Annotated in this window: 40 protein-coding genes, 7 tRNA genes, 1 rRNA gene and 1 other RNA gene (2 of these 49 cut by a window edge); 4 read left to right on the top strand and 45 right to left on the bottom strand. The window is 50.6% G+C overall.

The genetic code is table 11. The annotated features are described in order from the left end of the window. Together PJDR2_RS01035 and PJDR2_RS01030 are read right to left on the bottom strand one after the other, a co-directional pair. Positions 1-407 carry the 5' portion of an N-acetyltransferase gene (locus PJDR2_RS01035; RefSeq protein WP_012772189.1) on the bottom strand. Its footprint begins 94 nt before the window's first position, so only the first 407 of its 501 coding nucleotides appear in the window; its start codon is at positions 405-407; its stop codon lies off the left edge, out of view. A 44-nt stretch (positions 408-451) separates the two neighbouring features. Continuing rightward, the gene (locus PJDR2_RS01030) at positions 452-964 is read right to left on the bottom strand and encodes a hypothetical protein (RefSeq protein WP_012772188.1); all 513 of its coding nucleotides are present in this window, start codon (positions 962-964) and stop codon (positions 452-454) included. 281 nt (positions 965-1,245) lie between these two features. Here PJDR2_RS01030 and PJDR2_RS33350 point away from each other — a divergent pair, with 281 nt between their 5' ends. Then, positions 1,246-1,599: a transporter gene (locus PJDR2_RS33350; protein WP_085982377.1), complete on the top strand. Its 354-nt coding sequence runs from the start codon at positions 1,246-1,248 to the stop codon at positions 1,597-1,599. 95 nt (positions 1,600-1,694) lie between these two features. Here PJDR2_RS33350 and ssrA read toward each other — a convergent pair. The 11 genes from ssrA to PJDR2_RS00980 all read right to left on the bottom strand — a co-directional run bounded on the left by ssrA (position 1,695) and on the right by PJDR2_RS00980 (position 14,039). Further along, positions 1,695-2,059: a transfer-messenger RNA gene (gene ssrA, locus PJDR2_RS32280) on the bottom strand. A gap of 238 nt (positions 2,060-2,297) precedes the next feature. Further along, a complete protein-coding gene (gene smpB, locus PJDR2_RS01025; RefSeq protein ID WP_012772187.1) occupies positions 2,298-2,780 on the bottom strand; it encodes an SsrA-binding protein SmpB in 483 nt (160 codons plus the stop codon). A 162-nt stretch (positions 2,781-2,942) separates the two neighbouring features. Continuing rightward, positions 2,943-3,143 carry a cold-shock protein gene (locus PJDR2_RS01020; protein ID WP_012772186.1) on the bottom strand — a complete coding sequence of 67 codons (201 nt, stop codon included), beginning with the start codon at positions 3,141-3,143 and terminating at the stop codon, positions 2,943-2,945. A gap of 287 nt (positions 3,144-3,430) precedes the next feature. Continuing rightward, entirely contained in the window at positions 3,431-6,256 is a 2,826-nt protein-coding gene (rnr, locus tag PJDR2_RS01015) for a ribonuclease R (protein WP_012772185.1), read from the bottom strand. A gap of 175 nt (positions 6,257-6,431) precedes the next feature. After that, complete coding sequence (gene secG, locus PJDR2_RS01010; protein WP_041613242.1) at positions 6,432-6,668, bottom strand: preprotein translocase subunit SecG; 237 nt, start codon at positions 6,666-6,668, stop codon at positions 6,432-6,434. Positions 6,669-6,828: 160 nt separating this feature from the next. Continuing rightward, positions 6,829-8,121, bottom strand: coding sequence for a phosphopyruvate hydratase (eno, locus tag PJDR2_RS01005; protein WP_012772183.1), 1,293 nt, complete (start codon positions 8,119-8,121; stop codon positions 6,829-6,831). A gap of 78 nt (positions 8,122-8,199) precedes the next feature. Continuing rightward, positions 8,200-9,735: a 2,3-bisphosphoglycerate-independent phosphoglycerate mutase gene (gpmI, locus tag PJDR2_RS01000; RefSeq protein ID WP_012772182.1), complete on the bottom strand. Its 1,536-nt coding sequence runs from the start codon at positions 9,733-9,735 to the stop codon at positions 8,200-8,202. A gap of 1 nt (position 9,736) precedes the next feature. After that, on the bottom strand, positions 9,737-10,492 hold the full coding sequence (gene tpiA / locus PJDR2_RS00995) for a triose-phosphate isomerase (protein ID WP_012772181.1): 756 nt from the start codon (positions 10,490-10,492) through the stop codon (positions 9,737-9,739). A gap of 37 nt (positions 10,493-10,529) precedes the next feature. After that, entirely contained in the window at positions 10,530-11,711 is a 1,182-nt protein-coding gene (locus PJDR2_RS00990; RefSeq protein WP_012772180.1) for a phosphoglycerate kinase, read from the bottom strand. A 199-nt stretch (positions 11,712-11,910) separates the two neighbouring features. Next, complete coding sequence (gap, locus tag PJDR2_RS00985) at positions 11,911-12,915, bottom strand: type I glyceraldehyde-3-phosphate dehydrogenase (protein ID WP_012772179.1); 1,005 nt, start codon at positions 12,913-12,915, stop codon at positions 11,911-11,913. A 77-nt stretch (positions 12,916-12,992) separates the two neighbouring features. After that, positions 12,993-14,039 (bottom strand): sugar-binding transcriptional regulator, encoded by a 1,047-nt coding sequence (locus PJDR2_RS00980; RefSeq protein WP_012772178.1) that lies wholly within the window; start codon positions 14,037-14,039, stop codon positions 12,993-12,995. Between the two features lie 247 nt (positions 14,040-14,286). Between PJDR2_RS00980 and PJDR2_RS00975 the strand changes: the two genes are divergently transcribed. Both PJDR2_RS00975 and clpP read left to right on the top strand, forming a co-directional pair. Continuing rightward, a tRNA-Arg gene (locus PJDR2_RS00975) sits at positions 14,287-14,361 on the top strand. A 171-nt stretch (positions 14,362-14,532) separates the two neighbouring features. Beyond that, positions 14,533-15,114 carry an ATP-dependent Clp endopeptidase proteolytic subunit ClpP gene (gene clpP / locus PJDR2_RS00970; RefSeq protein ID WP_190276202.1) on the top strand — a complete coding sequence of 194 codons (582 nt, stop codon included), beginning with the start codon at positions 14,533-14,535 and terminating at the stop codon, positions 15,112-15,114. A 137-nt stretch (positions 15,115-15,251) separates the two neighbouring features. Here the strand turns inward: clpP and PJDR2_RS00965 are convergent, their stop codons facing one another. The 25 genes from PJDR2_RS00965 to PJDR2_RS00845 all read right to left on the bottom strand — a co-directional run bounded on the left by PJDR2_RS00965 (position 15,252) and on the right by PJDR2_RS00845 (position 39,772). Next, the gene (locus PJDR2_RS00965) at positions 15,252-15,521 is read right to left on the bottom strand and encodes an HPr family phosphocarrier protein (RefSeq protein ID WP_012772176.1); all 270 of its coding nucleotides are present in this window, start codon (positions 15,519-15,521) and stop codon (positions 15,252-15,254) included. A 155-nt stretch (positions 15,522-15,676) separates the two neighbouring features. After that, positions 15,677-16,606, bottom strand: a complete 930-nt coding sequence (whiA, locus tag PJDR2_RS00960; protein ID WP_012772175.1) for a DNA-binding protein WhiA — start codon at positions 16,604-16,606, stop codon at positions 15,677-15,679. Positions 16,607-16,613: 7 nt separating this feature from the next. Further along, complete coding sequence (locus PJDR2_RS00955) at positions 16,614-17,600, bottom strand: gluconeogenesis factor YvcK family protein (protein ID WP_012772174.1); 987 nt, start codon at positions 17,598-17,600, stop codon at positions 16,614-16,616. 12 nt (positions 17,601-17,612) lie between these two features. Continuing rightward, on the bottom strand, positions 17,613-18,497 hold the full coding sequence (rapZ, locus tag PJDR2_RS00950; RefSeq protein WP_085982376.1) for an RNase adapter RapZ: 885 nt from the start codon (positions 18,495-18,497) through the stop codon (positions 17,613-17,615). A 41-nt stretch (positions 18,498-18,538) separates the two neighbouring features. Then, entirely contained in the window at positions 18,539-19,489 is a 951-nt protein-coding gene (locus tag PJDR2_RS00945) for an ROK family glucokinase (protein ID WP_012772172.1), read from the bottom strand. A 166-nt stretch (positions 19,490-19,655) separates the two neighbouring features. Beyond that, positions 19,656-20,585, bottom strand: a complete 930-nt coding sequence (gene trxB / locus PJDR2_RS00940) for a thioredoxin-disulfide reductase (protein ID WP_012772171.1) — start codon at positions 20,583-20,585, stop codon at positions 19,656-19,658. 405 nt (positions 20,586-20,990) lie between these two features. Then, the gene (locus tag PJDR2_RS00935; RefSeq protein WP_012772170.1) at positions 20,991-22,736 is read right to left on the bottom strand and encodes a tetratricopeptide repeat protein; all 1,746 of its coding nucleotides are present in this window, start codon (positions 22,734-22,736) and stop codon (positions 20,991-20,993) included. Between the two features lie 136 nt (positions 22,737-22,872). Further along, positions 22,873-23,826, bottom strand: a complete 954-nt coding sequence (locus tag PJDR2_RS00930) for a ribose-phosphate diphosphokinase (protein ID WP_012772169.1) — start codon at positions 23,824-23,826, stop codon at positions 22,873-22,875. A gap of 143 nt (positions 23,827-23,969) precedes the next feature. Beyond that, on the bottom strand, positions 23,970-24,776 hold the full coding sequence (gene hisJ / locus PJDR2_RS00925; RefSeq protein ID WP_012772168.1) for a histidinol-phosphatase HisJ: 807 nt from the start codon (positions 24,774-24,776) through the stop codon (positions 23,970-23,972). 27 nt (positions 24,777-24,803) lie between these two features. Beyond that, on the bottom strand, positions 24,804-25,505 hold the full coding sequence (gene hisIE / locus PJDR2_RS00920) for a bifunctional phosphoribosyl-AMP cyclohydrolase/phosphoribosyl-ATP diphosphatase HisIE (protein ID WP_012772167.1): 702 nt from the start codon (positions 25,503-25,505) through the stop codon (positions 24,804-24,806). Beyond that, a complete protein-coding gene (gene hisF, locus PJDR2_RS00915; protein ID WP_012772166.1) occupies positions 25,502-26,260 on the bottom strand; it encodes an imidazole glycerol phosphate synthase subunit HisF in 759 nt (252 codons plus the stop codon). The genes hisIE and hisF overlap by 4 nt, the downstream gene beginning before the upstream one ends. Before the next feature lie 48 nt (positions 26,261-26,308). After that, entirely contained in the window at positions 26,309-26,932 is a 624-nt protein-coding gene (hisH, locus tag PJDR2_RS00910) for an imidazole glycerol phosphate synthase subunit HisH (RefSeq protein WP_012772165.1), read from the bottom strand. A gap of 1 nt (position 26,933) precedes the next feature. Continuing rightward, complete coding sequence (gene hisB / locus PJDR2_RS00905) at positions 26,934-27,530, bottom strand: imidazoleglycerol-phosphate dehydratase HisB (RefSeq protein ID WP_012772164.1); 597 nt, start codon at positions 27,528-27,530, stop codon at positions 26,934-26,936. Positions 27,531-27,571: 41 nt separating this feature from the next. Then, on the bottom strand, positions 27,572-28,861 hold the full coding sequence (gene hisD, locus PJDR2_RS00900) for a histidinol dehydrogenase (RefSeq protein WP_012772163.1): 1,290 nt from the start codon (positions 28,859-28,861) through the stop codon (positions 27,572-27,574). A 45-nt stretch (positions 28,862-28,906) separates the two neighbouring features. Continuing rightward, entirely contained in the window at positions 28,907-29,551 is a 645-nt protein-coding gene (hisG, locus tag PJDR2_RS00895) for an ATP phosphoribosyltransferase (RefSeq protein ID WP_012772162.1), read from the bottom strand. Continuing rightward, positions 29,548-30,771 carry an ATP phosphoribosyltransferase regulatory subunit gene (locus PJDR2_RS00890; RefSeq protein WP_012772161.1) on the bottom strand — a complete coding sequence of 408 codons (1,224 nt, stop codon included), beginning with the start codon at positions 30,769-30,771 and terminating at the stop codon, positions 29,548-29,550. Before PJDR2_RS00890 ends, hisG begins: the two co-directional genes overlap by 4 nt. Positions 30,772-30,995: 224 nt before the next feature. Beyond that, complete coding sequence (locus tag PJDR2_RS00885) at positions 30,996-31,523, bottom strand: acyltransferase (protein ID WP_012772160.1); 528 nt, start codon at positions 31,521-31,523, stop codon at positions 30,996-30,998. Positions 31,524-31,527: 4 nt separating this feature from the next. Beyond that, positions 31,528-32,181 (bottom strand): pyrophosphatase PpaX, encoded by a 654-nt coding sequence (ppaX, locus tag PJDR2_RS00880; protein ID WP_012772159.1) that lies wholly within the window; start codon positions 32,179-32,181, stop codon positions 31,528-31,530. Between the two features lie 30 nt (positions 32,182-32,211). After that, a complete protein-coding gene (gene lgt, locus PJDR2_RS00875) occupies positions 32,212-33,174 on the bottom strand; it encodes a prolipoprotein diacylglyceryl transferase (protein WP_012772158.1) in 963 nt (320 codons plus the stop codon). Positions 33,175-33,229: 55 nt separating this feature from the next. Then, on the bottom strand, positions 33,230-34,168 hold the full coding sequence (gene hprK / locus PJDR2_RS00870) for an HPr(Ser) kinase/phosphatase (RefSeq protein WP_012772157.1): 939 nt from the start codon (positions 34,166-34,168) through the stop codon (positions 33,230-33,232). Between the two features lie 124 nt (positions 34,169-34,292). Beyond that, positions 34,293-35,561 carry a DUF4179 domain-containing protein gene (locus PJDR2_RS00865; protein WP_265525095.1) on the bottom strand — a complete coding sequence of 423 codons (1,269 nt, stop codon included), beginning with the start codon at positions 35,559-35,561 and terminating at the stop codon, positions 34,293-34,295. 112 nt (positions 35,562-35,673) lie between these two features. Continuing rightward, entirely contained in the window at positions 35,674-36,216 is a 543-nt protein-coding gene (locus PJDR2_RS00860; RefSeq protein WP_012772155.1) for a sigma-70 family RNA polymerase sigma factor, read from the bottom strand. A 183-nt stretch (positions 36,217-36,399) separates the two neighbouring features. Then, on the bottom strand, positions 36,400-37,521 hold the full coding sequence (locus tag PJDR2_RS00855) for an ABC transporter ATP-binding protein (protein WP_012772154.1): 1,122 nt from the start codon (positions 37,519-37,521) through the stop codon (positions 36,400-36,402). An 87-nt stretch (positions 37,522-37,608) separates the two neighbouring features. Next, positions 37,609-38,748, bottom strand: coding sequence for a PucR family transcriptional regulator (locus tag PJDR2_RS00850; protein WP_012772153.1), 1,140 nt, complete (start codon positions 38,746-38,748; stop codon positions 37,609-37,611). A 76-nt stretch (positions 38,749-38,824) separates the two neighbouring features. After that, positions 38,825-39,772 (bottom strand): MraY family glycosyltransferase, encoded by a 948-nt coding sequence (locus PJDR2_RS00845; protein ID WP_012772152.1) that lies wholly within the window; start codon positions 39,770-39,772, stop codon positions 38,825-38,827. 183 nt (positions 39,773-39,955) lie between these two features. Here PJDR2_RS00845 and ssuE point away from each other — a divergent pair, with 183 nt between their 5' ends. After that, on the top strand, positions 39,956-40,513 hold the full coding sequence (gene ssuE, locus PJDR2_RS00840) for an NADPH-dependent FMN reductase (protein WP_012772151.1): 558 nt from the start codon (positions 39,956-39,958) through the stop codon (positions 40,511-40,513). 113 nt (positions 40,514-40,626) lie between these two features. Here ssuE and PJDR2_RS00835 read toward each other — a convergent pair. The 7 genes from PJDR2_RS00835 to PJDR2_RS00805 form a co-directional block, all read right to left on the bottom strand. After that, positions 40,627-40,702, bottom strand: a tRNA-Lys gene (locus PJDR2_RS00835). Between the two features lie 14 nt (positions 40,703-40,716). Continuing rightward, positions 40,717-40,800: transfer RNA gene (locus PJDR2_RS00830), tRNA-Tyr, on the bottom strand. A 9-nt stretch (positions 40,801-40,809) separates the two neighbouring features. Then, positions 40,810-40,885: transfer RNA gene (locus PJDR2_RS00825), tRNA-Phe, on the bottom strand. 21 nt (positions 40,886-40,906) lie between these two features. Further along, a tRNA-Asp gene (locus PJDR2_RS00820) sits at positions 40,907-40,983 on the bottom strand. A 23-nt stretch (positions 40,984-41,006) separates the two neighbouring features. Further along, positions 41,007-41,082: transfer RNA gene (locus PJDR2_RS00815), tRNA-Val, on the bottom strand. A 7-nt stretch (positions 41,083-41,089) separates the two neighbouring features. Then, positions 41,090-41,166: transfer RNA gene (locus PJDR2_RS00810), tRNA-Met, on the bottom strand. 101 nt (positions 41,167-41,267) lie between these two features. Beyond that, positions 41,268-42,500, bottom strand: a 23S ribosomal RNA gene (locus PJDR2_RS00805); it runs 1,699 nt beyond the window's last position.

The raw sequence follows: 42,500 nt of genomic DNA, 5'->3' as shown, positions 1-42,500 counted from the left end.
ATTTTTTTCGCAAACTTAGAGTACAATTTAATCAAGTAGGCATGATCGGTGCGTACATGGAATCTGACCCTATTAATCTCGGTATACTCTTCCATGACATGATTCGTCCATCGAGCGAAGCCTTTATAGAATTGCATGCCGCTTCGATAGGAAGAAGATAGAATCGCCGACTCAATAAACACCGTATAGCCTTTCGCCTCCAACCGATATTGAATATAACCCTGCAGTTCACCATTCTCGTCATCAAATAACATCAGCCGGCTCTCATTCAAGGAAAGCGTCAAATGTGCTATAGCGTCGTAAAACAATAACCGTTCGTCAAATTCACAGCTATTCGCGAGAAAATATCGGGCAAATCTCGCATAATCTCGATCCTGATTGCAAGTTGCCGGGAAAAGACGGCCCAATACGATTTCCTCCTTCAAGCCTGCGCATTCCGAGGGCCTTTTCTTTACGCCAATGTTTCTCGCTTGAATTTTGCTAAATACGCATTTAAATGATGCAAAGTAACCCGATAGCCGACAGCCAGCTCCCCGACTTCGTTCCGTTCGGCGAACTTATTGAACAACCTTATTGCGTAGTCATCCTTCCCCGTCCAAAAAACCAGCTCAGTCACTACCTCTTTAAGCTCGGTTAAATGTTTGGCAAGCACCTGTAATCCACGAAGAAACAGCCTCGAAAACCTATATGATTCAGATAGAAGAGCTACTTGCAGCTGCACGATATGCCGATCTTCATAGTTGCCTTCTCCCGTGCCATGAATATAGCCGAATGCACCGATAGCTTCCCCCTCATTGTCCAGACAAAGAAAACATTCCTGTCCCATTAAAATAGGGCTGGCGATAAAGCCGAAAGCAACGAGGAATGGATACGGCAGTCGTAAATTCTCATAATTCGCCAAAAGAAAATCCACGTACTTTCGTTGATAGGCCTCGGTTGCACATACGAAAAACGATGCATGCATAAAAACTCCTCTTTCTTTTGTTTCATTATAGAAGAAATTAACAAAAGCCAATACCAACTTTAGTTACCCAACATCCATCTTAAACTAAAATTTATACCATAAAGTGGTTTAAGTTCCCATAATCCTCTAATAATATGGAGCCGCTAAGCATGACAGTGGGTATGCAATAATGCCCATCGACACCATGCCTCCTCATTAAAAAGAATATCGGTTACGCCCATTCCCTTATCTCCGCTCCTACATACAATGTTTTAGCCCATCATATAAGGAGTGACAAGATCATGTCCTTTTTCCCACCTTTCGGCCCTCCAGGATTCCCTGGACAGCCGGGACCGCCGGGACCCCCGGGACCTCCGGGACCGCCCGGGCAACCAGGCCAGCCAATGGCACCTAGTTCACCTCCGCCAGGATTCATTCCTCAACAACCTGCGGTTCAGCCGTTTGCTGTTGACCCTGGCGCGATTTCCCGTTGTATGTTCAGGAACACTTACATTTGGTTAAGAAATGGAAATCAATTCTGGTTTTTCCCCGTTTTCTTAGGGCGCACATCGGTTGCGGGTTTTCAATGGAACGGAAGGTTCTGGATGTACACAGGTCTCAGCCTGCAGTCCATTCAATCATTTACATGTGTCTAACTAAACACGAAAAAAGCTCCATCCCTAGTGGGACGGAGCTTTTTTCGTGTTTAGAAAAAACAAAAACCACATCCTCATGCGGATGTGGTTCATGATGGTGGAGGCGAGGGGATTTGAACCCCTGTCCGAAGACAACGCCACACAGGCTTCTACGGGTGTAGTCACAGTATTGATGTCACCCGAGCGTCGTCCCGTAACCGACTACGCGTTGGGTCAGCCTGATTATCTTCTTCCGTCGACCCCAGGCGGAGACCGAACGGCGTATCCCACTACTTGTTAGCCCCTAGTCTAGTCACATGGGCGATGCTAGGTAGGAGCACGCTCACAGGTTATTAAGCTGCGAAAGCGTAAGTTTGTTGTTGTTTGCCATTTAATAGGCTTTAGCGTTGATGAAGCAGACGACTCCCTGCTACCCGCAACCCATGCTCGTACTATCCCCGTCGAATCCATAAACGCCCCCAATATCGCATAAACGGTATATTTCGACCGCTTAGCTGTAAAGAACGCCCGGAATGAGGTGAAGCGCTTCTGCGCTATTCATTACAAGCAAGTACTACTTCATACATTTGTTGAAGCGGCGCTTCATATCCCTTAGCGCAACTTTAGTATAACACGAACTCGATCGGTAATGCTCGGTTTCTTAATGCCAATGATGGCGGAAAGCTGGAACCTGAACCAGCGAGTGAAGCAAATGCCATTTATCTTGCGACTTTCTGCTTCTCGCGCAACGCACGCTGGATATCCCGTTGAGCATCCCGCTTCGCGGCCGTATCGCGCTTATCATATTGCTTCTTACCTTTACCAAGACCAATCAGCAGCTTCGCGTAGCCGTTGCGGACATAAATCTTCAGCGGCACAATCGAGTAGCCCTCCTGCTTGGATTGGCCGAGCAGCTTATGAATTTGCTGCTTGTGGAGCAGCAGCTTCCGAGCGCGAGTCGGATCAGTCGGGTTATGGCGGTTGCCCTGATCAAAAGGACTGATATGCATGTTATGAATAAACATCTCGCCATTCCGGATCGTTGCAAACGCATCGCTAATATTCGCTTTACCCATGCGAAGAGCCTTGATCTCCGTGCCCATCAGCACGATTCCCGCTTCATACGTATCCTCAATGAAGTAATCATGGGAAGCTTTTTTGTTTTGAGCAAGCTGTTTTCCGTCATTTTTCTTAGCACCCACAGCGGTTCACCTCATTTTTGTTTACGCATTCCGAGAGAAAAGCGTTATTAGAAATTCATTGTAACAACTTTATAATTCTAAAGCAAGACTCGAAAATACATCGCTTACATAAACAAAAAAACCGCCCCGTTAAGGGCGGTCTTCGTTCGTTAAATTAAGCTATTACAGCTTAACAACGTTCTCAGCTTGTGGTCCGCGGTTGCCTTGAACAACGTTGAACTCAACGCGTTGGCCTTCTTCAAGAGTCTTGAAGCCTTCGCCAACGATTGCGGAGAAGTGTACGAATACGTCATTGCCGCCTTCAACTTCGATGAAGCCGAAACCTTTCTCAGCGTTGAACCATTTAACTGTACCTTGTTGCATGTGTATTACCTCCAAAAATGTATTAATATGCGCCTATTTCGTATCGAAACAAAAAATTCACACATTGAAAAAGGTCCATGACTTAAATGACACCCTTTTCAATATGTGAATTCAGGTTCATATCATCAATTGCTTTGAGTGTACTATACCCAAAATCAAAAATCAAGCGACAAGCTTAAATATATTTTCCCAGCTTATCCAAGGAAAACGGCGCTGCTTCCCCGCAGCCTGCGCCCCGCCAAGCAGCGCCGTTATTTAAAGTTATAGTACGTCTTTCATGTAAATATTTATTTACGTTTCTTGCGGACAAATGCGGCTGTGGAATTGCCGCCGCCATTCCCGCTACCGCCCCCGCCATTTCTTTTCCTCTTCTTGTTTTTCCCTTCTTCGCCGGAATTATTCACTCCGCTCGAAGAATTAGCATCGCTTCGCTGACCTCCGCCGCCTCCGCTGCGGTTGCCCCGGCCGCCGCGCCTGCCGCGGCCGCCATCAAAGGCAGAACCTTGATCCGGATCTTCGCCCGTATCGGCGTCTCTGCCGCGGCTGCCGCTAATCGGCAGCCCCCACATATCCGTGCGCGGCCTTGCCCCGCGCACTTGCCGCCCTTGCTCGAGCGGCTTCGCCTGCTCTTGCCAAGGCGAACGCTCCGCCGCGCCTTCGGCCGCGCGGCTCGCGCCCCCGGCTGCTCCGCCGTCAGCGCCACCGCGCTTCCGCTTCGCATTTCCTTGCGCGCCGCTATGCTCGGCGCGCTTAGCGCCATCGCGGCCGCCCTTGCTCGGGCCGCGGTCATTCCGCTCGCCGCGGCCATCGCCGGCGCGGCTTTCCTTCCCACGGCGGCCTTTATCTCCGCCGCGTCCAACTACCGCGCCCGTGTCCCCGCCGCGGCTGAAACCTCCGCGCTTGCGGCCGCCTCCGTTGCGCGCGCCGAACCCTGCATCCGCGACACCGCGGAAATCGCTGCGCGGCTTCATGTCCACCATCTCGAAATCGATAGTGTAATCGTCCATGTTCACCTGCGCCACCCGGATTTTCACTTCATCGCCAATGCGGTATACCTTCGAGGTACGCTCGCCGATCAGCACCATATGAAGCTCATGGAAGTGGTAATAATCATCCGTCAGACCGCTCAGCCGGATAAGGCCTTCCACCGTATTATCCAATTCGACAAACATGCCGAAGCTTGTCACGCTGCTGATAATGCCATCGAATTCCTCGCCGACTTTATCCAGCATGAATTCGCATTTTTTAAGTTTATCCGTATCCCGTTCCGCATCAACCGCAACGCGTTCGCGTTCGGAAGAATGCTGTGCGATATCCGGCATCCGGGCTGCCAGCGCTTCATTGCGTATCTCCGGTAATGCCCCGCCGTTTTCGAGCACCTCGCGGATAACCCGGTGAATCACAAGGTCCGGATAACGCCGGATCGGCGATGTGAAGTGGGAGTAGAACTCCGCCGCAAGTCCAAAGTGGCCCAAGCTCTCCGCATCGTACTTCGCCTGCTTCATCGAACGGAGCATGACGGTCGAAATAACCGTTTCTTCCTTTGTGCCGTGGATCTCCTCAAGAAGCGTTTGCAAAGCGCGCGGATGAACCGAATTGCCCTTGCCCTTCACGACATAACCGAAGTTCGAAGCGAACTGCATGAAGTGAAGCAGCTTCTCCTGATCCGGATCCTCGTGAATCCGGTACAGGAAAGGCACGCGAAGCCAATGGAAATGCTCGGCCACCGTTTCGTTCGCCGCCAGCATGAACTCTTCAATAATCTGCTCGGCAACAGAACGTTCGCGCTTCACGATGTCAACGGCTTTGCCTTCCTTATCCACGATAACCTTCGATTCCTGAAAATCAAAGTCGATTGCGCCGCGCTTCATCCGTTTCTTCCGAAGCTTCATCGCAAGCTCTTCCATGAGAGTGAACATGTCGAGCAGATCAGCATAGCGTTCCTTAAGCTCAGTCTCCGGCTCTTCTTCGGTAGCCATTAAGATCTTGCGCACATTCGTATAAGTCATGCGCTCTTTCGTCTTAATGACGCTTGTGAAAATATCGTGACGAACACGCTTCAGCTTGGAGTCAAACTCCATCTCGCAAGAAAGCGTAAGGCGGTCTACTTGAGGATTCAGCGAGCAAATCCCGTTCGACAAACGGTGCGGCAGCATCGGAATAACCCGGTCCACCAAGTAAACGCTGCAGCCGCGGCGAAAAGCTTCCTGGTCAAGCGCCGAACGCTCCTTCACATAGTAGCCAACGTCGGCGATATGAACGCCAAGCAGATAGTTGCCGTTCTCAAGCCGCTTCACATGGACCGCGTCATCAAGGTCCTTCGCGTCTTCCCCGTCAATGGTCACAATCACTTCTCCGCGAAGATCGCGGCGGCCTTGTTCAACAATCTCTTCTTCGGTGATGGAGTCCGGAGCCGCCTCGGCCTCGGCCATCACTTCATCCGAGAAGCCTTCGGGCAGCTGATGCTTGCGGATAATGGACAAAATGTCGATGCCCGGATCGTTCTTATGTCCGAGAATTTCGATAATTTCGCCTTGCGCCGCAGAACGTCCTTCCGGATAGGAAGTAATCTTCACGACCACCTTCTGACCGGTTACCGCTCCCTGGAACTCACCCTTCGGAATAAAAATATCCCGGTTAATCCGTTTATCGTCCGGAACAACAAAGCCAAATGCCTCATGGCTTTCGAACGTACCCACTACCTGTGTTACGGCACGCTGCACAATACGGACGACCTCGCCTTCCATCCGGCCTCCGCCTTCGCTTTGCGAAGTAATGCGCACCAGCGCGATATCGCCGTTCATCGCGCTCTTCTGATCGTTTGCATGTATGTAAACATCAGGATGGTCTTTCTCGTCAGGCAATAAAAATGCGAAGCCTTTCGCATGCGCCTGGATTTTCCCTCTCAGGAGGTTCATACGCTCCGGAACGCCATAGCGTTCATTGCGCGTCCGAATGACTTTGCCCTCTTCCTCGAGCTGATTAAGCAGCTTCAGAAATTCTTTGAATTCCGCCGCGTCGTTAATCCCGAAATGTTGTTCCAGCTCCTGATAAGTCATCGGCTTGTAAGCCGTCTCCCGCATAAAATCAAGAAGTCCCTGCTCTTGCATCATAGTTTTCCTTGTCACCTCATACACCGGAGGCTTTCCCTACCGCCATCCAGCTACCGGTTGATAGATTATCATATACCGTTAAGTATACACGAAATCATTCCTTAGCATCCGTAAAAGCCCGGAAAAAACAAAAAACGGAGGTTTCCCTCCGTTTCTGAGTACGAATCAAGATTAATTAAACTTTAACGACGTATGCTACAACTAGAGCCAGGATAAAGAATCCGCTTGCCAGCCCTACTGTTAAACGCTGAAGGAACAAGTCCAGACCGCGAGCTTTCTGCTTGCCGAACAAATGCTCAGCACCGCCAGTGATCGCACCAGACAAACCAGCGCTTTTCCCTTTTTGAAGCAATACAACCGCGATCAATCCAACTGCGAAAATAACGAGCAAAATCTTCCAAAAGATTTCCATTTGATCCACCTCCAGCATAGGAGCTCCGTAAAACACATAAATTGATTTTATCATAGGCGGACAAGTAATTCAATAGTTTCAAATTTCGGATTGAATTCCATTAAACAGCAAAAAAAGGCATCCCCTCACCGGGATGCCTTTTTTATTTTACCGAAAAAACTTATTTGAAGTTTTTCAGGTTGTAGAATGCCGATTTGCCTGCATATTGAGCAACCGAACCCAGTTGGTCTTCGATGCGGAGCAATTGGTTGTATTTCGCTACGCGGTCCGTACGGGACGGAGCGCCTGTTTTGATTTGGCCAGCGTTAGTAGCAACCGCGATGTCAGCGATTGTGCTGTCTTCGCTTTCGCCGGAACGGTGGGAGATAACCGCCGTGTAACCAGCGCGTTTCGCCATTTCGATCGCGTCGAATGTTTCAGTAAGCGAACCGATTTGGTTAACTTTAACGAGGATGGAGTTACCCACGCCTTTTTCGATACCGTCGGAAAGACGCTCTGTGTTTGTAACGAACAGGTCATCACCAACGAGCTGTACTTTGCCGCCGAGTTTGTCAGTGAGCAATTTCCAACCTTCCCAGTCGTCTTCGGAGCAGCCGTCTTCGATTGTGATGATTGGGTACTTTTCAACCCACGAAGCAAGCAGGTCAACGAATTCTGCGGAAGTGAAGGATTTGCCTTCGCCTTCGAGGTGGTATTTGCCGTCTTTGTAGAACTCAGTGGAAGCTACGTCCATGCCGAGGAATACGTCAACGCCTGGTTTGTAGCCAGCAAGCTCGATCGCGGCGATGATTGTTGTGATTGCTTCTTCGTTGGAACCAAGGTTAGGAGCGAAGCCGCCCTCGTCGCCTACTGCTGTGTTCAGGCCTTTGTCTTTCAGAACCGATTTCAGGTTGTGGAAGATTTCAGCGCCGATACGAAGAGCTTCTTTGAATGTTGGAGCGCCAACCGGCAGAACCATGAACTCTTGTACGTCAATATTGTTGTCCGCATGTTCGCCGCCGTTGATGATGTTCATCATTGGAACCGGCAGAGTTTTTGCGTTGAAGCCGCCGAGGTAAGTGTACAGGGACACGTTCAGCGCGTCAGCTGCAGCGCGTGCAACAGCCATCGAAACAGCCAGAATTGCGTTAGCGCCAAGCTTAGCTTTGTTAGGAGTACCGTCAAGCTCGATCATTTTGCGGTCGATAGCTACTTGATCAAGAGCGTCCAGACCGATGATTTCAGGTGCGATAATTGCGTTAACGTTCTCAACCGCTTTTTCTACACCTTTGCCCAGGTAACGGCCTTTGTCGCCGTCGCGAAGCTCAACAGCTTCATAAGCGCCAGTGGATGCGCCGGATGGAACGATTGCGCGGCCTTTGCCGCCGGATTCCAGGGATACTTCTACTTCTACAGTTGGATTCCCGCGGGAATCCAGCACTTCGCGTGCGTACACGTCAACGATGATAGACATTTGAGTAACACTCCTTAATTTAAGTTATTTATAGGGTTGAAGCATGGAAAACAAGCTGTTTTGATTCTACCTTGAAACTTACTTCCGAATCAATGTTGTACCTGTCATTTGCTCTGGTTTAACCAGTTCCAGCAGGTCAAGAACCGTCGGAGCCAGGTCAGCCAGAATGCCGCCTTCGCGAAGCTCTCCGCCAGCGACTGTAACGATACAAGGAACCGGGTTCGTTGTATGCGCAGTGAACGGACGTCCGTTTTCGTCGAATACCATGTCCGCGTTTCCGTGGTCAGCCGTGATGATTGCTACGCCGCCTTTTGCAAGGACAGCTTCCACCACTTGGCCCAGACATTCGTCAGTTGCTTCCACCGCTTTGATTGTCGGCTCCAGCATGCCGGAGTGACCTACCATGTCAGGGTTAGCAAAGTTAAGAATGATAGCGTCGTGCTTGTCTGCTTCAATTTCTCTAACTGCCGCTGCTGCAACTTCGTATGCGCTCATTTCCGGCTGCAGATCGTAAGTTGCGACCTTCGGCGAACTGATCAGAACACGCGTCTCGCCCGGAAGCTCAACATCGCGGCCGCCGCTGAAGAAGAACGTTACATGCGGGTATTTCTCGGTTTCCGCAATACGCAATTGCTTCTTGTTGTTTTGAACGAGCACTTCACCGAGGGTGTTGTCCAAGTTCTTAGGGGAGTAAGCCACATAACCGCCGATTGTCTCGCTGAACAGTGTCAGGCAGACAAAATGCAGGTTTTTAGGGCATTTCTCGCCACGGTCAAAGCCACGGAAATCTTCGTTGGTGAAAACTTGGCCAAGCTGGATCGCACGGTCAGGACGGAAGTTGAAGAAGACGATGGAGTCTTCCGATTCAACCAGGCCTACCGGCTTATCGTTCTCGCCAACGATAACCGTTGGCATAACGAATTCATCATAAACGGATTTTTCGTAGGATTCAACTACAGCCTTGATTGGATCAGTGTATTTAGGACCATCGCCGTAAACCATAGCGCGGTACGACTTCTCCGTACGCTCCCAACGCTTGTCGCGGTCCATTGCGTAGTAGCGGCCTTGAACGGTAGCGATCTGGCCTACGCCCACTTCTTCAATCTTCGCTTGCAGCTGTTCCAAGTAACCCTTCGCGCTGTCTGGAGCAACGTCGCGGCCATCGAGGAAGGCATGAATGAATACTTCGTTCAGCTCCTCTTTCTTAGCCAGTTCCAGAAGGGCAAACAGGTGAGCAATATGGCTGTGCACGCCGCCGTCGGACAGCAGTCCGTACAGGTGAAGCTTCTTGCCGTTCGCTTTCGCGTGGCGAACCGCCCCAAGAAGCGTCTCGTTATCGAAAAATTCACCGTCGCGGATCGACTTCGAAATGCGAGTCAGATCCTGATAAACGATACGGCCAGCGCCGATGTTCAGGTGACCAACCTCGGAGTTGCCCATTTGGCCATCCGGCAAACCTACTGCTTCACCGGAAGCAGTAAGGGTTGTGTGCGGATATGTCGACCAGTAACGGTCGTAGTTTGGCTTTTTCGCTTGCGCAACGGCATTGCCGGTTACGTCGTCGCGAAGGCCAAAGCCGTCGAGAATAATCAGCGCAACTGGTTTCGGAGCCATCTTACTTGGCCCCCTCAACGAGTGCGATATAGGAAGCCGGTTCAAGCGATGCGCCGCCGACAAGAGCGCCGTCGATATCCGCTTGTCCCATGTATTCTGCAACGTTGTTAGGTTTTACGCTGCCGCCGTATTGGATACGAACCGCTTCAGCCGTTGCTGCATCGTAGAGATCAGCAACTACGCTGCGGATGTAACCGATCACGTCTTGCGCGTCTTCGGAAGTCGAGGATTTGCCAGTGCCGATCGCCCAGATTGGCTCATATGCGATAACAACTTCAGCAGCTTGAGCTGCCGACAGGCCTTCAAAAGCCGCCTCGGTTTGCACTTTGCAAACATCCTTCGTTTGGTTAGCTTCGCGCTCTTCGAGCTTTTCGCCGACGCAAACGATTGGCGTAATGCCGTGTTTGAATGCTGAATGCATTTTTTTGTTAACGATCTCGTCTGTCTCAGCGAAGTAAGCACGACGCTCGGAGTGACCGATAATAACGTACTTCACGCCAAGGTCCTTCAGCATAACGCCGCTGATTTCGCCTGTGAATGCACCGTTGTCTTCGAAGTGCAGGTTTTGCGCGCCAATTGCGATCGACGTGCCTTTTGCTGCTTCAACAAGCGCGGGAAGAGTTGTGTAAGGAGCGCAAATTACGCTCTCTACGCCAGCAACTTCAGCCTTGCCTTTGACTTCGGAGAAGAACGATACGGCTTCGGAAACGGTTTTGAACATTTTCCAGTTACCTGCAATGATAGGTGTTCTGCTCATCGTATATTCCCTCGTTTCTTAATTATATAATTCTTTCTTATTTATCGTTAAGAGCCACAACGCCTGGAAGTGCTTTGCCTTCCATGAATTCCAGGGAAGCGCCGCCGCCAGTCGAGATGTGATCCATTTTGTCTGCCACGCCGAATTTCTCAGCAGCCGCAGCGGAGTCGCCGCCGCCGATTACCGTGTAACCAGCTGTTTCCGCACAAGCGTTAGCAACCGCACGTGTACCGTGGGAGAATGGCTCGATTTCGAATACGCCCATTGGTCCGTTCCAAACAACCAGCTTGGAGTTTTTGATAACGTCAGCGTAAATTTCGCGAGTTTTAGGACCGATGTCGATGCCTTCCCAGTCAGCTGGGATGCCGTCTACGTCAACGATCTTGGTGTTAGCATCTTTGCTGAACTCGTCAGTAACAACGATATCAACAGGGATCAGGAAGTTTTTGCCCAGCGTTTTTGCTTTCTCGATGAACTCAAGAGCCAGATCCAGCTTGGAGTTGTCAACGAGCGATTGGCCGATTTCATGACCTTGCGCTTTGAAGAAGGTGTAAGACAAGCCGCCGCCGATGATAATGTTATCAGCGATCTCGATCATTTTGTTGATAACGTCGATTTTGTCTTTTACTTTCGAACCGCCAACGATCGCCGTGAAAGGACGTTCAGGGTTGTTCAGCGCTTTGCCGAGAACATCAAGCTCGCGCTCCATCAAGAGACCCGATACTGCAGGCAGGTGGTGCGCAATGCCTTCTGTCGAAGCGTGGGCGCGGTGAGCAGCACCAAATGCATCGTTTACGAACAGATCAGCCAGCTCAGCGAATTGCTTAGCCAGTTCCGGATCGTTCTTTTCTTCGCCAGCGTGGAAACGAACGTTCTCAAGCAAGAGTACGTCGCCGTTATTCAGCGCGTTAATTTGTGCTTTCACTTCTTCACCAACGGAGTCGTTAGCTTTAACAACCGGTTTGCCAAGAAGCTCGGACAGACGTACAGCAGAAGCTGTGTGACGCAGTTCTTCAACCACTTCACCGTTTGGACGGCCAAGGTGGCTCGCGAGGATAACTTTAGCGCCTTTTTCGATCAAATAGTTGATCGTAGGAAGCGTTTCGCGGATACGCTTGTCGTCAGTAATTTTGCCATCTTCGAGTGGTACGTTGAAATCGACGCGTACAAATACGCGTTTGCCTGCTACTTCTACGTCACGAACACTTTTCTTATTCAATGGTGTTGCCTCCCTGATTATGAAGTTGAAAGCATATATGATTTAAAGCTTAAACAGCAGTAAAAAAGGCGTTCCTTCTCGCAAGAAGGAACGCCTTCGCCTAATATCCACTTAAGTGGAGCCGCAGACTAAGCGTATCCCGGAGCTTCAAACTCCGGGACGAAAGCGTTCCATGCGATTGTGGAATAGCGCGTGTATCTTACAGACCTTTGCTTGCCACGAATGCAGCGAGGTCAACTACACGGTTCGAGTAGCCCCACTCGTTGTCGTACCAGGAAATAACTTTAACCATGTTGCCTTCTACTACCATAGTCGACAGAGCGTCGATTGTGGAGGAAGCTGGGTCGCTGTTGTAGTCGCTGGATACCAGTGGCAGTTCGTTGTAGTTCAGAATGCCTTTAAGAGCGCCTTCGGAAGCTTCTTTCAGAGCTGCGTTAACTTCTTCAACAGTAACGTTAACTTTCAGTTCAGCAACCAGGTCAGTTACGGAAACGTTAGGCGTAGGAACGCGCATAGCCATACCGTTCAGTTTGCCTTTCAGTTCTGGCAGAACCAGGGATACTGCTTTTGCAGCGCCTGTCGACGAAGGAATGATGTTCTCAGCAGCTGCGCGAGCACGACGCAGGTCTTTGTGAGGAACGTCCAGTACGGCTTGGTCGTTTGTGTACGAGTGAATTGTAGTCATCATACCTTTAACGATACCGAATTTGTCGTTCAATACTTTTGCGAATGGTGCAAGACAGTTCGTTGTGCAAGAAGCGTTGGAGATTACAGTGTGCGATGCAGCATCGTACTTGTCTTCGTTAACGCCCATAACGATTGTGATGTCTTCGTTAGTTGCTGGAGCGGAGATGATAACTTTTTTAGCGCCGCCTTTAAGGTGAAGCTCAGCTTTTTCTTTCGCTGTGAAGATACCAGTGGATTCAACAACGATTTCAGCGCCTACGGAGCCCCATGCAAGGTTCTCAGGGTTACGTTCAGCAAATACTTTGATTTCTTTGCCGTTAACGATAATTGCGCCTTCTTGTGCTTCAACCGTAGCATCCAGAGTGCCGTGAGTTGTGTCATATTTCAGCAGGTGTGCAAGTGTTTTAGTGTCAGTCAGGTCATTTACCGCAACTACCTCAACATTAGGGTTGTTCAGCGATGCGCGGAACACGTTACGACCGATACGACCAAATCCGTTAATACCAATTTTAACCATTTTAAATTCCTCCTAAGCTTTTAAATGACTATGGTATATATTTCAAAACGTTTTGCAGCAGAGCCTGCCGCAAATCGTTAAGATAACGATTGCTGTTGTTCATCGATAATCGCGGACATCTCAAGAGCTGCCGCTTCATCGGTGACAAGTACATCATTGTGCCCAAATTTCATAATGGCTGCTATAGCTTCACCTTTGCTATGGCCGCCTGCAACTCCAATAACAACTTCAGTCTTCACAATATCCTCGAGTCGTAATCCTACGGTCTGCATTTTGTGAACAACTTCGCCGTTACGGTCGAAATAAAAACCAAAAGCTTCAGCCAATGCTCCATCCGCGGCCATCGCTTCCACCAGTTCAGGATTCAGCTTTCTGCGCCGGGCCATCACCATAGCGTCCCCGATCCCGTGAACGACGATTCTGGCGCTTCGGACAACCTCGACAATATCGCGGATATTCGGTTCCTGCATCATGGATGCGTAGGCTTCGTCACCTAAATGATCCGGCACATGGAGCATCCGGTAATTGGCGCCTGTACGCTTCGCCATTGTTGATGCAATGGTATTGGCTTGATAATCGAGACTTTCACCAAGTCCGCCTCTCGCCGGTACAAACCAGTTGTTCTTGAGCGGTGTTGTCGAAGTTAATTGGTTCGCTACCTGAGCGATTGTCGTTCCGCCGGTTACAGCCACGACATCGTTTGGCTCCATCACTTTGCGAAGCACCTGGCAAGCCGCTCTTCCAAGCTCCCGCTTCGATTGCTCCGACTCCTCGGAATCGCCTGCTACAATAATGACCTGCGATAATCCGAAGTGACTCCTGATCTTCTCTTCCAGATCGGACAAGCCGAATAACGTTTTGTAGAAGGGTTCCAATTGCTCAAGCAATTGCTTGCCCGCTTCACTGATCCGCATCCCCGCCGTATGAATCTCCAGCAGACCTTGCGATTTCAGAAAATCCGTTTCCGCCCTCAGTACCCGCTCGGTCATCCCTAAGGAATTGGCGAGCGTCCTCCGGCCTATCAGATCGGACAACATCACTTGGCGCAATATCGAGTAACGCTTCTTCATTACGTCAAGCAAATCTGGGAGAAGCTGCTGCTGCAGCTCAATAATGTGACGCATCCTCTACTTTTCACTCCACCCGTCAATAGGCGTAATGGGCTTTCAGGGGATGGACGTTAAACGTCCCGCATACTCACTTTAAGTCCCACCTCTATTTTAGCTAAAAACATTTCACATGGCAAGTCAGCAATCGCCGATGAAAGCGTTTGTATTCACGATTTGCTCAAATTTATTTTTCTCATCTATCTTGCTTTCTACAATAGAATCGCGTATACTAAGTTTTGCTGTTGCTTTCTTATGCAAATATGCGCCCGTGGTCCAATGGATATGACGTAGGCCTCCGGAGCCTGAGATCTAGGTTCGATTCCTAGCGGGCGCGCCATTTAACTTTACCTTAACGCTATACATAAACATGAACCGTCCTCGATGAGGGTGGTTTTTTTGTTTTTCTGGAAAATTGAGTTTGACTATCTTTGACTTTTGTTTGATCATCCGCTAGAATGGGAATCAGTAATACCATCTTTGCTATTTTGAGGAGGGGACTTGGTTGGATATGAATTTCGTTCCTATGGTTATTGAACAGAGCAATCGCGGAGAACGCGCTTACGACATTTACTCCCGCCTTCTGAAGGATCGCATCATCTTCCTCGGGTCAGGCGTAAACGATGTAGTAGCCAACTCCATTATTGCTCAGATGCTGTTCCTTGCAGCAGAAGATCCTGAGAAAGATATTTCTCTCTACATTAACAGCCCTGGCGGATCCATTACGGCAGGCATGGCTATCTATGATACGATGCAATACATTAAACCCGATGTTTCGACGATTTGCGTCGGCATGGCGGCTTCGATGGGCGCTTTCTTGCTCACGGCCGGTGCCATTGGCAAACGTTATGCGCTTCCGAACAGCGAAGTGATGATCCATCAACCGCTTGGCGGCGCTGAAGGTCAAGCAAGCGATATCGAAATCCGCGCCCGCCGCATTATCAAAATGCGCGATAAGCTGAACGGCATCCTGGCTGAGCGTTCCGGACAACCTCTCGAGCGTATCGAGAAGGATACCGACCGCGATTACTTCATGAGCGCGGAAGAAGCACGTCAATACGGTCTGGTTGATAAAGTTATCGAGCGTATCTAACACATAAATAAAAAAGCGGCTGAACATGGAATACCATGAGCAGCCGCTTTTTTTGTCGTTTTTTTAAATCCAAAGAAAAAAGGACTATCCCATTGTCATTCAAAATGATGACTCGGGACACCCCTCTTTGTCGGTTCTTATTGGTTCTCCAGCTCTTCTTTGCTGACTAGCGCGACTAAAGCGTTTACAGCCTGTTCTGCATCCGAACCCTCTGCGCTGATATGAATCTCTGTGCCCGAGCTGATCGCAAGGCTCATGATACCCATAATGGATTTCGCATTTACTTTCTTGTCGTCTTTCTCAACAAATACTTCGGAGGAAAATTTGTTCGCTTCTTGAACGAATAATGCGGCAGGTCTAGCGTGCAAACCTGTTTTAAGACGAACGACAACCGGTAGCCTTGTCATGGTAACCATACCCCCTATACTATAATAAGTCTGGCAATTTCGCTTCAATGCTCAGCCTGACATGACTAATAACTTTAAAATGCAGCGTTGCATCTTGTATAAGACTTTTTGTTCATATTATATCATTATACCATCTGATGCACTAGGTTAAAAGTTTAGCCGTTGCGGATTTTTTCCGCAAGTTCATCAATTTTCCGCAGCCGGTGGTTAACGCCGGATTTGCTTACGGTCCCCTTCAGCATCTCCCCAACTTCCTTGAGGTTCATATCCGGATGCTGGAGCCTGATTTCGGCAACCTCTCTAAGCTTATCGGGAAGATTGTTTAGTCCGATTTCCTTTTGCAGCAGCTTGATATTATCGATTTGTCTGACGGCCGCGCCAATCGTTTTGTTTAGGTTAGCCGTTTCGCAGTTCACGATCCGGTTAACCGAGTTCCGCATGTCGCGCATAATACGGACATCCTCGAATTTGAACAAAGCCTGATGGGCGCCAATAATGTTCAGCAGCTCGATAATTTTCTCGCCCTCTTTGATGTAGAACACAAAGCCCTTCTTCCGCTCGATACATCTCGCGTTCAGCCCAAACTTATTGGCCAGCTCAACCAGTGCCTCGCAGTGCTCTTCGTACATCGATGAAATTTCAAGATGGTAGGAAGAGCCCTCCGGGTTGTTGACCGAACCGCCGGCAAGGAATGCTCCACGCAGATAGGATCGTTTGCAGCAAGGCTTCTTAATGATTTCCTTATCAATGCCCAAATTAAACACAAAGCCCTCGGATACAATTCTAAGCTCACTTAGTATTTCCTGTACCTTCGTCGGAATTCTGACGATATATACATTATTTTTTTTGAGGCGCATTTTTTTGCGGACAAGCAATTCCGTATGCACTTCAAAATGCTTCTTTAGCAAGGAGTAGATCCGGCGGGCAATTGCTGCGTTTTCGGTTGAGATGTCGAGGACGACTTTGCGGCTGGAGACGCTGACCGAGCCATTCATTCGAATGAGTGCGGATAATTCGGCACGTTCACAGCAGGTATCCGCCTCAACCATCGTCAGCTCTTTCTTCGTTTGGGCCGCAAATGACATCGCTTGTTCACCTCTTTCTTAACATCCAGTTTTCCACTAATTTATAAATATGATGACTAAGCCGCTCTGCGTCATGGCGCAGAAATGTCCGGTACAGCACGAGGCGGTCGGAGATTATTTCATATCCCAACCGGTTTACTTCGTCTATGTCCAGCTCTACCTGAGTAGAGCCCAGTTCCGCATACTTTTCCGCAACCTCCGGCGATATTTCCCCATCGTTGACCAGCACATAATCGAAAATCTTATGCCCGATATGATCTTTCACAGCCTTCAGATGATCGCTGACCGAATATCCATCGGTCTCCCCCGGCTGTGTCATTACATTGCAGACAAACAGCTTAACAGCCGTTGACTCCAGAATGGCCCGCGCTAACTTAGGTACGAGCAGATTCGGAATAATACTCGTATATAAGCTGCCCGGCCCAATCAGAATCGCATCGGCTTGCTCAATGGCTTCAATTGCCTCCGGAAGAGGCTCTACATTGTCGGGCTCTATAAATACCCGCTTAATCTTCTTTCCGGCTTTCGGAATCATGGATTCCCCGACCACAACGGTACCGTCAGTCATTTCGGCTTTCAGCACGATAGCACGGCCCGCGGCAGGAAGCACACGTCCCCGCACGGCCAATACCTTGCTAAGCTCACGGACGCCCGTAACGAAATCGCCGGCAATGTCCGTCATTGCAGCCAGCATCAGATTACCAAGGCTATGCCCGGCTAATCCGGTACCGCTGGAGAAACGATATTGGAGCACTTCCGTCAATAGCGGCTCCGCATCCGCAAGTGCCATAATAACGTTGCGGATGTCGCCCGGAGGCGGAATCTGCAGTTCATTGCGCAGTACTCCCGAGCTTCCCCCGTCATCGGCGACCGTTACGATTGCAGTAATATCAAGAGGCTTCTCCTTAAGCCCCCGCAGCATCACCGACAAGCCGGTTCCGCCGCCTATTACAACAATCTTTGGCCGCCTTATAATTTTATGCCTATTCTGCATCCAATCACCCCGTCAATGCTTATCGCGGTCAGCATCGCGGTGGCTGACGCGTACCCGTTCCGTATCGCTGCTGCCGAGCATGCGACCCAAATATTCCGCAATCGCAACCGAACGGTGTTTGCCGCCCGTACACCCAATGCCGATAACGACCTGGCTCTTGCCTTCTTTATGGTAAAGAGGGAGAAGAAACTGAAGCATATCGAGCAGCTTGGTCAGGAAGGCTTGCGTCTCGGGCCATTTCATCACGTAATCGTACACTTCCGGGTTTTGCCCGGTATTCGGGCGTAAATGATCCACATAATGCGGATTAGGCAAAAAACGCACGTCATAAATCAAATCGGCATCGATCGGAATGCCGTATTTGAACCCAAAGGAGGTCACATTCACCGAAAGACTGTTGTTCTCCAAATTCGTAAACCGGGAAATAATACGTTCTTTGAGCTGTGCCGGCTTGATGTTGCTCGTATCAATAACCTGCGAAGCCGAACCTTTCAAATCCTCCAGCATTCTTCTCTCGTTGCGGATGCCTTCGAGCGGCATGCCTTCCGGAGCAAGCGGATGACGGCGGCGGCTTTCCTTATAGCGCTGGACGAGCACCTCGTCCGTTGCATCCAGGAACAAAATCTCGCAGCTGATTGTGAAATGCTCTTTGATAAAACTTAAAGACTCCGATAAGGCAGTAAAAAATTCACGGCCCCTAAGGTCAATTACAAGGGCTACTTTGCCGATTTTGCCGTTTGACTGCTCAATCAGCTCTGCGAATTTAGGGATAAGCACCGGTGGTAAATTATCAACGCAGAAAAAGCCCAAATCCTCAAGGCTCTGTACGGCAATCGTCTTGCCGGCGCCAGACATCCCTGTAATGATAACAAGCTTTGACATTGCTCCCGTTTCCATAGCTGTCCCCTCTTTCCCCATCGTAACGCTGTTCATACTCATTAGGAACGCAAGATAAGACCCGCTGCGCCTACAACACCCGCGTTATTGCCAAGCGTAGCCGCAACGATCTTCACGCCTTCTTGCGCTTCCTTCTGGGTATACTTCTCGAATACTTCGCGAATTTGGTCGAACAGGAAGTCGCCTGCTTTCGACACGCCGCCGCCGATAATAAAGCATTCCGGATTCAGCACGACAGCCATCAGTGCCATCGATTTGCCAAGGTAGTAAGCTGCGCGGCTAACGATACGCGAAGCGACCTCGTCGCCTGCTTTCGCAGCGTCGATAACATCTTTCGCCATTATATCTTCAACTGTCGACAAGACCGTGCGGTCTCCGCGCTCAACAGCATCCTTCGCCATGCGGATAATACCCGTAGCGGAGGATACCGATTCGAGACAGCCCATTTTGCCGCAGCCGCATTGAATCGCTTCCAGATCAGGAACAATCGCGATGTGGCCCAGCTCGCCGGCCATACCCGCGAAGCCCTCTACGATTTTGCCGCCGATAATAATACCGCCGCCTACGCCAGTTCCCAGTGTATAGCAGACGCAGTTATCGATGCCTTTGCCAGCACCGGCCCACGCTTCGCCAAGCGCGGCAACGTTTGCGTCATTATTAACAAGGACTTTAACTTGAAGCTCCTCCTCGAGATATTCCTTCAAGTGAACATTCTCAATCTTCAAGTTGCCCGAAAATTTCACAATACCGTTCGGGATATCAAGGAAGCCGGCGATCCCTACGCCAACGCCTTCAACTTGCTCCCAATCAAACGGCGATTCGGTCACGATGTTCCGCGCATACTGCGCAATATTATGAAGGATGGTGTCCGTACCTTTACTCGTTTCCGTCGGCCCTTCGTAAGTATGGAGCAATTCTCCCTCCACGTTACAAATCCCAACTTTAATAGCGGTGCCGCCGACATCGACTCCAACGTAAATCTTCTCAGACATTACTAGTCCACCTCATTAATATGTTATCTACTCTTTAACCAACTATAAGCCAATGCCCTATTCCGGTCAAGATAATCGCCGCCCCAGTGTTTCCCTCCAACTATAAGAAGCTGGCAGGAAAAAGCCCTCTCCGGGAGAGGAAAGGGCTGACTGTTATCTCGCTTTTTTAATGTGAGCCGACGTTCTCGAGGAACCGTTCGCAATCTAGAGCCGCCATACAGCCGCTGCCTGCCGCCGTAATCGCTTGGCGGTATTTGTTGTCCTGTACGTCTCCACAGGCGAATACGCCCGGCACGTTCGTCTCCGAGCTGCCTGGCTTCACTTTAATGTAGCCATGCTCGTCGGTGTCGATCTGGCCGTTCAGAAATTTCGTGTTTGGCGTATGTCCGATTGCGATAAAAACGCCGTCCGTTTGGATCGTTTCATCTTCACCGGTTGCATTATTGCGGACTTTGAGGCCGGTAACCCCCATGCCGTTCGCTTCTACCTCAAGCGGCGTACGGTTCAAGCTCCAGCTGATCTTTTCGTTCCCGCGTGCGCGGTCCTGCATAATTTTCGATGCACGGAGCTCATCACGACGGTTTACGAGTTCAACATTAGTCGCAAAGCGGGTAAGGAAGTTCGCTTCCTCCATGGCGGAATCGCCGCCGCCGATAACCACGATCTTCTTATTGCGGAAAAAGAAGCCGTCGCAAGTTGCGCATGTGCTCACGCCGCGGCCGATATTATCCTTCTCGCCAGGGATACCCAGCCATCTAGCCGATGCGCCGGTAGAGATGATAATCGTCTCGCCTACAAATTCGCCTTTACCTTCAACCTGAAGCTTGAACGGACGCTCCGACATATCGACGTTGTTCACCCAACCGGTCATAAACTCGGCTCCAAAACGTTCCGCCTGCTTGCGCATATTCGCCATCAGATCGGGACCCATAATTCCTTCAGGGAAGCCCGGGAAATTCTCTACCTCCGTCGTAGTGGTCAATTGGCCGCCCGGCTCCGGTCCTTCGATAACAAGAGGCTTCATGTTTGCGCGTGCCAAATAGATCGCTGCCGTGAGACCGGCAGGGCCGGTGCCTATAATAATGGATTTGTACATGGTTGTCCTCCTAAAAGTGGCGATGGTTGCTAGTTGTCGCTCGTGATGTCGCTGCGCGAAAATAACGTCCTTCCGATCGCTGTTGTCCCCGAATTTCTTCATTTGAATAACCGCTTTAGCGGTTGAAATTCGGTGGACAAAGGCGAACTAAAAGCTTTCTGAAAGAAAGCTACTTCGGAAGCATAAACTCCGCTTCTCCAGCACGTTATTTCCGCTACGCTTACAGCGTGCGGTCAAATAGACTACATCGCAGGGATTTTTAAGTCGTCCAACCAACGGGTGGTTGGAGAAGGGAACGATTAGGGCAAACTTATATATCCTTATTATATATAAGTTTGCCCGGGAAAAACAAAACGCACTTAGGGAACCATATCCTAAGTGCGTTCTGATAACGGGCGAAATGCCCTATTCGAGATGGTCCAAGGAGAAAACCGAGCTGATCGATTTCATCTTTTCCTTGATTCCGCATACCTCGTCGATTTTTTTGGCGTTCTTGCTTACGGTTGCGATGGAGACGCCGTAACGCTCCGAGATTTCGGGATACGACGTTGTCCGCCGGTGCATCTTGGCCGTCAAATATTCAAGCGCTGCCGCCCAGCCCTCCGGCTTAGTCAGCTTTGGCACCTCCGGATACAGCCTAGATAGGAACTCTACCCACAGCGTCATCAGATCGTACTGCTGCACAAGGTCAAAGCGTTTGTTCACGCGTGACATCGCCGCTTCCACGACCTCCTGCCATTTGTCTTCCCAGACGGGCAGACGGGATGGAACCCGGTTCGGCTCAATAACCGTAGCTTTGCCTTCCAGTACGGCTTGAAGCGGCTCCTGCACGCCGATTGTACGAAGCACAAATACGGCAATCCGCTTCAAATAATCATCTTCATCCGCTTCGAGCAGGAAAGCTCGAAGGACGTCCTTAACTTCATTATCGGCGATCATGCCTAGCGCCTGAATGACCTGCAGCTTCGTATTCTGGTCTCCGTGACGGAGTGCCCAGAAGAACGAGGAACGCACGAGCGGGTCGCGCTTCAAATGCTCGGGAAGTCCATCCGAGGAATTTTCCCACAGCTTGAACTGCTCCTCGAACGGCAAATGATAATGATAGCTTACCGATGCGTTCTGGTCACCGTCTTTGATGAGAGTCAGCTGCTCCATGTAGTAACGCGGAATATCCGATTCCGGATCCAGCTTCGCAGCCTGCTTCCAGAGGCGTTCCGCTTCCACATAACGGCCGATTTGGCATGCGGCTACCGCGGCATAGTGATATAGGCAAGGGTCAAGGTTGAGCTCCACGTCTTTCAGGAGACGGGTGAAGTGGCGGTAAGCCGATTCATGCTCGCCCAGGATGCCCATCGTAGTAGCCAGCTTGAAGACATGCTCCTGATGAAACGGTGCGGTCTTGCGCAGCAAATCAAGCAAAGGAGTAAGACTATCTTTATCTCCCGCATGCTGATAGAAGATCCCCAGATTGCAAAGAGCATGCAAATTCCCCGGCTCGAGCTCCAGAGCTTCCCGGATCGTAGCCATCGCTTTGTCGAACATCCCCATATAATAATAGGCCAGCGCCAAGTTATTGCGGGCTGCCAGAAACTCCGGCTGCTCCTCAATGATTTTCTCCAAGATACGGACCGCTTCCGTAAACTTGCCTTCTTCCAGAAGCTTGCGGGCCTGGTCATGCTCGACCATGCCTTCGCGTGCTTTTATATTCGTCAGCGGTGCAGGGCGCTCCAGCTCGTATTGGAGAAGCTCCATCATTTCCTCGGCTTCGTCGAGGTATTGTCCGTCCGCGTCTTCCTCCAAATAATGAATAAGTGCGCCTTCCGCTGCTTCGTACATCTCCATGTTGGCATAGTTGTTGGCCATGTAGAAATGACATTCCGTCATGGTCGGATCCAGCTCATCGACAATCCATTTCAAAATCCGATTGGATTCTTCATAATTGCCCATCTCCGACATGATGCCTGCCATGTTGCAATGGTTGACCGGATTTTCCGGTTCATACTCCACGGCACGCCGGAAATATTTGAGTGCCTTGTCATAGTGGTAACGATCCAACGAGCGCACGGCCCGCTCGAAAAAGAACGTGGCGTCCCATTGTATCGGTATGATCTTGGCTGTCTGTTCTATGGCTTCACGTTTCTTCTCTTTCACCTGGCAAGGCACCTCCCGGAACTTGATTTTCTACGATTATACCATAGCAATGCCTATCCTAACACGAAAGAATATGTGGGAAAATCGCGAACGTAAGGAAAAACGCCCGCGATTTTCTTGTCATTGCCATATTCGATTAAACGCCGCCGTTTGTCTTGAAGAGGGTGCTGATCGAACCGCCTTCAATGATAATGCGGGTTGCTTCCGCAAGCAGCGGAGCGACCGACAATACCGTGAATTTATCCGGACGATTCTCTGGCAGGGAGATCGAATCCGTTACGATAATTTCTTTGATATGAGGATGATTCAAACGCTCAATGGCATTGCCCGAGAACAGCGGGTGAGTTGCGCATACATAGACTTCTTTGGCTCCGCGCTCCTTCAAACTCTCCACAACGTTGACAATCGTGCTGCCCGTATCGATCAAGTCTTCGATAATGATAGCGGTTTGACCCTCTACGTCGCCGATTACGTGAGTAATCGAGGACTCATTATGCGCAGGACGCTTCTTGATCATAATAGCAAACGATGTGTCCAGGTTATTCGCAAGCTTTTCAGCCGTGGATGCACGGCCAGCGTCCGGAGATACGACTACCGGGTTTTGAATGTTCTTCGACTTCAGGTAATCGCTGAGCAGATCAAGTGCTGTCATATGGTCTACCGGAATGTTGAAGAAGCCTTGGATAGCTGGCGCATGCAGGTCAATCGTGATGACACGGTTTGCACCAACCGTAGTAAGAACGTCTGCCACCATTTTCGCGGAGATCGGCTCCCGCGGTGCTGCTTTGCGCTCTTGGCGCGCATAGCCGTAGTACGGCATGATGATGTTGATCGTCTTCGCGGATGCCCGCTTCGCTGCGTCAATCATGACGAGCAATTCGACAAAATGCTCGTTGATCGGATGCGAGAACGATTGAACGAGGAATACATCGCAGTTACGAATCGTCTCTTCGTAGTGGACGTAGATCTCCCCGCTCTTGAAACGGGACATTTTGATGGCGCCGAGTGTCAATCCCAGATCACCGGCGATCTTTTGAGCCAATGCGGGATTGGACGAACCCGAAAAAATACGCAACTTGTCGCTAAACATGATACCCTCCTGAGCGTTTTAAACCAAATAATTGGACGTGTTGTCCTAAACTTCGCCACTCGGCAAAGCCTTCGTCAATTGCAGGACGCTTTCATGCCGCGTCATGCTTGTTCCATATCATTATACATCTAATTTACCATAATTCAAAAATCGACTAATACCAATTTTCGCCGTTCAAAGGTCGCCAGCTGAGAAAAACCGACATCTTTCAACACCGCACGCGCTTGATCTAAATATTGTCCCAGTCTTTCTGGCTGATGCGCATCCGAACCAATCGTGATTGGAATGCTCAATTGTTTGGCGTATTCGAGCATTCTTCGGCTCGGAAACATCTCTTCTACCGGCATCCGAAGGCCCGATGCGTTAAGCTCGATCGCCATGCCGTGTCGCTTCACCGCTTCAAGCGCGGCATTCTCCAGATGCGTAACGTCTCCCTCGGGCTTAAAACCGAAACGCTTGATAACATCGATATGTCCGATGTAGTCATAAAAGCCCGTTGCCGCTGCTTTCGCCACCGCTTCGTAGTACTGCTCATAAACTTTCATCCGGTTCTTGCCTTCCCAGCCATGGGTCTGACGGAAATCGGTGATATCCCATTCTCCCAAGAAATGCACCGACCCAATCACATAATCAAACGGATAAGCGTTAATGATCGTTTCAATTTTTTCTTCCTGGCCCTCGATATAATCGCCTTCAAGGCCGACGCGGATGTCAATCTGGTCTTTATACTTTTCTTTCAAAGCCAGACACTCTTCTACGTACCGCGGCAATTCTTCCATCGGCATCGCCATTTCCGGGTAATACGTTGCCGGGTCCACATGGAGCAGCGGCATATGGTCAGAAAGACCGATCTGCGCAAGACCGATCTCTATCCCCTTCTGTACGTATTCCTCCAGCGAGCCGACAGCATGGCCGCAGCGGGCGTGATGGGTATGATAATCGATAAACATGGCATACCGGCCTTTCTTTTTTAAAAATTATTTACCCGCTTGTTCTCTTCTCATCGCATTATTTGTCGCTGGCTTGCCGTGGCGGCTTTGCAGCTCCGCCATAACCTCATCAAGCGGCAGGCCGCGTTCACGCAGCAGCACGAGCAGATGGAACAGCAGGTCGCTTGCTTCGGAGCGAAGCTCGTCGTTATCGCCGTTTTTGGCTGCGATAATCGCTTCGGTTGCTTCTTCTCCGACTTTCTTCAGAATTTTATCGAGACCCTTCCCGAACAGATACGTCGTGTAAGCACCTTCCGGACGCTCCGCATAACGCTGTGCGATGACGCCTTCGAGCTCGCCGAGAATGCCGAAGCGGTCATCGGAGGATGCCTTCGCAGAGTCAGAAGACTTCTCGGCTCCAGCCACTTCAATCTCGTTGAAGAAGCACGAGTAGGAGCCCGTATGGCAAGCAGGGCCTTTCTGATCGACGCGTACAAGCAGCGTATCCGCATCGCAGTCATACGACATCGAACGGATCCGCTGGGTGTGGCCGCTGGTTGCGCCCTTGTTCCACAGCTCATTGCGGGAACGGCTCCAGAACCAGGTCACTCCAGACTCCGCCGACAGCTTCAGGGACTCCTTGTTCATATAGGCCAGCATCAGAACTTCCTTGCTCTGCGCGTCCTGCACGATAGCCGGAACAAGCCCGTCCTCGCTCCACTTGATAAGCTCTGCCAGTTGATCCGTCATCGTACTTCCACGCCTTTCTGCCTGAGATCATCCTTTACTTCGCGGATCGTCATTTCTTTGTAGTGGAAAATTGTCGCAGCAAGGCCCGCATCCGCGTGGCCTTGCTCGAACACATCGGAGAAATGCTCGATCCGTCCCGCTCCGCCGGATGCAATGACCGGAATGCCGACCAGATCCGATACCGCGCGGGTCAGCTTTAGGTCAAAGCCATCCTTCGTGCCGTCCGCATCCATGCTTGTCAGCAGAATCTCGCCTGCACCAAGGCGTTCGATTTCGCGCGCCCACTCCAGCACTTTAATGCCCGTCTCCTTGCGGCCGCCGTGCGTGAATACTTCCCACTCGCCCCAAGCTTCGTTGTACTTCGCGTCAATGGCTACAACAATGCATTGCGAGCCGAATTTGCGGGCACCGTCGCTGACAAGGGAAGGATTCAGAACAGCCGCCGTGTTGATCGCGATTTTGTCCGCGCCTGCGCGCAGGATCCGCTTCATATCGTCAACATGGGAGATCCCGCCGCCAACCGTAAACGGAATCGTAATCTCTCCGGCCGTCCGCTTCACGACTTCAATCATTGTCGCGCGACCTTCGACCGAAGCCGAAATATCGAGGAAAACCAGCTCGTCGGCGCCCTCCTGATCGTAAGTGGACGCAAGCTCAACCGGGTCCCCCGCATCGCGCAGGTTCACGAAGTTGACTCCTTTTACAACCCGTCCGTCCTTCACGTCCAGACATGGAATAATACGTTTCGCCAGCATCTCGTGCACGCTCCCCTCTCGTTCTTGCTTTTAAAAAAAACGATCTATTTATCGCTGCGCTACCGGGCTACCTGTTAAAGCAAGGAAGTTGCCAAGCAGCTTGATGCCAAGGTCGCTGCTTTTCTCCGGATGGAATTGCATGCCATGCACGTTGCCCCTGCCGACAATAGCCGTTACCTGCTGATAGTAATCCGTTGTTGCCAGAAGGTCGCTGGCGACCTCGGGTTTCGCGTGGAAAGAGTGTACGAAGTATACATGACCTTCCTCGAGACCTTTAAACAGCGGACTGTCGGACTGCAGGAAACTCAGCTTGTTCCAGCCCATATGCGGCACTTTGTAATCGCCTTGGAAGCGAATGACCTTGCCTGGGAGCAGGTTCAAGCCCTCGTTTACGCCATGCTCTTCGCTTTCGCTGAACAAGAGCTGCATACCGAGACAGATGCCTAGCAGCGGCTTGCCGGATGCTGCGTAAGCTTTCGTCACTTCATCCAGCTTCGTCTCGCGAAGATTCTCCATAGCATCCCCAAACGCGCCAACGCCCGGGAGGATCGCTCCGTCCGCCGAAGCGATAACGGCCGGATCAGCCGTTACTACCGCTTCATAACCAAGGCGTTCGACAGCTTTGCTGACGCTGTGCAGATTGCCCATGCCGTAATCGATGATCGCGATCATGCTACAGCACTCCTTTCGTCGAAGGCACTCCTTGTACACGAGGATCGATGCTTGTTGCTTCGTCGATCGCGCGTCCCAGGGCTTTGAACACCGCTTCGATCATATGATGCGTGTTCTTGCCGTAGTGAACGATGACGTGCAGCGTGATACGCGCTTCCAGCGCAAGCTTCCACAGGAACTCGTGAACCAGCTCGGTCGAGAAGCTGCCCACCTGCGCCGAAGGATACTCCGCGCGGTATTCGAAATGCGGGCGGTTGCTGACGTCGATAATGACTTGAGCCAGCGCCTCATCCATCGGTACAAATACGCTCGCGTAACGCTTGATGCCGCGTTTGTCGCCCAGCGCTTCGCGCAAGGTTTGGCCGAGGCAGATGCCGATATCCTCTACCGTGTGGTGATCGTCGATGTCGATATCGCCGCGCGCTTCCACGGTCAAGTCGAATTGGCCGTGCTTCGCAAACAGGTCAAGCATATGGTTCAGGAACGGAACATCCGTCTCGAGTTTCGCTTCGCCGCTGCCGTCAACCGCAAAGCTCAGCTTAATATCCGTTTCGTTGGTTTTGCGTGCAATTTCCGCTTTCCGTTTTGTATCCGCCACTTGCAATTCCTTCTTTCTATTATGAATGGTTATGACTGCTCCTATTGATTGCCTTCCTGCTCCAGACGAATCTGAATGGCGCGGGCATGCGCCTCCAGCCCTTCATGACGCGCAAGCGTCATAATGCTGCTGCCGTTCTTCAACAGCGCTTCCTTGCTGTAGTAGATAAGGCTCGACTTCTTCAGGAAATCGTCCACGTTCACCGGCGAGGAGAAGCGTGCGGTTCCGTTCGTCGGGATGATATGGTTAGGTCCGGCAAAATAATCGCCAACCGGTTCCGAGCTGTATGGTCCGAGGAAAATCGCGCCGGCATTCTCGATCAAGCCAAGGAGACTCATCGGATCGGCCGTCAGCACTTCCAAGTGCTCCGGCGCCAGCTTGTTTACGACGTCAATGCCTGCTTCGATCGATTCCACGAGCAGCACAGCGCCATAGCTGTCAATGGATGCCCGCGCGATTGCTTCGCGCGGCAGAGTGGAGATCTGGCGCTCCACCTCGGCGGCAACCGCCTCTGCGAGCGTCTCCGAAGGCGTTACTAGGATTGCCGATGCCATCTCGTCATGCTCCGCCTGCGACAGCAGATCAGCCGCGATATACGAGGCGTTGGCGCCTTCGTCGGCCAGCACGACAATTTCGCTTGGGCCTGCAATGCTGTCGATGTCAACTGCGCCGAATACCGTCCGCTTCGCCAGCGCGACATAGATGTTGCCCGGTCCGCAAATCTTATCGACCGGAGCAATCGTTGCCGTGCCGTATGCGAGTGCGGCAATCGCTTGCGCGCCGCCGACCCGGTACATTTCCTTCACGCCCGCTTCCGCGGCGGCAACGAGAATATACGGGTCGATGCCTTCCTTGCCGCCGGTTGCAGGCGGCGTCACCATTACAATTTCCGGCACGCCGGCTACTTGCGCCGGAATGACGTTCATCAGCACGGACGACGGGTACGCCGCCTTACCGCCGGGCACGTATACGCCGACCCGCTTCAGCGGCCGGAGAATTTGCCCGAGCATCGTACCGTCCGGCTGCAGATCCATCCACGAGTTACGCATCTGCTTCTCGTGGAATACGCGAATATTCACGGCTGCCTCGCGGATTGCCGTGAGGAACGCGGCGTCTACCCGATCGTACGCCGCATTGATCTCTTCCTGCGTCACGCGGAGCGACGACGCATCAAGCCGGACGCGGTCCAGCTGCTCCGTATACGCAAGCAGCGCCGCGTCCCCTTCCTCCTTGATCGCTTCGACGATCTGACGGACCGTTTCATTTTGCTCCGGTGTTCCGTACTCCACCTCGCGCTGAAGCCCAAATTGCTCCGCCTTCATTATCCGCATAAGCTATCGTCCCCTTCCTCACCTGTATCACTTATGTCTGTCGTGTTACACCTTAGCCGCAATCGTATCCTGCAGGCGGTCGCACAGACTTTGAATCGCTTCGTTCTTCATCCGGTAGCTGACGCGGTTCGCGATCAGACGGCTTGTAATCGGGAAAATCGGCTCCATCTCGACCAGTCCGTTCTCGCGCAGCGTCTGACCCGTTTCCACCATATCGACGATGCGGTCAGCCAGACCAATAAGCGGTGCCAGCTCAATCGAGCCGTTCAGCTTAATGACTTCCACTTGTTGACCCAGCTCGCGGAAGTATTGCGACGCTACGTTTGGATATTTCGTCGCAACCCGCGGGTTAATTACCGGCTTCCAGTCCGCTAATCCGATAACGGACATGCGGCATTTTGCGATACCCAGATCCAGCAGCTCGTAGACGTCCTTGTTTTCCTCCATGAGTACGTCCTTGCCCACAATCCCGATATCGGCCACGCCGTATTCCACGTAAGTCGGAACGTCAACCGGCTTTGCCATAATAAATTCCATGCCCACTTCGGGGAGCTCGATAATCAGCTTGCGCGTATCGTCGAAATCGCTTGGGATCGGCAGACCCGCTTCACGGAACAGCTTTGAAGCCTGCTTATAGATGCGGCCCTTCGGCATCGCAACCTTTAGAATGTCTTTTTTCGCTTCGCTCATTGCCCGCTGCCTCCTGTCGCCTTATCCACGCCGCCGATGTACGGCAGTCCCTTCGTATATGCCACGCCTTTATAAGTAAACGAACCTGCGCCAAGCTCTTTCCAATCCTCTTCTGTCATACGCTCCGTGATAACGGCTGCACCTTGCTCACGAAGCTGTTGTGCCGCTGCCAGAGCCTCTGCGCGGCCTTCGCCGTCATAACCGATCAGGACGCGCGTAGTGCCCGTTGCGTCCTCTTCAGCGCCTACCAGTTCCAGAATACGCGTTGTCTTCAGAGCGAAGCCCGTAGCCGGTGCCGGACGCCCGAATTGGCTGAGCAGATTGTCGTAACGTCCGCCGCTTGCCACGGGGAAGCCGAGATCCGCCGCATAACCCTCAAACGTCATGCCGGTATAGTAGGAGAAATCGCCAATCATCGTCAGATCGATCAGTACATGCTCGCATACGTCATATGCCTTCAGCACATCCCAAATCTCGCACAGATGGCGGATCGACTTCTGGGCAGTCGCATCAGCGCTTAGCTGCAGCGCCTGCTCGCAAATCTCCTGGCCGCCGCGCAGACGAAGAATTCCTTCCAGCTCTCGTTGGACCGGCTCTTCCAGCTTCAGTCCGCGAAGGCTTTCCCGGTAACCGACATAGTCGCGGTTCAGCAGACAAGACTTCAGCTGCTCCTGTGCTTCCACGCGTCCTGCCAACGTCTCCTCGAACAAGCCGTTCAGGAAGCCGACGTGGCCGATTGCGATTTTGAACCGGTCAACGCCTGCCGCCTTAAGCGAGGCGATAGCTAGTGCGACCACTTCAGCATCAGCCTCCGCGGATGCATCGCCAACAAGCTCTACACCCGTCTGGAAGAACTCTGCCTCGCGCCCCGACTCCTCTTCAATCGAGCGGAATACGTTGCCGTGATAGGACAAACGAAGGGGGAACTGCGATTCCTTCAGCAGCGAAGATACAACCCGCGCAATCGGGGCTGTCATATCCGAACGCAGCACAAGTGTTGTACCCCGATTATTGAGTAGCTTGAACAGCTTCTGGTCCGACGTCGAGCTTGCGACACCTACTGTGTCGTAGTATTCCATCGTTGGGGTAATAATTTGTTCGTAGCCCCAGCCTTTCATGCAGGCCAGCACATCGCGTTCAATATGGCGGAGCTTCGCTACCGCGCCGGGGAGATAATCTTTTACGCCAATCGGCTTCTCAAAAACTTTAGGTTTGGACATCTCTACTCACCTTCAGATACTTTAGTATATTAAAGTGCTACCATGTTACCATGCTACCAAAATAAAATGTTAGTCGTAATATTAGCATGAACATCCGCTTCCGTCAAGGTGAAACGGCTCCACCGTCTTCCAGACTAAATATCCAGCAAGAAAGCCCCGCTGTCCGCTCTCTCAAGAGATGCGAATAGTGAGGCTTTTCCCCTTTGGACCGCTGCAAACTGCTATTATCTCAACAAGACCCGCTTATCTTCATTCTTGTGCTCTCCGGCGTCCGTCCGCCTGATCTCCCGAATCGGATTGCCGCCAACAAACGTATTTGCAGACACATCCTTATGAACAACCGATCCCGCTGCAATAACGGCATTATCCCCAATCGTCACACCGGGCAAGATCGTGGAATTGGCACCAATCATCACATTCGAGCCAATCTTTACAGAACCGAGCCGATATTCTTTGATTAAGTATTCATGGGTCAGAATCGTAGTATTGTAGCCGATTATCGTGTTATCCCCGACCTCAATCCGTTCCGGAAAGAAAACATCAACCATCACCATCAGGGCAAAAGCCGTTTCCTTCCCGACCTTCATGCCGAGAATATTGCGGTAGATCCAATTCTTCACTGTCAGCTCCGGACAGTACCGTGCCGCCTGGATAGCGATAAAATTACGCACCGCCTTAAACCGGCTAACCGTCCGGTACATCTGCCATAGGGCATTAGGGCCTTCTACCGGATAACGCTCCACGTTTCGCACAAGGCTATCGCTCCATTCCTGCGAATGCGTACAACTCGCGCATATCATCGATGATATACTGCGCTCCATTCTCCTTCAGCAGCTCTCCGCCTTTGAGCGACCAGGATACGCCTACCGGAATTACTCCCGCTTCCTTGGCAGAGATCATGTCAACGGTGCTGTCTCCGATCATAATCGTTGTAGCCGGGTCCGCGTTCAGCATCTCCAGTGCCATAAGAACCGGCTCCGGATGCGGCTTCGGATTAGCGACATCGTCCACCGTAACAAACGCATCGACATAATCATACAGACCGCAAAACTTCATTCCCCGCTCCGTCGACATCCGGATCTTGGTTGTAACAACGCCAATCTGAATACCTTGCTCATGCAAATTCTTCATGACCTCATTCGTATAGGGGAACGGCCGCAGCAGCTCGTCATGAAGCTTTGTATTTACCGTACGGTATGCCTTTATCAAATGCTCGACATCCGTAAGACCCGTAAAATTCTGAAATTGCGCCTGGAGCGTTAGACCCATGCTCGGAATAATATGCTCTCTCCCGAAGTCCTCGGGTACCAGGCCTTTCAGCGACTCCATAAAAGAGCGGATAATCAGCTCGTTCGTATCCATAATCGTGCCATCCAGATCGAATAGCATCGTTTTGATATTGCTTGTCATCCTAGCTTTCACTCCTACTGCCGTTAAGACTTACAGGTTGTCCGTTTTTGCGTCGGATACAGGCGCCGATGTCTCCTTCGTGGAAACAATCGGATCGTTGTAACGGACGGTTGCCCACCCGTTTACGCGACGGACAACGATAAAGATAACTGCCGCAATAACGAGCAATACCGCAAGCAATTGCGAGATCCGTACATCGCCATACGCCGGATCGAGGAAGCCTTGCTCGAATCCGAACCAAGTCATTGGCGTCCACAAAGCATCCATAAGGGAACCTAGTGCTCCCGGACCTTGGAAGGCTAGGCTGTCCGTACGGATACCTTCAATGAAGAACCGTCCGATGGAATACCAAATGAAGTAGAAGGCTACAAGCTCACCTGCACGAAGGAATTTCTGACGGCGAATGACAAGCAGAATAATAATGCCTACCAAGCTCCACAGCGATTCGTACAAAAAGGCCGGGTGGTGATAGACGCCTTCGCTGGCGACATACATTTGCTTCACGATAAAATCAGGCAGATGCAGCGTATTCCGCAGGAAACTCTCGTCTACCGGACCGCCATATGCCTCTTGGTTCATAAAGTTGCCCCAGCGGCCAATCATTTGGCCGGCAAGCAGTCCAGGCGCGCATATATCTACCATCCGCCAGAACGAATATCCTTTATACCGGAAGTAGAAAAATCCGCACAGAAAGGCTCCGATCAAGGCGCCGTAGATGGCAATCCCGCCGTTCCAGATTTTAAATACGTCCACGAGATTATTCTTGTACTCATCCCAAGTGAATGCCACATAATAAATTCTCGCGCAGATGACGGCCGACGGCACGCCAAGCAGCAGCAGGTCCATGAAAAATTCCGGCTTAACGCCGAATCTTTTCCCTTCCTGTACAGCAAGCAGCAAGCCAACCAGAGCCGCCGTACCGAGAATGATCCCGTACCAACGCACATGAATGTCCCCGATGGAAAATGCCGTTGGATCAATTAACAGATTCATTGTTCCGTGCTCCTTCTATAATAGGTCTATTCCTGCATTCCATTGCCTAATGCGATCAATCGAAATCATCCGTATCTTCGGCGATCGTCTCGGTCAGCTTATTCGTGAATTGCAGAGCGGCGTTATAACCCATCCGCTTCAGACGGAAGTTCATGGCCGCAACCTCGATGATGACAGCCAGATTTCGGCCAGGGCGAACCGGTACGGTTACCAGAGGCACATCCGTATCAATGATTCTTGTCTTCTCTTCATCCAGGCCAAGACGGTCATACTGTTTGTCCTGCTGCCAGTTCTCAAGCTTGATAACAAGCGTAATCCGCTTACTTGTCCGCACCGCACCGGCACCAAACAGCGTCATCACGTTGATGATACCTAAGCCCCGAATCTCAAGCAGATGGCGAATCAGTTCAGGCGCGCTGCCGAACAGCTGCCCATCGGATGTCTGGCGAATTTCTACCGCGTCATCGGCTACAAGGCGATGGCCGCGTTTAACCAGCTCAAGCGCAGTTTCGCTTTTACCGATGCCGCTTCCGCCCGTAATAAGCATGCCTACGCCATATACATCTACCAAAACGCCATGAATCGTTGCGGTTGGAGCAAGTTTTTTCTCCAGAAAGTCCGTAATCCGGCTTTGCAGAATAGTTGTCGCCACATTACTGCGAAGCACTGCGATTTGGGTCATGTTGGAGTACTCGACCAACTCATCCGGCGCCTCAAGACCGCGAGTCAGAATAATACATGGCGTACTCTCGTGACACAGCTGTTCAAAACGGCTTCTGCGCTCTTCGCTTGTCAACGTGCTGAGGAAGGTAAGCTCCGTCTTGCCGAGCAGCTGCACCCGCTCATGCGGATGATAATCGAAATATCCTGCCATCTCCAGACCCGGGCGATACAGATCGTCAACCAGAATAGAACGCTTCAAGCCGTCTTCGCCTGATACGATCTCCATAGAGAAATGTTGTACTAGCTCCGATACTTTTACTTTCTTAGCCATCGAACGGCCTCCTCACTTGCGTTCCCAATTAAGTTATATGAAGGGTGTAATCCATTACCAATAGCTTCATCCTAAAGGAAAAAAGCGCTGAACGCAACGTTTCTCCGTCGCTCAGCGCTTTTCGTCATTTTATAACCACGTTCACGGGTTGTTCGACATATCCCGGGTATTGATACAGTTCAAAAGTTAACGGCTGTTTATACGGTTTGTCGGGAATAGTGTAGTAAGCTTCGTATGTTCCTCCTGAGCCATCTGCATTACCTCTTGAGCTGCTTTGTATGCCATCACTGTCTTTTAGCATAAACTCCGCTCCCGTTGCATCATGAAATAACGCCTTGTAATTAAGCAGCCAATAACCATACCCCTGTTCCGGCTCACTCAAGCGCTTTGCTTCAATTGATAATTTGATCCCTGACGCGGTTACCTGTACGTTGGCCAATTGGATTCGGTCATCCGGCGTCTCCAATGTTTCTCTCGTTTCTGTATTAATAACAAACTTCTGTCCTTTTGGTGATAGAAGCAGTCCATCCGCTACGAGGCGAAGATGCTGCGGCTTTTCAAAGTAATTGCTCTGGAATGTGAGCGTTGTTGTACCCTCGTCCAGCATCCCGAAACCGCCTTTTGTCTCCCAACGGCGCCCTTTCTCATCCACGAGAGCTAATTGAATAAAATGATTGGCGCGCATCCGTGAATCCGGTACTTTTCGAATCGTTACAGATGCTTGTAATGGCGTAACAAGCGCTTTCTCAATGATGAATTTTTGCCCGCCTATATCGATGGTTTTATTTAAAGTGATATCTTCCTTTAATTGCTCAAAACGGCTACGATCCACTGCAATATCTACCTCATGCCATTCACCGCCGAGCTTTAGGCTAAACCGGATTTCACTCGGCACAGGAACACCGTCAACCAACATAATGTCAATCATGTCATGGATACGATTCGCAGTATCCGGCTCCGTCCCCGTCTTTCCGATACTGTAATAATTGCTTCCAATCATAGCTTCTAATGGATCCCCATTACCATCCGCGATTTTGTATTCCGTGCTATTAGCACCTTTACTAACCTCGGGCCCCTCCGCTGTATAAAAAATGACAATCCGCTGCTGGTCGGCCATAATGCCGTCTACCTTAAAGGTATATCCATTCTTGCTTTGTGATTGATTGACCGGCTGAATAAATTCATGGTTCATCGCGCTTGTCAGCGTGGAATCCCCTTTGATCAACTCAACTACCCCATTCAAACCCGGTATCTCGCGCACAAGCTCCGCAAAAGCAGGGGATACCCGGATACAAGCAGTAAGAAGAACCAATACACAGGCTGCCGCTGCCGCCATCTGCAGAGTCAGTCTGCTTCTTTTTCTTCGCTTTAGCTGTTGTCGTCCTTGCTGCACGCCTATTCTAACCGCCGCAGCAAAGGATTCGTCCGAAGCGTATTCCAATATCCGTTGCACCCTCGCCTTATCCTCCCGTAAAAACGGATCCAACCCCTGTTCAAGCTCCGGCTTATTCCCACTCAACCTTCATCCCCTCCTTTCCGTATGTGTTATTCGTCCTTAATTGCTTCAGCGCTTGATGAAGCCATGTCCGAATCGTTCCGTCCGGCTTCTCCAGCAATTCGGCAATCTCCGTAATCGTCATATCCCGGTAGTACTTCAGCACAATGACCATTCGGTATTTGGAAGGCAGCTTTTTCAACTGAACAGCCATATCCATTCGATCAATACCATGCTCGTTAGCAGTTTGAGCATCTCTTTCCAAAAGCTCGTTGCGTAGAGGGCGCTCTCGAAGCTGCTTTTTACGCTCATCGAGACACACTCGGATAAGAATCCTTGTAACCCAGGTCGTAAAAACCTTTGGGTCCCGTAAGGAACGGCGTTTGTTCCATACCCGGACGGTGGTTTCCTGGATGGCCTCGAGTGCATCGGTCTCATTACGCATATAAGAATAAGCAATACCATAGAGGCGGTTCTGATCCATCTGAATACGCGCAATAAGCGCATCGTCGTCCCCTTTTATAGCTGCCGCCGCATACTCATCTCTGTCCATAGTCCCTCCCGATTACATTCCTCGCTTTTCGTTATGTATTAGACGCGTGAACGGCTATTTCGGTTTTTTATTTTCGAACAATGTAAAAAACCTCTATTGGGCTGTCCTATAATGAACAGTCCCAATAGAGGTAAAAAAGGCTGCCCCCCAAAAGGGAGACAGCCTTGTTGTAAGTGTTAAGAATTAGTTCTCGAAAATGTTCAGCTCGGACTCTTTGTCGAACATATGAACTTTGTTCATGTCCAGAGCAAGCTTAACGCTGGAACCGTCACGCAGTGTCGAACGACCGTCAACGCGAGCGATTACTGTGTCGGAACCGATACCGTTCAGGTACAGGTACATTTCGTGACCCAGGTTTTCAGCTACCTCAACGTTAGCATTAACGATTGTGTTAGCGGAAGCTTCCAGGAACACTGGCTCTTCGTGAAGATCTTCTGGACGAATGCCCAAGACTACTTCTTTGCCGATATAACCTTTGGAACGAAGAGTAGCTGCTTTGCCTTCAGGCACAACAACGTCAACGCCAGTTGTTTTGAATTTCAGTGTACCGCCTTGATCAGTCAGCGTACCTGTGATGAAGTTCATCGAAGGAGCGCCGATGAAGCCAGCTACGAAGATGTTTACAGGGTGGTTGTACAGCTCTTCAGGAGAAGCTGTTTGTTGAATGAAACCGTCTTTCATAACAACGATACGGTCACCCATTGTCATTGCTTCGATCTGGTCATGCGTTACATAGATTGTAGTTGTTTCAAGACGTTTAGTCAGCTTGCTGATCTCAGCACGCATTTGACCGCGAAGTTTAGCGTCCAAGTTGGAGAGTGGTTCGTCCATCAAGAATACTTGTGGTTCACGAACGATAGCGCGTCCCAAAGCTACACGTTGACGTTGACCGCCGGAGAGAGCTTTTGGTTTACGATCCAGCAAATGCTCGATATCAAGAATTTTAGCAGCTTCACGAACGCGTTTGTCGATGTCTGCTTTTTTGAATTTACGAAGTTTAAGACCGAACGCCATGTTTTGATAAACGTTCATGTGCGGATACAACGCGTAGGATTGGAATACCATCGCGATGTCGCGGTCTTTCGGTGCTACGTCGTTTACGACGCGGTCGCCGATGTACAGCTTACCTTCGGAGATTTCTTCAAGACCTGCGATCATACGAAGAGTTGTCGATTTACCACAGCCGGAAGGTCCTACCAGTACCAAAAACTCTTTGTCCTTAATGTCAAGGTTAACATCAGTTACCGAAGCTTTGTCGGAACCCGGGTATTTTTTGTAAATGCCTTCTAAACGTACGCCTGCCATTTGAATGTCCCCCTAAAAGAAAATTTCTTATGGGTATATCTTATCTCACAGGCCCGTTTGTGACTATGCACATACTTTACAAAAAAACTAATTCCTTTTCGTAACTTTGTACAATAGTAAAATTATTTTGACTAAAACAGCATCTCGGAACTGACGGACATCCAATCCGGTTTCCTGTTTCAACTTATCTAAACGATATAATAACGTATTCCGGTGAATATAAAGTTTCTTTGCGGTTTCGCTCACATTGCAGTCAAGCGAGAAAAACGTCTCCAGAGTTGCAAGCATCTCGGCTTCAACAAAAAGTTCCGTGCGTTTAAGCGCGTGCTCCAGATATCTTGAGCGCTGAACTTCCGGAATAGCGTTAAGCAGTCTCTCCAGCTGCAGCATCCACGGTAGATGAATGCTTGTCCCTACATGGAACTTGCGGCCAAGGTTAATCGTCTCCCGAAGCAGTACGGTCGTCTCCACAATTCCTTTGGCCGGACATACCGGATGAGCGACGGCAAGATGGCATTCGCCGATCCATTCACTCGCCAGCATCTCATGCAAGCCATGACAGATGGAAGTCAAACTGTCCTCAACCGTTTCCTCGTCTTCATCATCCATAAATTCGCTGTCGGCTTCTTTTAACAGGGAGACAGGTCCCCAAATCAGCCATTCTTGATTCTTTAACGGGATAAGCAGAATATCCTCGGCAAGGAATGAGCGCAGAAGCTTCTCAAGCTCCGGATAGGATGCCTGCTTGCCGTTTGTGTATTCCGTTACTAATAGGAAAGGAATCATCTCTGCGAACAGCTTGCCGCCGGCCGTCAGATGGTCGGGAATGGAATAAGAAGGTTCCTCCGATTCAAGCTGCTGCTGAATCCACTCGCTAAGCTTTAAGGCGAATGACTCGCTCTCGGAGAGGGTACTCGGCTTTGGAGACTGCTGCTGAGCCTGATTCCATTGCAGGGTCCAAGTAATTAACTCCGCCTCCGCCTGCTTCAGTTCCCCGTCGATTTCGAGTGTTTCCACCACATTGCCCGACACTTTTACAACAATCCATGTCCTCCCGTTATTCGCTGCGCGATTTCCCTCCGAAATCTTATCGCGGTTATCGTCGTAAGCCCAGCTTGTATCTGCTTGCTGCACAAGGCCCTTCCAATCCGATAATGAGAACGTAATGAACCGAACCTGACAGTTCAAAATGTGCTGCAGCGGGTTTAACCAATCTGTCGTGCTCATTTTACATTACTCCAATCTCCAGCTCCAAGAATGACGCTTTATTTTTCGTCATTGTAACATAAAACCGCTGCTTGGTTCAGCCTTTCATTACGAGCAGCAGGATCGAGAGCAAGGAGAAGAGCGCCGCAATCAAATACATAAAGGAGACGGTCTGCACCTGTGTCAGCCCCCAGCGCATCAAGGCATGGTGGGTATGGAGCTTATCTGCCTGATGCAGCCCCTTACCGGTAGCGAGCCTGCGGAGCATTACGATTACCGTGTCCAAAATAGGCAGGCCTAAAGCAAGCAACGGAACGAGAATCGTAATAAAGGTCGCCTTTTTAAATGCGCCATCGATTGCAATTACGGCGAGAGTATAGCCCAGGAACGTTGCTCCGGCATCCCCCATAAAAATCCTCGCGGGATGGAAGTTATAGATCAGGAAGCCGATACAGGCGCCACCGATAATGATAGCTGTTACACCTATGTCCCCTTGTCCTTTAATGAGGGCGGTAACAAACAAAGTCATGGAGGAAAGCGTGCATACTCCGGAGGCAAGTCCATCTACCCCATCAATGAAATTGATCATATTAATAAGGGCAAATATCCAAATGATCGTGCCAAGCGCATCGAACCAGACCGGGAAGCCGACAAAATGGCCATTAGCCGGATTCATGATGCCGTCCATATGTATGCCGAAAAACAGCGGAATCATCGAAACGCCCAAATAAATAACGACCCTAGGCCAGATCGGAAAATCCCTTCCTTTCGACTTGGAGGCATCGTCCATAAGTCCGATACATACAAGCAGTGCCCCGCCGACCATAATGCTTAAACTCAGTGGCGTTATACCCTGAAAAGCAATAATCGTAGCCACGCATGCCACATACAATGCGGCTCCGCCCATTAGAGGTATAGGGCGATTATGAATTTTACGCCAGTTTGGCCGATCTACAATTCCGTATTTAAGTGCTATCTTTTGCATAACGGGTACAAATACAATCGTCAGAACAGCGCTCATACCCACAGCCAGCCAGTACGTCATTGGAATGTTCCCCTTCGTCTGTCACATCAATTGTTATAGCTTTCAACATTGTTCCCTACCATGAGGAAAAAAATGATTAAAATCTTTCCCGGCAGCGTTATAATGTGTTTGACGACTGGAAATTCTCATGTTAGGATTAATCCATAGTTTACATATCGGAATTAATATAATTAAGGAGTGGATATGATGTCTCAAGTTGTTATTTTGTCCGGCAGCCCTAATCCCGGATCCCGTCTAGCAGGTATTACGCAATATGTTGAATCGCAGCTATCGGAAAAAGGCATCTCCTTCAACCATATTACTGTCGCATCTCTCCCGGCTGAGGACCTTATCCATGCACGGTTTGATAGCCCTGCCATTGTTGAAGCAGCTGCCATTGTTGAGGCTGCAGATGTTGTTATCATTGCAAGCCCGGTGTACAAAGCATCCTTCACCGGCGTACTCAAGACCTTCTTGGACCTGCTCCCGCAAAAAGGACTTACCGATAAATTCGTTACTCCTCTGTTCATCGGTGGAACTATTGCTCACTTGCTCTCGATCGACTATGCGCTTAAGCCAGTTCTTTCATCTCTTAATGCCAAGCATTTCGGCAGCGGCGTTTATGCCATTGACTCGCAGATCGCCCGTATTGATGCCGGCGTTGGCGAATCGCAGTTTGAACTGAATGAAGAGCTTAAACAACGCCTGGATGCTTCCGTGGCCGAGATTGTTGAAGAACTTCGTATTCGTAAAATCAAATAAGTAACGAAAAATAAGCCTGAGGAATCATGATCCTTCAGGCTTTTCTTTATTTAAATATACAAGCATCAAAAAAACCCGTAGACTTCGGTCTGCGGGTTGAACGTTTGAGTAAATGGTGAGCCATGAAGGACTCGAACCTTCGACACCCTGATTAAAAGTCAGGTGCTCTACCAACTGAGCTAATGGCTCTCATAAATGAGAAATGGTGGAGGGTGATGGATTCGAACCACCGAACCGTTAGGAAGAGATTTACAGTCTCCCGCGTTTGGCCACTTCGCTAACCCTCCAAAAGCAAATGGTGGCTCGGGACGGAATCGAACCGCCGACACGAGGATTTTCAGTCCTCTGCTCTACCAACTGAGCTACCGAGCCTTGCCTTATGGACAAAAAAAATGGCGGAGCTGACGGGATTCGAACCCGCGGTCTCCTGCGTGACAGGCAGGCATGTTAGGCCTCTACACCACAGCTCCATGAATTATTGCAAAAACATATATGGTGGAGGCTGAGGGGATCGAACCCCCGACCCTCTGCTTGTAAGGCAGATGCTCTCCCAGCTGAGCTAAGCCTCCTGATATATGGTAGCGGCGAAGGGGATCGAACCCCCGACCTCACGGGTATGAACCGTACGCTCTAGCCAGCTGAGCTACACCGCCACGCTTGTCCCACTAGTGTCATTTACAGTCCGTGGGAGTACTGTAAGATCAAAGCTTGCGCCTTGAAAACTGGATGCGAAAGTTTGAATTCCTTAAGTCTTTAGGATAAGCCCTCGACCGATTAGTATTCGTCAGCTCCACACATTGCTGTGCTTCCACCCCGAACCTATCAACCTCGTCGTCTTCAAGGGGTCTTACTAATTGGGAAATCTCATCTTGAGGGGGGCTTCACGCTTAGATGCTTTCAGCGCTTATCCCGTCCGTACTTGGCTACCCAGCGGTGCTCCTGGCGGAACAACTGGTACACCAGCGGTACGTCCATCCCGGTCCTCTCGTACTAAGGACAGCTCCTCTCAAATTTCCTGCGCCCGCGACAGATAGGGACCGAACTGTCTCACGACGTTCTGAACCCAGCTCGCGTACCGCTTTAATGGGCGAACAGCCCAACCCTTGGGACCTACTTCAGCCCCAGGATGCGATGAGCCGACATCGAGGTGCCAAACCTCCCCGTCGATGTGGACTCTTGGGGGAGATAAGCCTGTTATCCCCAGGGTAGCTTTTATCCGTTGAGCGATGGCCCTTCCATTCGGTACCACCGGATCACTAAGCCCGACTTTCGTCCCTGCTCGACTTGTTGGTCTCGCAGTCAAGCTCCCTTATGCCTTTGCACTCTCCGAATGATTTCCAACCATTCTGAGGGAACCTTTGGGCGCCTCCGTTACATTTTAGGAGGCGACCGCCCCAGTCAAACTGCCCACCTGACACGGTCCCCGAACCAGTTTCATGGTTCCAGGTTAGAACTCCGATACGATCAGGGTGGTATCCCAACGTCGCCTCCACACAAGCTGGCGCTCATGCTTCTCAGGCTCCCACCTATCCTGTACAGATCGTACCAAAGTCCAATATCAAGCTGCAGTAAAGCTCCATGGGGTCTTTCCGTCTTGTCGCGGGTAACCTGCATCTTCACAGGTATTAAAATTTCACCGGATCTCTCGTTGAGACAGCGCCCAAGTCGTTACGCCATTCGTGCGGGTCAGAATTTACCTGACAAGGAATTTCGCTACCTTAGGACCGTTATAGTTACGGCCGCCGTTTACTGGGGCTTCGGTTCACAGCTTCGGGTTACCCCTAACCGCTCCCCTTAACCTTCCAGCACCGGGCAGGCGTCAGCCCGTATACTTCGCCTTACGGCTTCGCACAGACCTGTGTTTTTGCTAAACAGTCGCTTGGGCCTTTTCACTGCGGCCCCCTCGGGCTATTCACCCTACCGAGGCACCCCTTCTCCCGAAGTTACGGGGTCATTTTGCCGAGTTCCTTAACGAGAGTTCTTCCGC

The organism is Paenibacillus sp. JDR-2, from assembly GCF_000023585.1.
Taxonomy (GTDB): Bacteria; Bacillota; Bacilli; order Paenibacillales; family Paenibacillaceae; genus Pristimantibacillus.
Note: the sequence above shows the minus strand (reverse complement) of the source record. Positions and strands in the feature narration are given on the sequence as shown.

What these genes read in the sequence shown, in the direction of transcription:
- hisJ (WP_012772168.1), bottom strand. Translation starts at nt 24,776, where the DNA reads ATGTTTATCGATTATCATACCCATCACGCCCGCTGCGGCCATGCTGTC.
- PJDR2_RS00955 (WP_012772174.1), bottom strand. Translation starts at nt 17,600, where the DNA reads ATGCAGAATAGGCATAAAATTATAAGGCGGCCAAAGATTGTTGTAATA.
- PJDR2_RS00860 (WP_012772155.1), bottom strand. Translation starts at nt 36,216, where the DNA reads ATGGACAGAGATGAGTATGCGGCGGCAGCTATAAAAGGGGACGACGAT.
- PJDR2_RS00945 (WP_012772172.1), bottom strand. Translation starts at nt 19,489, where the DNA reads ATGTCTGAGAAGATTTACGTTGGAGTCGATGTCGGCGGCACCGCTATT.
- rnr (WP_012772185.1), bottom strand. Translation starts at nt 6,256, where the DNA reads ATGATGCAAGAGCAGGGACTTCTTGATTTTATGCGGGAGACGGCTTAC.
- PJDR2_RS33350 (WP_085982377.1), top strand. Translation starts at nt 1,246, where the DNA reads ATGTCCTTTTTCCCACCTTTCGGCCCTCCAGGATTCCCTGGACAGCCG.
- PJDR2_RS01020 (WP_012772186.1), bottom strand. Translation starts at nt 3,143, where the DNA reads ATGCAACAAGGTACAGTTAAATGGTTCAACGCTGAGAAAGGTTTCGGC.
- PJDR2_RS00855 (WP_012772154.1), bottom strand. Translation starts at nt 37,521, where the DNA reads ATGGCAGGCGTACGTTTAGAAGGCATTTACAAAAAATACCCGGGTTCC.
- whiA (WP_012772175.1), bottom strand. Translation starts at nt 16,606, where the DNA reads ATGTCATTTGCGGCCCAAACGAAGAAAGAGCTGACGATGGTTGAGGCG.
- hprK (WP_012772157.1), bottom strand. Translation starts at nt 34,168, where the DNA reads ATGGCTAAGAAAGTAAAAGTATCGGAGCTAGTACAACATTTCTCTATG.
- PJDR2_RS00965 (WP_012772176.1), bottom strand. Translation starts at nt 15,521, where the DNA reads ATGACAAGGCTACCGGTTGTCGTTCGTCTTAAAACAGGTTTGCACGCT.
- hisD (WP_012772163.1), bottom strand. Translation starts at nt 28,861, where the DNA reads ATGCGGATAATGAAGGCGGAGCAATTTGGGCTTCAGCGCGAGGTGGAG.
- PJDR2_RS01030 (WP_012772188.1), bottom strand. Translation starts at nt 964, where the DNA reads ATGCATGCATCGTTTTTCGTATGTGCAACCGAGGCCTATCAACGAAAG.
- hisIE (WP_012772167.1), bottom strand. Translation starts at nt 25,505, where the DNA reads ATGACGGATCAACTGGCAGAGCTTATCAAGTGGAGCGAGGACGGGCTT.
- gap (WP_012772179.1), bottom strand. Translation starts at nt 12,915, where the DNA reads ATGGTTAAAATTGGTATTAACGGATTTGGTCGTATCGGTCGTAACGTG.
- PJDR2_RS00850 (WP_012772153.1), bottom strand. Translation starts at nt 38,748, where the DNA reads ATGAGCACGACAGATTGGTTAAACCCGCTGCAGCACATTTTGAACTGT.
- trxB (WP_012772171.1), bottom strand. Translation starts at nt 20,585, where the DNA reads ATGTACAAATCCATTATTATAGGCACCGGCCCTGCCGGTCTCACGGCA.
- hisH (WP_012772165.1), bottom strand. Translation starts at nt 26,932, where the DNA reads ATGATCGCGATCATCGATTACGGCATGGGCAATCTGCACAGCGTCAGC.
- tpiA (WP_012772181.1), bottom strand. Translation starts at nt 10,492, where the DNA reads ATGAGCAGAACACCTATCATTGCAGGTAACTGGAAAATGTTCAAAACC.
- secG (WP_041613242.1), bottom strand. Translation starts at nt 6,668, where the DNA reads ATGGAAATCTTTTGGAAGATTTTGCTCGTTATTTTCGCAGTTGGATTG.
- ssuE (WP_012772151.1), top strand. Translation starts at nt 39,956, where the DNA reads ATGATGTCTCAAGTTGTTATTTTGTCCGGCAGCCCTAATCCCGGATCC.
- ppaX (WP_012772159.1), bottom strand. Translation starts at nt 32,181, where the DNA reads ATGACAAGCAATATCAAAACGATGCTATTCGATCTGGATGGCACGATT.
- clpP (WP_190276202.1), top strand. Translation starts at nt 14,533, where the DNA reads ATGAATTTCGTTCCTATGGTTATTGAACAGAGCAATCGCGGAGAACGC.
- rapZ (WP_085982376.1), bottom strand. Translation starts at nt 18,497, where the DNA reads ATGGAAACGGGAGCAATGTCAAAGCTTGTTATCATTACAGGGATGTCT.
- PJDR2_RS00980 (WP_012772178.1), bottom strand. Translation starts at nt 14,039, where the DNA reads ATGCGTCACATTATTGAGCTGCAGCAGCAGCTTCTCCCAGATTTGCTT.
- gpmI (WP_012772182.1), bottom strand. Translation starts at nt 9,735, where the DNA reads ATGGCTCCGAAACCAGTTGCGCTGATTATTCTCGACGGCTTTGGCCTT.
- PJDR2_RS00890 (WP_012772161.1), bottom strand. Translation starts at nt 30,771, where the DNA reads ATGTCCAAACCTAAAGTTTTTGAGAAGCCGATTGGCGTAAAAGATTAT.
- PJDR2_RS00845 (WP_012772152.1), bottom strand. Translation starts at nt 39,772, where the DNA reads ATGACGTACTGGCTGGCTGTGGGTATGAGCGCTGTTCTGACGATTGTA.
- lgt (WP_012772158.1), bottom strand. Translation starts at nt 33,174, where the DNA reads ATGAATCTGTTAATTGATCCAACGGCATTTTCCATCGGGGACATTCAT.
- hisG (WP_012772162.1), bottom strand. Translation starts at nt 29,551, where the DNA reads ATGAGCGAAGCGAAAAAAGACATTCTAAAGGTTGCGATGCCGAAGGGC.
- PJDR2_RS00930 (WP_012772169.1), bottom strand. Translation starts at nt 23,826, where the DNA reads ATGTTTAGCGACAAGTTGCGTATTTTTTCGGGTTCGTCCAATCCCGCA.
- eno (WP_012772183.1), bottom strand. Translation starts at nt 8,121, where the DNA reads ATGTCTATCATCGTTGACGTGTACGCACGCGAAGTGCTGGATTCCCGC.
- hisF (WP_012772166.1), bottom strand. Translation starts at nt 26,260, where the DNA reads ATGCTGGCGAAACGTATTATTCCATGTCTGGACGTGAAGGACGGACGG.